This window comes from Mycobacterium palustre (assembly GCF_002101785.1).
GTDB classification, from domain to species: Bacteria; Actinomycetota; Actinomycetes; order Mycobacteriales; family Mycobacteriaceae; genus Mycobacterium; species Mycobacterium palustre.
In genome coordinates this window covers 1-49136 of record NZ_LQPJ01000118.1, presented here as the reverse complement: position 1 = coordinate 49136, position 49136 = coordinate 1, and the positions used below count along the sequence as shown (strand labels likewise).

Genomic DNA, 49136 nt, shown 5'->3' with positions numbered 1-49136 from the left:
ACACTCAACGCCGCCACAGCGCACTCAGCGGCCTACCACCCATCAGCCGCCTGTAACCAACGTTATGGCCGGGTACAGCTAGAGACCAGGAACAGAACGGTGATCCCGAGGAACAGCCGCTGCCAGGGGTCAAGCGGGAGGTAGAAGATCCCGCCGAGGGCGGAAAGGAAGCTGACGCCGAACGCGACGGCGGCCTGAACGAAAAAGGCGGCGGTGTTCTTCGAAATGTTGTTGGGGAGGTTCATGCAACCAGCATGCGGCGGGCCCGCGTCCGCCAAATCCGTAGAACTACTCAGATCCCGCGCATCTCACGTTTTGTGACGCCCGGGCGTCTTCCCGATAAAGGTCGTTTACCTTCTGCACAAGGAACTCCAATGCCTATCCGAACGCATCGGTGACTCGTAGTGAATGTGGGCAAGCCCGTCAAGCCGCCGTTCGAGGCCGTGGTGACGCGTCACGGCGCCGCGGTGTGGCGGGTGGTTCGTGCCGTGGTCGGCCACGCGGACGCCGACGACGCCTGGTCGGATACGTTTTTGGCCGCGCTGCAGGCCTATCCGCAACTGCCCGCCGGCGCCAACGTCGAGGCGTGGCTGGTCACGATCGCGCACCGCAAGGCCATCGACATCACCCGCGCCGCGTCACGACGGGCCGTCCCCGTCGCCGATCCCCCCGAGGCCGCCGCACCGCAGCGCGCCGATGCCCGCGACTTGGACCTCGACGCCGCGGTCGGCGCGCTGCCGCCCAAGCAGCGCCAGGCCGTGGCCTACCACTATCTGGGCGGACTGCCCTATGCGGAGATCGCGGTGATCCTCGACAGCACCGTCGCGGCCGCCCGGCGCGCCGCCGCCGACGGGATCGCCACCCTTCGACGCACCTACCCCCTCGTCGACAGCGCTAGGAGCCACCGATGACCACCCCCGACCTCACCCGGCACTACCCCGTCGACCAGGATCACCTGCGTCGCCTGCACGCCCGCCTGGAGCGGGCAGCCCTGGACGGTGACCTACTCGACATCGCTTATCGCACAGTCGATTCCGTTGTCGGTCCGCTCCTGCTGGCGGCGACTCCGCGCGGTTTGCTGCGGGTGGCGTTCGGCAACGAGGACCACGCCGGCGTGCTGCAAAGCCTCGCCGAGCGCGTCAGCCCGCGGGTGCTGGAAGCCCCGGCGCGGCTGGATCCGATCGTGCGTCAGCTCGACGAGTACCTCGCCGGGCGCCGCCGCCGCTTCGACATCGCCCTGGATTGGTCGCTGTCGCAAGGGTTTCGACGCGCCGTGCTAGAACAACTCAACGCCGGCGTGGGCTACGGCGCGACCGCCAGCTACGCCACGCTGGCCCGGCTGTCCGGCTCCCCCAAGGCCGTGCGCGCCGTCGGCACCGCCTGCGCCACCAACCCGATCCCGATCTTCGTGCCGTGCCACCGGGTGATCCGTTCCGACGGGACCGCGGGGTCCTACCGCGGCGGGCCCGCCGCCAAGCGCGTCCTGCTCGACCTGGAGCGCGCCTCGTGACGCGCATCTCAACGAGCGCCGGCGCGCGACGGCAACGGCGACCAGTGCACCACCTTCGTCGCGGTCATCTCGTCGAGCAGCTCGGGACCGAACCCGAAGCCGGTGCCGCTGGCCCCGCGCGGCTCTGACGCCCCGCCGCCTCGCGTCCCCGACGTGGGCGTGGACATGCTCCCGGTGGCGCTCGTCGACCAGCGGTCCGATCCGGTCGGACCACGACGCCGCCTCGTCGACCAGCGCGTCGACGAAGGCCTCGGCGATCGGCCGCACCACGTAGACGCGTTCCACCGACACACAGATCTGCCCGGCGTTGGCGAAGGCACCCAGCGCGGTCTGCCCGGCCGCCCACCCGGGGTCCGCGTCGCCGTCGACGATCTCCAGCGCGCCATCGGGCAGGTGGGCACCGATCAGCTCGGCGAACCGCCGACCGGTCTGCGGGCAGCGCTCACTGGGTTTATGCACCACGGTGTTGCCGGTCACCAGCGCCGCGCCCAGCAGCCCGGCGGCCACCGCGACGGGATCGTTCCACGGCGTCAGCACCGCGACCACGCCGCGTGGTTGGGGAACCATCAGATCCGTGGCCGACCAGCCGCCCTGCAAGGAGTGGCCACGGTGCAGCGGTCCTAGCTGCGCGTACTGCAGCAGGGTGCCGACTCCGGCGTCCACACCACCACGCGCGTCGTCGCACAGTTTGCCGGTCTCCCGTTCGTTGAGCTCGGCCAGCTCGTCGGCGGCGGCGCGGACGTCGTCCGCGGCGGCGGCGAGTGCGGCGGCCCGCTCGGCGGGCGGCGTGCGGGCCCAGGCGCCGGCGGCTTTCGCGGCGCGCCGGACGGCTTCGTCACAGTCCGACGGTTCGGCGACGGGAACCTGCGCGACGGCGTCGCCGGTGCGGGGATCGAGGACGTTAATGATTTTGGCCAGGGACGAAGGCACGACCCCGTTTACCCTCTTCAGGAAGGGTCGAATCGGTCGGTGAATGCCCATCGGCAGCGTTCGCGTCCGGTATGGTCAGCGTGGGCCAGCGCAGGGAGCAGAAAGCACGCCATGGCAAGAACATTCGCGGACAACGCGTTTACCTCGCGGCAAGTGCTGGATCCCGGGCTGCGCAAGGCGGCCCGATTCCTGCCGCGCGGATATGCTCTGCACCGCGGCTACAAGGTCCAGCGCGCGCTGATGAACCTGATGGGCAACGGCGGCCGCCTCCGCAACGTGCCGGTCGCCGCGGTCAACGAGCACGTCACCGTTCGGCTGCATCGCCCGGCCGGCCTTCCCCCGCGGGCGCCGGCGATGTTGTGGATCCACGGCGGCGGCACGATCATGGGTCACGCCGCCCAGGACGACAAGTTCCTGCGCAAGCTTTCCTTCCTCACCGGTGTGGCGGTCGCGGCGGTAGACCACCGGCTGGCGCCGGAACACCCCTACCCGACACCGGTCGAGGACTGTTATGCCGCGCTACGGTGGCTCGCCGGCCGGTCATGGGTAAACCCGGCCCGCGTGGCGGTCGGCGGGGCAAGCGCCGGTGGGCATTTCGCGGCGGCGGTGGCCCAGCGGGCGCACGATCGCAAGGAAATCGACCTTGCCTTCCAGATGCTCGTGTATCCGATGCTCGACGACCGCACGGGCGCGAACGGCGACGGGCGCAAACGAATCATGTGGACCGACAGCGACAACCAGCTCGCCTGGCGGTGGTATCTCAACGGAGCGGATCCGCGAGAGGCCGCGCCGGCGCGCCGGGAGGACCTGACGGGGCTGGCCCCGGCGTGGATCGGGGTGGGAACCTTGGACCTGTTCCATCGTGAGTGCCTGGAATACGCGCGGCGGCTTCGCGAGGCGGGTGTGGCCGTGCATGAGGAAATCGTCCCCGGCGCATTCCACGCGTTCGACCAGATCGCGGAGAAGGCCCCTGTTTCGGTGAAGTTCTTCGCCAGTCAATGCGCCCATCTGCGGGAGGCGCTCGCCGAGCGGTGAACGCCCAGCGCCCCCCGTGTTCACTGCAATGTTTGCGTTTCATGCAACTATGGATGGCATGATCAAGCAGTCGGGTCTTCGCGAACGGCGGCGCCGGCAGACCAGCGCGGACATTCGCGACGCCGCGGTGCGGCTGGCCCAGGAACGCGGCTTCGACAAGGTGACCATCGATGCGATCTGTGTCGAGGCGGGAATCTCGACGCGCACGTTCTTCAACTACTTTCCCACCAAAGAGTCGGCGATCGCCTACGGCCCCTCCGACCTGTCACCCGAGCTGGCAAAGGATTTCGTCGCGGCCGGGCCAGCCCCGTACCGGGTGGTGCTGGCCGAGCTGATCTCGCTGGCAGCCCACCACCTGCGTGACACTCCTCCGCGCCGCGAACAGGCCGCCGCCATGCTCGAACTCGCCAAGAGCAGCCCCGCGGTCTTGGCGGCGTTTTTGGCCGAGCTGGAACGGTTCCAGAATCAGCTGACCGATATCGTTGCCCGCCGCCAAGCCATGCGGCCCGAGGACGAGATACCTGCGTTGATCGCCGCGCTGGCATTGACGGCGGTGCGTTCCGGCATCGAACGCTGGGCCAGTGGCAATCCGAAGGATCGCGACGACACGCCGATGCCGTACGTCGAAAGCGCCGCCGCGCTTGTCAACAGCGTCTTTGCCAAGTAGACGACCTAAACAGTTAGCTACATCACTTTATTGCATTGAGTGCAATCTGTGCAGCCGGTGTATCATGCCCTGGTGGGACCGGACGGGGGCTCGGTGGCACACCGGCAGGCAGCCCGGCGCCCGACCTTCGCATACGTGTGGGTAACCACGATTCCCGAACGCATTGGCGCGCAACGGAGTTGCGGCGACCACCCGCGAGGAAAGGACTCCACGTAGGTGCAGCTATCGAAGGTCGTGCGCAATGCGTGGCTGCCGCTGCTGATCGTGGCGGTGGTGGTGGTCGGCGGCTTCGCCGTGGTGCGGATCAAGTCGTTCTTCGTCGTGGAGAACGCGGGGCCGTTGCGGAGCTCGCGGCTAGACGACTCCAAGCCGTTCAAGCCCAAGGTGGTCAAGTACGAGGTCTTCGGCTCGGCGAGCCACGCCAACGTCAACTACCTGGACCTGTCCGCCGACCCGAAGCGGGTCGACAATGCGCCCCTGCCCTGGACACTGGTCCTCAGCACGACCGCCCCGTCGGTGTTTCCCAACCTCTCGGCGCAAAGCGACGGCGACCGTCTCGGTTGCCGCATCACCGTCGATGACGAAGTCAAGGACGAGAACATAACTAACGGCGTGCACGCCCTGACCTTTTGCTTGGTGAAATCCGCATGAGCGCAAGCTACGACGACGCCCGCACCGACGCCCTGCCGATCGCCAAGCACGCGGCGCGGCCGGCGCTACCGCGATTCATCCGCACGTTCGCGGTGCCGATCGTCATCGGCTGGATCGCGCTCATCGCCGTGCTCAATGTGATTGTGCCGCAGCTGGACACGGTCGGCCAGATGCGCTCGGTTTCGATGAGCCCCGACGACGCCCAATCGGTCATCGCGACCAAGCACGTGGGCGAGGTGTTCGGCGAGTACAAGTCCAACAGCTCGGTGATGATCGTGCTGGAGGGTCAAAATCCGCTCGGCGCCGACGCCCACGCCTACTACGACCAGATCGTCAAAAAGCTCGACGCGGACACCAAGCACGTCGAGCACGTCCAGGACATGTGGAGCGACCCACTCAGCGGGGCCGGCGTCCAAAGCAACGACGGCAAGGCCGCCTACGTCCAGGTCTACCTCGCCGGTAACCAGGGCGAGGCGCTGGCCAACGAGTCGGTGGAGGCCGTCCAGAAGATCGTCAAGAGCGTGCCCCCGCCCAACGAGGTCAAGACCTACGTCACCGGACCCGCCGCGCTGCAAGCCGATCAGCACCTGGCCGGTGACCGCAGCCTGCAGGTGATCACCACCGTCACGTTCATCGTGATCATCGCGATGCTGCTGATGGTGTACCGCTCGATCGTCACGGTGCTGCTGACGCTGGTGATGGTGGTGCTCGAGTTGTCGGCCGCCCGCGGCGCGGTCGCCTTCCTCGGCTACTACAACATCATCGGCCTCTCCACCTTCGCCACGAACCTGTTGGTCACGCTGGCGATCGCGGCCGCCACCGACTATGCGATCTTCCTGATCGGCCGATATCAGGAGGCCCGCGCGGTGGGCGAATCGCGAGAAGACGCCTACTACACCATGTTCGGCGGCACCGCGCACGTCGTCCTCGGGTCGGGCATGACAATTGCGGGCGCGACGTTCTGCCTGCACTTCACCAACCTGCCGTACTTCCAGACGCTGGGGATCCCGTTGGCCATCGGCATGGTGGTCGTGGTGGGCGCGGCGTTGACACTGGGGCCCGCGGTGATCTCGGTGGCCTCCCGGTTCGGCCGGACGCTCGAGCCCAGGCGCGCCCAGCGCATCCGCGGTTGGCGCAAGATCGGCGCCGCCGTGGTCCGATGGCCAGGCCCCATCCTGATCATGACGATCGCGATCGCGCTCGTCGGTCTGTTGACCCTGCCCGGGTACCGGACCAACTACAACGACCGCCGGTACCTGCCCGCGGACCTGCCGGCCAACGAGGGCTACGCGGCCGCCGACCGGCACTTCTCGAAGGCGCGGATGAATCCCGAGTTGTTGATGATCGAAAGCGATCACGATCTGCGCAATTCCGCGGACTTCCTGGTGATCGACAAGGTTGCCAAGGCGATCTTCCGGGTGCCGGGAATCGGACGCGTGCAGGCCATCACCCGCCCGCAGGGCACGCCGATCGAGCACACCTCGATCCCGTTCCAGATCAGCATGCAGGGCGTCAGCCAGCAGATGAATCAGAAGTACCAGCAGGATCAGATGGCCGACATGCTCAAGCAGGCCGACATGATGCAGACGACCATCGACAGCATGGAAAAGATGCAGAGCATCACCACCCAGATGGCCGACAGCATGCACGTCATGGTCAAGAAGATGCACGAGATGACCATCGACGTCCAGGAACTACGCGACCACATGGCCGATTTCGAGGACTTCTTCCGGCCCATCCGCAGCTACTTCTACTGGGAGAAGCACTGCTACGACATCCCGGTGTGCTGGTCGCTGCGGTCGGTGTTCGACGCCCTCGACGGCGTCGACACGATGACCGACGACATCCAGAGCCTGCTGCCCGTCATGGATCACCTCGACGCGCTGATGCCCCAGATGGTGGCGCTGATGCCGTCGATGATCGAAAACATGAAATCCATGAAAACGACGATGCTGACGATGTATTCGACCCAAAAGGGTCTGCAGGATCAGCAGAACGAGGCCCAGAAGAACGCCAGCGCGATGGGCAAGGCGTTCGACGCGTCCAAGAACGACGACTCGTTCTACCTGCCGCCGGAAACGTTCAACAACCCCGAGTTCAAGAAGGGCATGAAAAACTTCCTGCCGCCCGACGGTCACGCGGTGCGGTTCATCATCAGCCACGACGGTGATCCGATGACGCCGGAAGGCATTTCGCATATCGACGCGATCAAGAAGGCGACCTACGAAGCGCTCAAGGGCACACCGCTGGAGGGCTCCACGATTTACCTCGGGGGCACCGCGGCCACCTACAAGGACATGCAGGACGGCAGCAACTACGACCTGCTGATCGCCGGGATCGCCTCGCTGTGCCTGATTTTCATCATCATGCTGATCATCACGCGAAGCGTCGTGGCATCGGCGGTGATCGTGGGCACCGTGTTGATCTCGCTGGGCGCGTCCTTCGGGCTGTCCGTGCTGATCTGGCAGCACATCATCGGCATCGAACTGCACTGGATGGTGCTGGCGATGTCGGTCATCATCCTGCTCGCGGTGGGTGCCGACTACAACCTGCTGCTGGTGTCGCGGTTCAAGGAAGAGATCCACGCGGGCCTCAACACCGGCATCATCCGGGCGATGGGTGGCACCGGATCCGTGGTCACGTCGGCGGGGCTGGTGTTCGCGTTCACGATGATGACGATGGCGGTCAGCCAGCTGATCGTGATCGGTCAGGTCGGCACCACCATCGGCCTGGGCCTGCTCTTCGACACCCTGGTCGTGCGGTCGTTGATGACCCCGTCGATCGCCGCGCTGCTGGGCAAGTGGTTCTGGTGGCCGCAACGGGTGCGGCAACGCCCGGTGCCCTCGCCGTGGCCCACGCCGGCCGAGAAGCGGGAGTCACTGGCGGCGGCCGTGCCCTGACGCCGTCGAGAGCCCGCTGGTGTGCTTCGAACCTGCGCACAACGCGTGTTCGTCGGCGATTTTGTAGCGCTGCACGCAGTCTCGGCGTCTGGCGCCTAGAAGATGGTGCCTAGGGATCAGGTGACCCACTCGGGTTGCTGGTCGACGTCGACCGCGGAGAAGTCCTTGTGCGCCAGGCCGGCGGTGGTGCCGCCGTCCACGACGAACTCCGAGCCGGTCGAGTAGCTGGACTCGTCGCTGGCCAGGTACACGACCAGGTTGGAGACCTCCTGCGGTTCGGCGGCGCGGCCCAAAGCGCTTTGGAAGATGTCCTCGGGCACCCAGCTGGTCATCGGCGTCTTGATGAGCCCCGGGTGGATCGAGTTCACCCGGATCCCGCTCGGACCGAGCTCCAGCGCCGCCGACTTCGTCAATCCCCGGACGCCGAATTTGGTTGCGGTGTAACCGTGGCAGGCGATCGTGCCGGCCATGCCCTCGATCGACGAGATGTTGATGATCGAGCCCCGGCCGGCTTCCTTCATCGGCTTCACCACGGCGCGGATGCCGAGAAAAACCCCGGTCAGGTTGATGTCGAGGATGCGCTGCCATTCCGAGAGGGCGTAGTCCTCCAGCGTGCCGATGTTGATGATGCCGGCGTTGTTCACCAGCACGTCGATGCGGCCGAACTCCGCGAGCGCGGTGGCGACGGCCGCGTCCCAGTCCTCGGGCTTGGTGACGTCGAGGTGCAGGTACCGGGCGGGGTCGCCGACCTCGGCCGCCACCGCTTCGCCCTCGTCGTCGAGGATGTCGCCGAACACGACCTTGGCTCCCTCGGCCACCATCGCCCGCACGTGCGAGGCACCCATCCCCCGCGCACCGCCGCTAACCAGCGCGACCTTGCCCGCCAACCGTTCCGCCACCGCTGCTCTCCCATCGTGCCCGTAGGTCGTTAGCACGATACATACGCGGCAGATGGATGAACAGGGCTTACTTGCTGCCGCGCGGCTTGCTCGCGGGATGGTATTGCGGGCAGTAATCCGCGGTGGCCGCGGCGACGAACATCTGGGCCTGCGCCGGATTGAGTCGACGCGCCCCGGTCAGCTGGTCCGACTCGTCCTTCTCGGTGTAACCGGCGTCGAGGTCTTGGCACATCACGTGCGCCGCCCGCACCGTCAACCCCGGGCTACCGAGGGTGGCGCGGTGGGCCCAACCCCCATCGACATGGGGTCGCGGGGGTTAAACGATGAAAGGCCTTTGTCCGCGGCGTTTTCGAATTGGCGACACGAAAAGTCAACCCGCCGCTCACTTTTGGTTTTTCGCGACGTCGAAGATCGCCGCGGCGGACGTGACGGCCTTGTCCGCGTTGCCCTCGTCGTGCAAAAGCATGCGCACGCCGACGCGTCCGGTCCCACCCCGCGGACCGGCGAGGTGCGCACTGCCCTCCACCCGGAAGGGTCCTACCTTGCCGCGGGACATGAACATGACGTGCCAGCTGATCACCTGCAGCTTGCGGGTTCCCGCAACCGCCGCGGCCAGGTCCGTGGCCGCGGTCTCCAGGACGACGTGCTGGGGTCCGATGTGCAACGCGGCGTCGGGTGAGGCGAGTTCGGCGCTCAGCGCGGGCAGCACCCAATGGCCGTCGGCGCGCTTGCTGGCACCGAAGGCTTGCCACAGCGGCGGCAGGTCCGCGGAGTCCTCGATCACCAGCTCGGTGCCCGAAACGTCCATCCGGTCAAGGCCTTCCGGAGGGATACCGATGATCGCCCCCTGGCCCTCGTTGAACGCGATGACCCGGTCCGGGTTGTCGGCGTCGACGATCGTGCACCGCCCGTAGCCCATGGTGCGGCCCTGGTGCACGATGCCCGAACCGACGATCTCGACCCTGCTGACGTCGTGGCCGGGGTCGACGATCTGCACCGACGCGATGACGGGATTGGGCACCGCGACCATGTCGGTCTGGCATCCTTCCGGCGACGCGATCGCCAGCGGCGCCACCATGATGCCGCCCGCCTCGTTGCGCATGTCGCGGCGGATGACGACGGTGTCATCGGCCTCGCCGAGATTCATCGACGAATGATTGCGGCCGATGTAGCGGTAGCTGAGCAGCCCGGTCCAGCGTCGGAACAGCTCGTCGCGGTAGGCGTCGGCGTCCTTGGCCAACTCCCTTATGTCACGCAGCTTTTCGCTCACCCGCGGCCACCCTCTTCCGCTCTGTTTCGACGCACCCGGTTGAACGGTACGCCGCGGTCGGCGGCGTACTCACGGGGAAAGTTCAGGACCCGCTCGCCGATCACGTTGCGCGCCATCTCGGTCGTCCCGCCGCCGATGCTGGCGATCTGCCGGCCGAGGTAGCGCGTGCCGACGCCGAGCAGCCCCGCGTCGTTCTCAACCACGCCCGCCGGGCCGGCGACGGCGTATGCGGCGTCGGTCTCGACGTCGTGCACCTCGGCCATGCCCAGCCGGATGATCGATCCCGCCGCAGGCGGCAGCGATCCGCTGGCCACCGCGTGGTAGACGTGCTCGCTGAGCTGCCCGTGCACCGCCCGATGGACCAGGGCGCGGCCGACCATTTCCCGGACTCGTTCGCTCGCACCTTGACCGGTGCTGTCCACCAACGCGATCAGGTCGATCGAAATGTCTTGCGCCTCAGCGATACCCGGTCCGCTGGTGTACTCCGAGCCGTCGCCCATGGTGCGGCGCTCGTGGTAGAGCTGCCGGGAGGCCACGTCCCAGCCCTTGCCGGGTTCGCCGACGACCGCGTCGTCGCCCACGTCGACGTCGTCGAAGAACTCTTCGCAGAACTCGACCGAGCCGTTGACCTGCCGGATCCGGTTGATCGTCACGCCGCGGTGCCGCAGCGGCAGCAGAAACATGGTCAGGCCGTTGTGTTTGGGTGCGTCCCAGTCGGTTCGGGCCAGGCACAATCCATAGTCGGCGGCGAACGCCCAGGTGCTCCATGTCTTGGCGCCGTTGATGATCCACCGTCCGCCGCGCCGGTCGGCACGGGTGATCACCCCGGCGAGGTCCGAGCCGCCGCTGGGTTCGGACAGCAGCTGGACGAGCACTTCCTCGCCCCGCAGGGCGGCCCGGATGTGGCGGCGCTTTTGTTCCTCGCTGCCCATGTCGAGGATGGTCGCGCAGCAGATGGCGAACGACGGCACGTTGAGCAGCAGCGGCATCTCGTAGGCCTGCGCCTCGGCGTCGAAAGCCTTCTTGTACTCGTAGCCCAGCCCGAGCCCGCCGTACTCACGCGGAAAGCAGATTCCGGCGAATCCGCCGTCGTACAACTTCTTTTGCAGTTCCCGGGCGCGCCGCCAGGACGCGATGTCGTCGCGCTGGAGGGGCATGGCGTTCCCGGAGTCGAGCCGCGGCAGGTTCGCCGCCAACCAGGCGCGGGCCCGGTCGCGGAAATCCGCCACGGTCTCGACCGACTGAGCAGTCACCGGCGGCCCCGAATTCCGCTGCGCGTCATCGCCGATTGCCTCGCTGTCCGAAGGTCGAACTCGTGCTGGGCGACTGTACAGCACCGGTGGGCGGCTGTACAGGCCGAACCCCCCCACCCCCGCCGCCGACACCAGGCGCGGCAGGACCCGTCCGGAGTGGGCCAACATGGCGGGCCCGCGCCGGTGCGCTGCCGGCCACGATTCACCGGATCGTCTACTTCAAGGGTGACGAGTTACAGTTTCGGCGTGAAGTGTCACGCGAGAATCGAGCGGTGATGACCGAGCCCGCGCGCGAGCTGGTCGGCTGCGACGACGCCGCCACGCTGCTAGCCGTCGAGGCCATCAAGCGGCTCAAGGCCCGCTACTGCCGATACCTCGACACCAAGGACTGGGCGGCCTGGCGAGCGCTTTTCACCGACGACTTCGTCAGCGACACCTCCGAGGCCGGCGGCAAGCTGATCATCGGCGCCGACGACTTCGTCGCGTTCACCCGCAGGGGAATCGGGCGGCACAGGCCACGGCCCACCAGGTGCACGCGCCCGAGATCGAACTGACGTCGGCGACCACGGCGCGCGGCGTGTGGGCCCTGCAAGACGTCGTCCGGTTCGGGCCCGGGGTGACCCTGGTCGGGTACGGCCACTATCACGAGACCTACGAGAACGTCGCCGGCCAGTGGCTCATCAAGAGCTCCAAGCTAACCCGGCTGCGCGAGGACATCGTCACGCCGGTGTGCTCGCTCTACATCTCCAAGCGCATCCGGCGGGTTGCCGGCAAGCTCGCCACCCGGTTCTTGGAGCGGTGAGGCACCGATGACCGTAGCCACCATCTTGATCACCGGCGCGTTCGGCCAGGTCGGCAAGCGGTGCACGCAGCTCCTGCTGGAGCGGGGACGAACCGTCGTCGCGATGGACCTCCGTACCGACAAAACCGTTGCCGCCCAGCAAGAGCTGCGCTCCGAGCGGCTGATTCCGGCCTATGTCGATCTGTTGGATGCCGATGCCGTGCGCGACGTCGTCGTCGCCCATCGGCCCGAGGCGATCATTCATTTGGCCGCCATCGTCTCACCGCCGTCGTATCGAAACCCGGGTCTGGCCCGGCGCGTAAACGTGGGCGGCACCGAAAACCTGCTGTCCGCGGCCACCGAACTGCCGCGCCCGCCGTTTTTCGTGATGGCATCCAGCGCCGCCGTCTACGGGTCGCGCAACCCGTACCGCCACCCGGAGCGGATCACCCCGGAAACCCCCGTGCGGCCCATCGACCAGTACGGCGAAGACAAAGTGCTTGCCGAGCAGGCGATCCGCGCCAGCGGCCTGCCCTTTGCGCTGTTGCGATTGGGCGGGATCATTTCGCCCGACACCCAGGCGAACTTCAACGCCGACTACTTGCTGCTGATGCGCTCGATGCCCGGCGACAACCGCATCCACGCGGTGGACGCGCGGGACGTGGCGCTGGCGTTCGCCAACGCCGTCGACCGCGCGGCCGCGATCGCCGGCAAGGTCCTGCTCGTCGGCGGCAACGAAACCTACGTCAAGCTGCAGCGCGACCTCGAGGACGACGTGATGGCCGGCCTCGGCCTGGGTCGCCTCGGACCGTCGGCGAGCCTGCCGGGTGACCCCGGCGACGATCGCGGCTGGAGCTTCACGGGGTGGTTCGACACCACCGAATCGCAAGCGCTGCTTGACTTTCAAGAGCACGACTGGGACGAGACGGTGGCCTGGATCGCCGCATCGCAGGCGCACCTGCGTCCGGTGCTCCGCGTGCTGGGCCCGCTGTTGCGACCGATCATGCGCGCGGTGCTGAAGCTGCAGCGCCGAGCGGAGGGGCGGGGCCGCTACGCCGATCCGTGGACGCTGATCGAAAGGAAATACGGTCCCGCGGCGCTGGCCGCGGCGGACTAGCGTCGCGAGGCGAAAAAGGCTGCGGCCTTGCGAATCGAGCCTTCGACGGGTCGCGGCGCAGCAGCCGGGCCGACAGGTCGTTGACCCGCGCGCCCGCGCGCAGCGCCGGCATCGGGATGCCGATGCGCAGTGGCCGCCGGCCCACGGCGGCGGCCGCGATCTCGTGCAGCTCGCGGACGCTCATGTACCGGTCGGAGACGACGTAGCGCTCACCGGTTCGGCCGCGCTGTGCGGCGAGAAGCATTCGCCGCGTCGAGGACGTGCCGCAGCCCTTCGACGTTGGTCCGAAACAGCGGCGTCGGGTCCCGCAGCCACATCCGGGCGTCGACTACGCAGTAATACACGACGTGCAACCGGTCATGGCCGCCGGCAACGCGGCGTCGTCGAAGGCGTCCCCATCACAGCGCTCGACATCGAGCTCGTCGATCCCGCGCGTGGAGCTGGTGCGGCGCAACATCACTCGCACATCGGTGCCCAAATCGGCGAGCTGCCGGGTGACGTGCGAACCGAGGAAACCGCTGGCCCCGATCACCAGCTTCTTCTTGACGGCCACTAGCGGTCGATCCAGCCCAGTTGCGCCTCGGCGTGGTGGCCCCCGACGGGCGGGGTGAGCCGGTCCAGCCGCGCCAGCTGCTCGGCGGTGAGCTCGATGGCGTCGGCGGCGGCGTTCTCCTGAAGCCGAGCGACGCGCTTGGTCCCCGGAATAGGCACGATGTCGGGGCCTTTCGCGAGCAGCCACGCCAGCGCGACCTGTGCCGGGGTGGCACCGATGTCGTCGGCGATGGCGCGCAGCTCGTCGGCGCTGTCGAGGTTGTGCTGGAAGTTCTCGTCGAAGAAGCGGGGGTTGGTCTTGCGGTAGTCGCTGTCGGGAAGCTCGTCGGTGGAGCGGATCGCGCCGGTCAAAAATCCGCGGCCCAGCGGGGAGTAGGCGACGAACCCGATCTTGAGTTCGCGCAGCACGTCGAGCACGCCGTCTTCGGGATCGCGGGTCCACAGCGAGTATTCGGATTGCACGGCGGTGATTGGGTGCGCCGCGTGGGCCCGCCGGATCGTGTTGACGCCGACTTCGGAAAGGCCGATGTGGCGCACCTTCCCCGACGTTACGAGCTCGGCCAGCGTCCCGATCGTCTCCTCGATGGGCGTCTGCCGGTCAAGGCGGTGCTGGAAGTAGAGGTCGATGTGATCGGTGCCCAGCCGTCGCAGGGAGCCGTCCACGGCGATGCGGATGTTGGCGGGGCTGCTGTCCAGTCCGTCCCGGCCGGTGTGGGAGATCAACCCGAACTTGGTCGCCAGCACCACTCGGTCTCGCCGGCCCCGCAGGGCGCGGCCGACGAGTTCTTCGTTGGCGTAGGGCCCGTAGACCTCGGCGGTGTCGATCAGCGTGACGCCCAGGTCGATCGCGCGGTGAATCGTGCGGATGGATTCGGCGTCGTCGCTGCCGGCGCCGGCGTAGGCCACGGACATGCCCATCGCGCCGAGGCCGAGGCGTCCCACTTCGAGCCCGCCGAGATGGGCCTGTTTCATGGGGTCATTGTGCGCCAGGCGACTTGGCCCCTGATGCCGGGTACCGTGGCGCTCGTGCACGACGCCGCGCGACCGGCCCGCAACCTGGCGGTGGACTTCTATCGCTTCTTCGGCGTCATCCTCATCGTGCTGGGGCACTGGCTTGCCGGGTCGGTCACCTATCGGGATGGGTCTTTCGGTCGGCAGAACCCGCTGGTCGACCTGCCCTGGACGCAGTGGCTCACCTGGATATTCCAAGCGGTTCCGGTGTTCTTCTTGGCGGCCGGTTACGCCGGCTCGGTGTCGTGGGCGCATCGACGCGGCGCCGACGGCTTCTCGCGCGAGGCCTGGATTCGGCACCGGCTGGCCCGGGTTCTCGGGCCGACCGCGGTGTACATCGCGCTGGTATCGGTGGTCGTGGTCGTTCTGGAGGCCTGTGGGATGCCCGGCTCGGTGCTGGAATACGCGGGCTGGGCGGTGGCGATGCACCTGTGGTTTCTCGCCGTGTACCTGGTGGTGGTGTCGTTGACGCCGATCGCCGTTGCGGCCCAACGTCATTGGGGCCTGTGGGTGCCGAGCTTGCTGGCGGTGGGGGTGGCGGCGCTGGACGCCGCCACGATCGTCGGCCATGTCCCCTACGTCGGCTGGCTGAACTACTTTCTGTGCTGGGGGGCGCTCTACCAACTCGGGATCGCTTGGCGCGCAGGGTCGTTGGGCGGCCGCAGGGCCGCGTTGCTCGCGGTGGGCTCGGGCGTCGCGCTGGCGCTGCTGATCTGGCTGGCCCGGTATCCGGTCAGCATGATCGGCGTCCCCGGCCAGACAGTCGACAACACCAGCCCGCCGACCGTGGCACTGCTGGCGTTCGCCTGCGCCCAGGCGGGGTTGGTGGTGACACTCGCGCATCCGCTGAACCGGGTGCTGCGCGCCGGCTTGATCAAGCGGGCGCTGTCCGTCGCGAACGACAACGTGATGGCCCTCTACCTGTGGCACATGATCCCCGTCGTGATCGTGGCGATCGTCGGCTACCCGGCGGGCCTGCTGCCCCAACCGCCGGAGGGAAGCGGGGCGTGGTGGCTGGCCCGGCTCGAATGGGTCGTCGCCCTCGCCCTGGTGACGGCGTTCGTGCTGGTGCTGTTGTGGTGGCAACGGCGCGTGTTCGCGGCGCCGTTGCCGAGGGTGGGAATCCCCCTGTCGGTTGGCTGGGGCGAGGTAATCATGCTGACCGGCGCCGCGATGGCCTCGGCCGGCCTGCACTTTTTCGCCTACGCGGGCTTCGCGCCCGACGGGCATTTCCCGTGGCCGACCGCGGCCGCCTTCGCCGTGGGGGCGACGCTGGTGGCGCTGCGCCCCGCGGGGGCCGGCCGGCCCTCGGCGCAGCCGGCGACCCGGCCCCGGTGAGGGGTTTTCAGACGCGGGAAGCTTCGCGTCGCCGGAATTGTTGGCCGTGTATGTGTCGCCCGAAAGAACCTCCGAACTGACGGTCGCGGGATTTCACGAGGGCGAGCTCGCAACCCAGCGCCGAGCCGGCGTCGAAGCGGACGCCAAGCGGCTCGAGACCATGCTCGGCGTTTCCCGTCTCTCCGTGGGCGCCACGGGATTTCTCGCGTCACAACGGTTCGCCGCGCTGACCGGACGCGACGGCGACGGGCTGCTGTGGGTGTCCCCGCTGACGGCACCACCGGGGTTTTTGCGGGCGCACGACGGCGTCTTGCGGGTGGCGGCGAGGCCCCGTGCCGGCGATCCGCTGCACGCGATGCCCGGCGGCCAGCCGGTCGGGCTGATCTCGGTCGACTTCGCCGCGCGCCGCAGGCTGCGGATCAACGGGACGCTGGTCGGAACCGACCCGGCGGGGATGACCGTGCGCGTCGACCAGTCATACGGGAACTGCCCCAAGTACATTCACCCCCGCGGCATCGACGTCCGCGCCTTCGCCGCGCCGCCGGCGCGGGCGCGGCGCACGACATTCCTGGACCGGGCCGAGCGGGCGATGATCGCGGCGTCCGACACGTTCTTTCTTGGCACGACCCATCCCACCCGCGGCAGCGACGCGTCTCACCGCGGCGGCCCGGCAGGGTTTGTCCGGGTGGACTCCCCCACCCGGCTGTGGTGGCCGGATTATCCGGGCAACAACATGTTCAACAGCTTCGGCAACCTGGCGGTCGACGACGAGGCCGCGCTCCTTTTCCTGGATTTCGCCACCGGCGCCACCGTCCAACTATCCGGGACCGCCCGGGTGCGGTGGACCGACCCGGGCGCGCCGGGCGACGACGGCGGCGTGGGGCGCCGCGTCGAATTCGCGGTCGCCGCCGTCGCCGCCGCATAAATCCGCATCTTCAGCGAGGCGGCACCCGAAATCGTCAGGTCTCGGCGAACGCGGCGTCGGGGAGGGGACGCTGGCACACGTCGTGCGCCTCCTGGGCGCTGAGGCCGAACAGACGCAACACGCTCTCGGTGACGGTGTCGGCCGCTTGGGCGTCGTCGCGGTCGGGGTCGTCGCGCAACAGCTTGCCCAGCCCCAGCAGCGCGCCGCCGGCCATCGCCAGGGCAAGTTCGGGATCGTCGACCGCGAATCTGCCGGCGTCGACGCCGGCCTTGATGTCGCGCAGCGCCCGCGGGGCCAGCCCGCGGTCCGACCCCAGCAGCGCCGGACCGTTGGCCAACAGGATCTCGCATTCCTGCGGGCGGCGGCGAAACAGCCGGCCCGTGAGCCGGAAGCTCGTGGCGAACGTTTCCGCGGGGTCGTCGATCCATTCGGTCAGCCGGTCCAGCATCGCCCCGTGGGCGTCCAAGACGTCGGTGACCGCGGCCTCGAACAACTCCTCCTTGCTGTCGAAGTGGTTGTAGAACGAGCCCATCCCGACGTCGGCGGCCTGGGTGATCTCCAGGATCGGAACGTTGACCTTCCCCTCGGCGATCAACCGCTGGGCGGCCTTGATCAGCGCGGCGCGGGTGCGCCGTTTGCGCCGCTCCAAGCGGTTGGGCCGGTCCGTGTCCGGCAGGGCGCTCATCCTCACGAGTATGCCTCACTTTTGAGGATTTCGTCAGTCACCTTGACTGAACGTTACCTCGTATGTGACGATTTCGTCAGTTCTATTGGGAGACGGCATTGAACCTGGCGAGCGGCACCCACCGCGACCTGCACAGCGAACGCGGCGCCCGCCGCGGCGAGCACCCCGGCCGGTCCCGCAACCCGGTGATCAAGGTCGCCGACATCGCGTGGTTGGAATTCGACAAGCCCGACCTGACGCGGGCCGAGGCGTTCGCGCGGGCGTTCGGCTTCCAGACGGCGCGGCGCTGCGGTGACGAGTTGCACCTGCGCGGGACCCAGGCGGGTGGACCGTGCGTGATCCTGCGCCGCGGGCTTCGGACCCGGTTCGCGGGCGTGGCGTTCCGCGCCTGCGACGAGGTCGACGTGCTGCGCCTGGCCGACCGGTTCGGCGCGCCCACTCGGCCGCTGCCGGAGAACATCGGCGGCATCTCGGTCGACCTGGCCGATCCCAGTGGCATGCCGGTGCGCGTCGTGGCCGGCATGCAGGAGCTGCCCGAGCTACCCGGCCAGCGGCCCCACGATTTCAACTTCGGCCGCGACCGCCGGCGCATCAATGCGACCCAGCGGCCCGCGCGGGTGCCCGCTCGGGTGCAGCGCCTCGGTCACCTGGTCGTGCAGTCGACGAAGTACCTCGAGACACTGAGCTGGTACCTGGACAACCTGGGGATGATCGTCAGCGACTTCATGTTCTTCCCGGGCCAACGTGACCGCGGGCCGACGATGAGCTTCATTCGCTGCGATCGGGGCGCGACGCCGACCGATCACCACACCCTTGCCATGGCGCTGGGCCCGGCCAACCGCTACGTGCACTCCGCATACCAGGTCAGCGACCTCGACGCGCTGGCCGCAGGCGGCGAATACCTCAAGGAGCGCGGGTATTTCAGGTCGTGGGGAATCGGCAGGCACATCCAGGGCAGTCAGCTCTTCGACTACTGGCGCGACCCCGACGGGTTCCTGGTCGAGCACTTCGCCGACGGCGACATGTTCGACGACACCGTCGAACCCGGTTGGGCTCCGTTCACCGCATCCGGGCTTGCGCAATGGGGTCCCCCGGCGACCCGCGACTTCCTGGGCACCGGGCTGAAATCGGCTCGCCGCGAACTGGTTTCGATGGTCGCGGCGCTGCGGGCCAGCAACGAGTTCGACCTCGACCGCCTCGTCGGCCTACTGAAAGTACCCACCTCATGACCGTTTCCGTCCTGCGCACCGCCAACCAAACGGGACACGCCTGGTGGCGCAAGACCCCCGACGGCGCGGTGAAGATCGACACCGCGGCCACCACCACCGCCGCACTGCTGGCCGACCGCACCGCCATCGAGGCCGCCGCGGGCGAGCCGGTAGACGTCGACACCTTGAAGTTGGCCTCGCCGGTGACGCGACCGTGCCGCGTGATCGCCCAGATGACCAACTTCGAATCCCACGCCAAGGACGCGGGGATGGACCCCGCAGCGATCCCGCTGACCTTCTTCCGCAAGGCCTCGGCATCGATCAACGGGCCCTTCGACGACATCGTCAAACCGCCGCACGTACGGCTGCTCGACTACGAGGTCGAGATCGGGCTCGTCATCGGTCGCGAAACACCGGTCGGCACAGCGATTTCCGATGCCAACCTGGCGGAGTTCATCGCCGGGCTGGTGGTCACCAACGACGTCTCAGCGCGCGACATCCAGCTGCCACAGACCCAGTTCTACGAGGCCAAGTCCTACCCGACGTTCACGCCGGTGGGTCCGGAGCTGGTACTGCTGAGCGCCGAGGAGCTCAAACGATTCGGCGATCTGCGGCTGCGGTTGAGCGTCAACGGGCAGGAGCGGCAAAACGCCCTCGTCGACGGCGACATGCTGTACCGCCCGCTGCAGGCGCTGCAGTCGCTGACCCAGTTCCAGGAGCTCGCCGCCGGCGACCTGGTGCTGACCGGCACGCCGGTGGGCACCGCGCTCAGCGCCCCGCCGAAGCCGGCGCAGCTCGTCGCGAACCTGTTGCCGCCGGCGATGAAGTGGAAAATGTTCTTCGCCAGTCAGGCCCGCAACCGCAAGTACCTGCACGACGGTGACGTGGTGGAGGCCTCCGTGGCCACCGACGACGGCGCCATCGACCTCGGCACCCAAAAGACGGCCATCCGATTCGCGTGAGTGACAACGCCTTTGCGCGGGTCCCGGTCGTCATCGCCGGCGCGGGACCGACAGGCATCACCGCCGCCACCCTGCTGGCGCAATGCGGCGTAAAGTGCCTGATACTGGACCGCTGGCCCGAGGTGTATCCGCAGCCCCGCGCGGTGCACCTCGACGACGAGGTCTGCCGTGTCATCGCCCGCCTGGGCGTCGCCGACGAGTTCGCGGCGATTTCGCGGCCCACGCGGGGCCTGCGCTTGGTGGACAACAGGTTTCGGGTGCTGGCCGAGTTCCACCGGGACCCCGCGCACAGCCCGAACGGTTTCCCGCAGGCCAACATGTTCGACCAACCCGAGCTCGAGGCGCTGCTGCGCGCCAACCTCAAGCGACACCCGAACGCGCGGCTGCTGGGGCGTGCGGAGGTCACCGAGGTGAGCGAACGCAACGAGACGCTCCGCGTGGCGTTCACGGACCGCTCCGACGGGCGGATCCATCACGTCGACGCCGACTACCTGCTGGGCTGCGACGGCGCCAACAGCACGGTGCGCGCCCAGATCGGTTCCGCCATGCGGGATTTGGGGTTTCGTCAACGCTGGCTCGTCGTCGACATCGCCTGCAGCGCCGACCTGCGCCAGTGGGACGGCGTGCAGCAGGTGTGCGATCTGGTCCGCGCGGCGACCTACATGCGTATCGGGCCGGCCCGCTACCGGTGGGAGTTTCAGTTGCTGGCCGGCGAAAAGGCCGAGGACTTCGGTACTTTGGAGGCGCTGCAACCCCTGATCGCGCCGTGGATCACCGGCGTCGCAACCGGCGACCTGACGCTGCTGCGCGTCGCGGAGTACACGTTCCGCGCGCAGATCGCCGACCGGTGGCGGCGCGGGAACGTCTTTTTGCTCGGCGACGCGGCGCACCTCACTCCCCCGTTCGTCGGCCAGGGCCTGGGTGCGGGAATCCGGGACGCCGCCAACCTCGCCTGGAAGATCGCCGGCGTCCGTCACGGCGCGCTGGCCGCGGGAGTCCTCGACAGCTACGAGCGGGAACGCAAGCCGCACGCCCGGCACATGATCCTGCTCGCGCTGGGGGTCGGCTGGGCGATGACGGGCGGCGGGCGCGCCGGCGATCTGGCGCGCCGCGCGGCGCTGCCCCGGCTGCGCCTGATGCCTGGCCTGCGCGACAAGGTCGTCTTGTCCACCACCCCGGCGCTGCGCGCGTCGGCGCTGGTGTGTCCATCCCGCCGTTCCGACCGGCTGGCGGGCACGCTGTGCCCGAACGCTCTGATGCCGAACGGCTTTCGGCTCGACGATGCGGCGGGCACCGGCTTCGCGATGGTCACCGCCAGCCACCCCGCCGCCGCCGACGCAGCGCTGCTCGAGCGTCGCGGGATCGCCGTGCTGGTCGCCCCGCCGGGCAGCGCGCTCGAGGCGTGGCTGCGCCGCGGGCGGGCCACGGCGGCGTTGGTGCGTCCGGACCGGACGGTCATGCGCGCCGGGCGCGACCTTGCCGCCCTGTGCGCGTGGACGGCCGCGGTCGTCGCCGCGCGCCGACCCGCCGAGCCCGAAAACGGCTAGACCTGGCGGCGCTGCAAGAGCGCGATGAGCCAGAACGGCAACGCCACGAACAGCGTGCCGCCGATCAGGTTGCCCACCGTGGTGATGCCGATGTTGGTCAGCAACCCGTCTTCGCCGAAGCCCCAGCTGATCCCGCCGCGCGGCGCGGCGGGATGAAACAGGTTGAGCAACAACGGGAGACCGAGAAATCCGACGTTGGCGATCACGTGCTGGGTGCCGCCGATCACGAAGGCGAACGGCCCGTAGAACGCGAACGCCATCCGTGCCACGTCGCTGCGGGCCTTGAAGAACATGCACATCGCGGTCTGCAAAAACCAGGTGCACACCACGGCCAGCAACAGCGCGGTCCACAGCGGCTGACCGGCCTTCGCGGCGCCGACGGTTGCCGCCCGCTCGGCGAACGCACCCAGGTACGGGCCGCCGGCGGCGCCGCACACGGTGACAAACACCAGCGCGCCGACGATGTTGCCGGCCAGGCCGACGCCGACCAGAAACGCGTACGTGCCAAGGCCCATATCGCGTTTGAGCACCGCGAGAAACCCGGCTGCCATGTCGGCGGTGATCAACGACATGCCCGAGACCAGGATCAGCACGAAGGACATGCCGAAAGCCAGGCCCATCAACAGGCTTGCGACGCCCGGCGTCTTGACCCCGGTGCTCACCACCAAGGCGAGCAGCGCCCCGAAGGCCACCATCACACCGCCGACCAGTGAGCGCATCAAGAATGCCCACGGGTGTGCGGCCTTTTCCACCGCCATGGCGGCCACCCGGTCCACCATGGCGCCCACGCTGAGAGGCTCGAACGGATCCTCCGCCGCCCGCTCGGCTCTGGTCGGGGACGGCAGGGCGACCAGCGTATCTTCCACCGGCAGTTGCCCTCCCAGGCGCGGCGCCTGTGCGTCTATCGTCATCGGTGTTGGCCTTTCTTGAAGTCGTCGATCGCGCTGATGACCCCCGCGACGTCCGAGTCGCCGAGCCTTTCCCCGCGGAAGACGTGGTTGAGCAGGATCTTGAGGTCGAGCATTTGTTGCAGGTAGACCAGGCAGGGCGGGCACTCCTCGAGGTGCTTGGCCACGATCGGTCCCCACAGCTGCGGGTCGGAATCGACGAGTTCGTCGACGAGGCGGACGAAGTCGACGCAGTCGATGGCGGGGACGGTGTTGTCGTAGACGGTCATCGTTGATACCGCCTTTCCAATTCGTTTCGGAGGTTCCCGCGGGCGCGGTAGAGCAGGGCGCGCTGCGCCTCGGCGGAGAGCTCGAGGATCTCGGCCGCCTCCTGCGCGGACGTGCCGACCAGGTCGCGCAGGATGACCAGCTGCCGTTGCCGCGGCGGCAGCGCGTCCAGCGCCGCACGCACCGCCGCGACCAGCTCGCTCGTCACGGTCTCGTCGACCAGAAAGCGCCGTGCCGGCGGCTCGCTCCAGTGCCCGGCATCGGGGTGCCCGGCGGGGTGCATGCGGCCCGCCAGCGGATCGGCGTCGGCGTCGGCGGCGGCGTCGGCGTCCGTGGCGGCCAGCACCTCGTGGTCGCGGATCCGGGATTCGCGGCGCCGGTGCCGCGACGCGGTGTTCTTCACGATCCCGAACAACCAGGTGCTCACCGAGGAACGCCCTTCGAACGAATCCGCCGAGCACAGCACCTGAAGCCAGGCCTCCTGCACCGCGTCCTCGGCCAGCGCCGCCGAATGCACCAGGGTGCGGGCGAAACTGACCATGGGCCGGTGAAAGTCGCGCACCAGCGTGGCCAGCGGAATGCCGCCGACCAGGTGTTCGGAGTGAGCGCCCTCGGGTGGCACCGCCACGGGAGTCACCATCGGGCCGCGCTCACGCGCACCGGGACAGCTCCCAGCGCAGTTGGGCCTCCGACGGAGACTGGACCGGGATGAACGCGGCCTCGCGGTAGCGCCGGCTCGCCGGGGTTCGGCTCGCGTAACCCTTGCCGCCGGCGGTGCGGATCTCCAAATCCGTGCTCGCGCCGGACAATTGGGCAGCGTCGAGCCGCAGCGACAGCAATTCCTTCTTTGTCGGCGGCGTCGGACCGCCCACGGCCGCGGCCAACCGGGCCAAGGTGGCCTCGGCCAAGGACAGCCGTTCCGTGATCGCGTCGACCTCGGCGGCGAAGACGGAGTTGACGCCCGCGAGCCCCAGCCTGCTCTGTTGCAGGGCGGTTTTCGTCAGCCCCAGGCACATGGCCGACTGCAGGACGAGGAAGGTCGGGCGCACCGTCTGCAGGAACCCGTCGAAGTCGCGCGACAGCACCTGCTCACCGGGAACGTAGACAGCGTTCAGGTTCAGGTTCGACGAGGCGGTGCTGCCCAACGCCAACAGGTCGAAGTGGTCGCCCACGGCCACGCCCGGCGCATCCACCGGCACGGCCACGATCAGCCTTTCGCCCCCGTCGGTGCGCACCGCCGTGACCATCGTCGAGTCGGCGTAGAGGTTGCTGGCCCAGCGGATCGGGCCCGACACCTCGTAGCCGCCCGGAACCGGGGTGGCCGCCAATTCCACGACGCCGCAGCCCGCGGCCTCCTTGAACGCCGCCGCCATTGCCGTGACTCCGAGCGCCGCTCCCGCGAGCAGCGGCTGGACCGCGGCCGCGCTGAACGGGGTTGCGGCGGTGAGCAAGTACTCCACCGGAATCCGGTGTGCCCACAGCGAAAATCCGGTGCTCAGGCACTCACCGGAGACCAGCCGGATCACGTCGGCCATTTCGGGCAGGCGGGCGTCGGCGTTTCCGGGGGCGCCGATGCCGAGCAGGCCGGCGGCGCCGAGGGCCGCGAAACTGCGGCGGGACTGGTGTCCGCCGCGGTCCAATTCGGCGGCGTGGGCCCGAATGTCCTCCAGCAGTTCGAGATCCAACCGGCCGGCCGCGGGGTTCATCGTCGCCGTCATGTCAGTGATTCCTCATGTCTTGTCGCTGGAAAGGCTGGAAAGGCTCGACTCGACGCGCACCGGGCGCTGGAACGTGTTCACCACCGGCGACCACGCGATCGCGGTGTCGTGAATGTCCTTCAGCGTCGCGTCGTCGGCATCGCCGGCCAGGGTGACGTTGCACCGAACCGCGGTGAAACCCAGCCGTTTCCCGGCCGGGGTGTCGCCGACGCCCCATACGGCCGAGATGTCGATGTCGCCCTCCATCTCGACCTCGATCTTGGTCAGCGTCACGCCGCGGTGCGTGGCGTTCGCCAGCAGGCCGACCGAGATGCAGGACCCCAGCGCGGCCAGGGCGGTTTCCGAGGGGTTGGGCGCCGAGTCGTCACCGAGGAGCGCGGGCGGTTCGCCGACCAGCATCGGCGCCAGATCGCGCACGTAGGTCATGTTGCGAAAGCCCGCCTCGCAAACCGTCGTGGCTTTCAGCGTCTTCTTGCCGGTCTCGGGGTTGGCCTTGGCGTTACAGGACAGCCGGTCGAGTCCCTCGGCGTCGATGACGAGCGCGTTGCTCATGAAACTTCCTCCGTTTTCGCACTGTTGCTCGGGTGGTCACGGAGTTAGTGCTCGTGACGACCGATGTGTGACGGCGGGCGGCATCGGCGCACGGCCCGGATCGGCGGCCCGGCTTGCCTGAAACATCGGGGCCGCCGGGGATCGCGCGGCCGCGGGACGGGTTGCTCGGCACGACGTACTCTGCCCGATGTAGTGGGCTTCGTCGGTCCGTTGCCGGGCGGCCACGGTAGCTGATCGGGTGCGGCGACGCGTTCGGCGGGCAGGTCGCGGGCCGCCGAGCCGTCCGTTCAATGAATAAAATCCCGCGGATCTTTTGGCGCCGGTCGACCCGCCGAGCGCTGCGGCGGTGGCGAGCGTCAGGTGTCGGGCGGCTGCGTCACGAAGTCGATGAGCTCCTCGACGCGGCCGATGAGCTCCGGCTCCAGATCGTTCCAGTCCCGCACCCGCGAGCGAATGTGCCGCCAGGCCCGGGCGATGTCCGCCTGACCGGCGTAGGGCAGGCCCAGCGCCGCGCACGCGCCGTGCTTCCACTGCATGTGCCGCGGCACAACCGGCCAGGCGGCCAGGCCGAGCCGTTGCGGTTTCACCGCCTGCCAGATGTCCACGTACGGGTGGCCGACGACCAGGGTGTGCGGCCCGCCCGGTCCTCGTCGTACCGCCTCGGCGATCCGCGCCTCCTTCGATCCGGCCACCAGGTGGTCGACGAGCACGCCCAACCGGCGCCCGGGCCCCGGCGCGAACTCCGCCACGACGCCCACCAGATCGTCGATGCCACCGAGGTGCTCGACGACGACCCCCTCGATGCGCAAGTCCTCGCCCCACACCTGTGCGATGAGTTCGGCGTCGTGGCGACCCTCGACGTAGATGCGGCTGGCGAGCGCGACCCGGGCGCGGGCGCCGGGCACCGCGACGGAGCCGGACGCCGTTTTGGCCGTGGCGGGAGGCGCAGCGCGTCGCGGCGCGGTGAGTATGACCGGGCGGCCGTCGATCAGATATCCGGGGCCCAACGGGAAACCGCGGGTGCGGCCGTGCCGGTCCTCCAGCTGGACGCGGCCGTATTCGACGCGGACCACCGCGCCGACGTAGCCGGTTTCCACGTCCTCCACGACCAAGCCGAGCTCGGCGGGGTGCTCGGTCGAGCGGGGCTTGCGCCGGCGCGCGGCCAGGACATCGGTTCCATAGCGATCCACCACCGGGCAATCCTAGAAAGCCTTGCCGGCGAACACCGTTGCGGCACGCCCGCGCGGACGGGATGGAATCGCCGCAAGGGCGGCGATAATCGTTACAGAAATTTTGCGGCGGTCAATAACCGATAAGGCGCAAAAGAGCCATGCCTTTGTCGAAAAGATTCGAAATAAAAATGGGCGCGTAACCGTGGTGTTACCGGGCTATTGCCGTTGTCACTGCTAAGTTTTAAGCACCGCTAGTTTTCAGCGTGTGGCGGTTAGCGAGGTGGACGTATGGATCTGTCCCATTGGGTGTCAAGCATTGTCGCGTTTTTGCGGGCGGGCTACGCCGGCGGCGTGCCGGCCACCGGTCACCCGCTGCCGGGTCGGCGCCCGTCCAGCGACGAGATCACCGCCATCACAAGCGAACTCGTCATGCAAAGGCATCGGCCGATCAGCACCGTCGATGTCGGCGTGGCGATCACCCGCGTCACGGACGCAATGCCCACCGAAGACGACATCGCGCGCGTCAAGCGCCGCCTCGATGCGATGGGTTCCGCGCGCGGGTGAATAGGTCGGCTCAGGAGGTCGGCCCGACCGGACCGCCGCAGGCCGCCAGGAAGTCCGCGTAGTCCCACGTCTGCAAGAACTGTTGGCCCGCTCGCAGTCCGCGTTGATACAGGGCGTCGCGCTGCTCGGCGGTGATGTCGAAGTCGATCGGACTCATTTCGTCGGCGGGCACGAAGATGGTGCGCCGCACGGTGCACGGGTCGTCGATGTAGGCGTTGTCCTGATTGCTCACCAGCGTCTCGATCGCCGCGATTCCCAGCGACACCGGCCCGCGGACCGGATGGGTGGGAGGAATGCCGGGACGCGCCGACAAGCGGATGCCGAACGTCGGCCAGCGCGGGTCCGGCCGGTCGAACAGCTGCACCGGGAAATCCGATAGCAATCCCCCGTCGACCCAGGTGGCGCCGGCCACCCGAACCGGTTCGAACACATACGGAATCGCCGAGGAGGCGTGCACCGCCCGGGCGACCGGAAATCCGTCGGGGTCGATGCCGTAGGAGCCGAGGTCCCACGGGATACGGACCAGCCTGCGCCGCGACAGGTCGCTGGCGGCCACGACCAGCGACCAGGCGAACTGTTCGGATTCCTCGCCGGTGCGCAGGTCTCCGAAAGTGTGCACACCCAGGTCGCCGAGCAGGCCGGCCAGCAGCCGTTCGAGGTACGCGCCGCGGTAGACACCGTCGTTCAGCAACAGCGAAAGTCCGCCGCCGATCACCGGCGTCTTCCCAATCAGGCTGCGGTCCAAGAATTTCCGGTAGTCGATGTGGCGCATCACTTCGGCGAGCCGGGTCAGCGGTTCGCCGGCGACCTGCAGCGCGGCCACCAGGGAAGCCACCACCGCGCCGGCGCTGCTACCGGCGATGCGGGGAAACCGGTAGCCGGCCTGGGTCAGGGCGTCGACCGCTCCGACCAGCCCGATGCCGCGGACGCCGCCGCCCTCGAAGACCAGGTCGGCGGTGTTCGGGAGGTCCTCAGGCAAGTCGATCACCGTCCGTGCCGAAGAAGTGCACATGCCCGGGCTCCGGATGCAGCCGCACCCGGCTGCCTTTCTCCGGCGGGTGACGCCCGTCGGCGCGCGCGACGATCGGCTGGTCGATCACCTTGCCGGAGCCCGTGATCCGGCCGTACACGTAGGCGTCGGCCCCGAGCTCCTCGACCACGTCGACTTCCATCTCCACGCCAACGCCACCGAGCTCGAAGTGCTCGGGACGGACACCGACCACGACTTCGCTTGCCGAGCCGGCGATCTGGCGCGGAACCTGGATGGGCCAGTCCCCCAGCGACACCGAGGAATCGACTATCGGCAGCCTGAACAGATTCATCGCCGGGGAGCCGATGAAGCCCGCGACGAAGACGTTCCCGGGATTGCGGTAGAGCTCGCGCGGCGCCGCACACTGTTGCAGCACACCGTCGCACAGCACCGCCACCCGGTCGCCCATGGTCATCGCCTCGACCTGATCGTGGGTGACGTAGACGGTGGTGGTGCCCAGCCGGCGTTGCAACGCGGCGATCTGGTTGCGGGTCTGCACCCGCAGCTTGGCGTCCAGATTGGACAGCGGCTCGTCCATCAAGAACACCTGGGGGCGACGCACGATCGCCCGGCCCATCGCCACCCGCTGACGCTGCCCGCCGGAAAGGTCTTTGGGTTTGCGGTCCAGATAGGGTTGCAGGTCAAGCAGTTTGGCGGCGGCCAGCACCTGCTCGCGGATCTCGGCCTTCGGGGTCTTGGCGATCTTGAGGGCAAAGCCCATGTTCTGCGCCACCGTCATGTGGGGGTATAGCGCGTAATTCTGGAAGACCATCGCGACGTCGCGATCCTTGGGATCGATGTGCGTGACGTCGCGGTCGCCGATGCGGATGCGTCCGGAGTCCACCGTTTCCAGCCCGGCGACCATCCGCAGCGAGGTCGTCTTGCCGCACCCGGAAGGCCCCACCAGGACCACGAATTCGCCGTCGCCGACCGCGAGGTCCAAACCGTCGAGCGCCGGGCGCTCAGCCCCGGGGTAGCGCCGCGTCGCCTGCTCGAAGCTCACCGACGCCATCGGCTACCCGCCCATCCCGGTGACGGCGATGCCGCGGACGAAGGAACGCTGCGCGATCGCGTAGATGACGACCAAAGGCACCATGATGATCATCGAGGCCGCCATGATGATGGGCCAGCGCGCGACGTACTCGCCGCGCAGCCGGACCAGGCCGAGCGTCAGCGTCGCCAGGCTGTTGCGTTGCAGCATCAGCAGCGGCCACAAAAAGTCGTTCCACACGTTGACCCAGGTAAGCACGGCAAGCACCAGCACCGCGGGCCGGGCGTGCGGCAGCAGGATGCGCCAGTAAATCTGCCACGGGGAACAGCCGTCAAGGATCGCCGCCTCCTCGAGATCGGTTGGCAGTGTTCGGAAGAACTGCCGCATGAGGTATGTGCCGAACGCGCTGCCGAAAAGGCCCGGAACGATCATCGCCCAGGGCGTGTCGACCCAGCCCAGGGCCCGCATCAGGATGAACTGCGGGATCACCGTAACGGTCAGCGGCACCATCAGCGTGCCCAGGTACAGCACGAACAGGGTGTCGCGGCCGCGAAAATGCAGCCGGGCGAACGCGTACCCCGCCAGTGAGCAGAAGAACACCTGCCCCGCGGTGACGCAGCCGGCGTACAGCACGGTGTTGAAGAACATGCGCCAGAACGGCAGCAGCGAGAACACCTCGGTGTAGTTGGACCACCGCGGGTGAGCCGGCAGCAGCCTGGGCTCGGTGACCTCGCCTTCCCTTTTCAGCGAACCCGACACCGCCCAGGCGATCGGGAACAGCCAGCACCACGCGATGCCCAGCAGCGCGCAGTAGACCGCGACGGCCCGCAGGACGCCGCGCCTGAATACCCGCTCAGCGGAGGCCACTCGCGGCCTCCAGGGATCGTTGCCGCGTGAACCGCAGTTGCAGCACGGTCAGCACCAGCAAGATGGCAAACATCACCCACGCCAGCGCGGACGCGTAGCCGAATTCCAAGAACGAGAACGCGTGCTGGAACAGCATGATGCCCAGCACGTAGGTTGCGGATTCCGGTCCACCGTTGGCGCCGTTGAGGACATAGATCAGGTCGAACGCCTGGAACGCGTGGATGATCGAAATGACCACGACGAACGACATGGCCCCCCGGATCAACGGCACAGTGATGAACACGAACTGCCGGATCTCGCCCGCGCCATCGATTCTGGCCGCCTCGTACACCGTCTCCGGCACGCCCTGCATCGCCGCGAGCAAGATCACGGTGGCGAACGGCACGCTCCTCCACACGCTGACCATGCACAGCGAGACCATGGCCCACTTGGGGTCGACCAGCCACGGGACGGGGCCGATCCCCACCCAGCCGAGCATGATGTTGAGCAGGCCGTTGTCGGTGTTGAAGACGAACTGCCACACCACGGCCATGACCACCGACGAGATGGCCAGCGGCAGAAACACGATGGTGCGAAAGACGCCGATCCCCTTGACCTTCCGGTTGAGCACGCCGGCCACGACCAGGCTGACCACAATGGTCGGCACGACCGTCCCCACGGTGAAGACGACCGTGTTGCGGATGGCGATCAAAAACAGCGGGTCAGACGTGAAGAGCTGCTGAAAGTTCCTCAGCCCCACGAACTTCGGCGGCCTGAACACGTCCCACTGCTGAAAGCTCATGTACAGCGAGAATCCGAGCGGAAAGAGCATGAACACCGCCACCGCGGCCAGGTTCGGCGCGACGAACAGGCGACCGGCCCGCGCGCGCCGGCGCGAGATCTGGCCCTTGGGCCGCTTCACGCCGGCCGGCGTGGCGGCGGGTGTGTCCACCGACGTCATGGGCTGCGCAGCACCTCGTCGAGCGCGGGCGATAGGTCGGCCAGCGACGCCGCCGGGCGAGATCCGCGCAGCACCGGTCCGAAGCTGCGGTCCATCAGCGCAACGATCTTCTCCCAGGCCGGGGTGACCGGCAGCCCTTCCGAATTCACCGGACCCTCGGTGAGGATCGCGAGGTTGTCGACGCCGCGATGCGCCTCGGCGAACCCGGTCGCGCTGAGCGCGGACCGCAGCACCGGCACGAACAGGCTGGACTCACCGATCAACGCCTGGCCGACCGGGCCGGTCGCAAATTTGACGAATTCCCAAGCCTGCTCCTTGCGCGGACTGCTCGCGGAGATCGCCAGCCCGGTGGACCCGATGTTGGATCGTGCGGGCTGCCCCCGCCGCCGCGGCCCCACCGGCAACGCGGTGACGTCGAAGTCCAGGCCGTCGGCGCGGATGAACGTCTGGTACCGCCAGTGGCCGCCCATCGCGATCGCCGCCCGGCCCGACGCGAACAGGTCGGGCGTGGACATCGACTGCACCTCGGATGCGTTGGGGGCCACCTTGTGCTTGTTGGCGAGGTCGGCGTAGAACTGCACGGCCTCGATGAACGCGTCGTCGCCGAAGTTGAAGTGGGTCGGGTTCATCAGCGGGCTGGACCACGGCACACCGTTGTTCATGGCGAACAGCCCGGCGGAGTAGTACGAGAACCACATGTTGACGAAGCCCCACTGGGTGACCCGGCCCGACGCCGCCCGCTTCGTCAGGGCGGTGGCGGTCTCGAGGAACTCCTCGAAGCTCCACGGGTGCTCCCAGGACTTGGGCGGCCCCGGCACCCCGGCCTCGGCGAACAGCCGCTTGTTGAAGAACAGGTAGTTTCCCGACCACTGCTCGGGAAATGCGTATTGGCCCCCGTCGAACCTGAAGGAGTCATAAAGCGCGCCGATGCCGTCGGACTTCAGTTCCGCAGCGAAGGCCGGGTCGCGGGCCAGCATCGTGTTGAGGTCCAGCAGCACGCCCCGGGCCGCCAGTTCGGCGTAGGTCAAATCCCAGGTCATCAGCACGTCGGGGCACTTGCCGCCGGCGCAGAACGTCGACAGTTGCTGCATGACGCCGGGCGCCGACAGCACGGGCCGGACCTTGATGTCGGGATGGCGGCGCTGGAATTCGTCGACGATGCGGATCCGGGCGTCGCGTTCGTCGGGGTTGGCCGCGAAGAAGAACGTCAGCGCGTCGTCGTCGCCGGGAGCGCAGCCGGCGGCCCCGGGGGCCAGCGCCGCCGCGGCGAGGGCCCCGGCGCCGCGCAGCAGGTTCCGCCGCCCGAACGGCCTATCGACCATGGTGCTCCCGGGGTCGCCGAGTGGCCGGTTGCCCCGCCGGCCGTGTCCGGCGTCCTTGGTACCGGATGCGCCTGTGGTCTGGCTGAGACGCCCCGCCCGGCAGCGCCAGAACGGCTTCCCGCAGGCGGGCGGCGTCGCCGGTGATGTCGATCGTATGGATGCGGTTGTCGGCGCCGATCCCGATCCGCAGCATCGCCCGCGGGCGCCCGCGGGGGGCGATGACGATGCCCGGGGCACCGTCGATGAGCACGACGGCGCCGACCCGCGCCCGCCGGGCGAAGCGGCGGGTCTCCTCGGCGACCTCCCTGGCGCCGCGCACCTCGAGCGGAACGTCGCCGGGGACCAGCGCGGGATCGACCCGACGCACCACGTCGGGGGCCAACAGGTCGAGCAACGTCGCGATGTCGCCGCCGCGGGAGGCCGCCAAGAACGCTTCGACGATCTCGAGGTGGTCGGCGGCGCGGCTGGGTGGGACGGCCGGGCCCTCGTGCAGTCGCCCGCGGGCCCGGCTGGCCAGCTTCTTCGCGGCGGCCGGCGACCGGTCCAGCACGGCGGCGATGTCCTCGAACGGCATCGCGAACACGTCGTGCAGCACGAAGGCCACGCGCTGCGCCGGCGAGAGCCGATCGAGCACGACGAGCAGCGCCCGGTCGACCGCGTCGGCCAGCAGCGCCTCCTCGTCGGCCGGTGCGGCGGCGCTGCCGGCCAACCGGTCCAGCTCGTCGGTGCCGGCCAGCGGTCGCTCGGCCCGTCGCGCGCGGGCGCGCAGCTGGTCGAACGCCTCGTGGGCGGTGATCGTGGTGAACCAGCCGGTGAGGTTGTGAACGGCGTGGAAGTCGGAACGGCTGGCCTTGAGCCAGGCCGACTGCACCGCGTCGTCGGCGTCGGCGGCCGAGCCCAACAGCTGGAACGCGACCGACCTCAGGCGCGGTCGGTCGGCATCGAAGCGTTGGGCGAGATCCACGAGATCCTGTTGTGCGGTCATGGGTCACCTTTTCTGTACGGGAGTCGTCAAGACGATGACCGCATCCGTCGAACTTTCTTTTGCAAAGGAGACCAGCACCATGACCCTATCGATTGTGCGCCGCCGCGTGTGCCGCGGCCATCCGGCTCGCCGCTTCCGAAACAGCTGCGTGCCAAGGCATTGACGGCAGATGAACACCGCATGCGTCGTCGTCGCGCTGACGACCGCCGTTGTCACCGCCGGCATTGCCCTAGCCGACTTCGTTCCCGCCGGCTTCGTGCTGGCGAACTCGGCCGAGGTGGGGGTGCCGCGTTCGTGGTTGCCGGCGCTGGGGGCCGCCAAGCTAGCCGGGGCCGCCGGGCTGGTCGTCGGGCTGCTGGGCCTGCGCGCGTTGGGAATTGCGGCCGCGGCGGGCCTCGTGCTGTTTTTCGTCGGCGCCGTCGTCACCCATTTGAGGGCACGCGTCTTGTACAACATCGCGTTTCCCGGCGCCTACTTGGGCCTGTCGGCGGCGACGCTGGCGCTGATGCTCGCGCGCTGAACCGCGCTGGCCCCGGCAACGTGTCTTCGGCCGCCCCGTTGTCGTCAGGCGGGAAAGTAGCGGATCCGGTTGACGGCGTTTCCCCGCCGCGTCACGTCGGCGAAGACGAGGGCGCGCCCGCGCGCCGAGTCCAGCGAAACCGCGACCGTGGGGCCCGCGCCGATCATCTTGGTGCAGCCGGCCCCGTTGAGTCGCTCGACGAGTTCGGTGGCGTCGAGCGCGTCGTCGTCACCCAATGTTATTGGGCCGCTTGACGATAACGCGCGCAGGGCGGCCGGTTTGTCCTCCCGGGCGAGGGCATCGAGGAACGTCCGCACCCGCCGCTTGTGCCGTGCGCCGGCCCGCCGGAAGCCCGTCATGAAGCCGGCCGCGCCCGGTAGTCCTTGATTGGCGAACAGGCCGCGCGACAGCTGCACGGCCGGCCCGGCCGCCCGCGATCCGGTGCGCAGGAACTGCAGCATCATCGCCGGCAGCTCCCAGTAGGCGCGCAACCGGGCAATCCGCCAGTCCCCGTTGGCTTCTCGCAAATCTTCTCGAAGGTCTTCTCGCAGGTCATAGCGCAGGATCGCCGGGATGTGCATGGTCACGTCCGAGCCCATCGACACCTCGAGTTCGAGATCGCGCAGCACCGCGGTGCCGAACACGATGTCGAGGTCGCGGCGGAACGTGATGTCCCGCGGGCCGATGAAGGTGTCGTAGAAACGGCCGATCTGCGCGTGCCCCACGTGCGGGCGCGAACCCACCGGGTCTTCCACCCGGCCGTCGGCGGTGAACAGCCCCACCCATCCGGCGCGGTCGTGCGAGGCGGCCGCCTGCGGGGAGCGCTCCGCCGCGGCGAGCAGCCGCCCCCGATCCGGCGGCAGCGCCATCAGAGGGTGCCAACCAGCTCGACGCCCGCGTCGCGCATCTCTTCCAGGGCCTGGCCGGCCGACTCGGGCGCCACGGCCGCCGTGAGGCCCAGCAGCACCCTGGTCGTCAAACCGGCCCCCGCCGCGTCCTGCGCGGTCCGGCGGACGCAATGGTCGGTGGCGATGCCGACCACGTCGACGGCGTCGACCCCCCGGCGGCGCAGCCAGTCGAGCAGCGGGGTTCCCTCCTCGTCGACGCCCTCGAAGCCGCTGTAGGCGGCGGCATGGTGCCCCTTGCGGAAGACCGCCTCGATCCGGCCGGTGTCGAGGTCGGGGCGTAGATCCGCGCCCGGGGTTCCGGCGACGCAGTGCGGCGGCCAGGACGACGAGAAGTCGGGGTGGTCGGAGAAGTGGTCGCCCGGGTCGACATGGAAGTCCTGGGTTGCCACGACGTGGGCGTAGGCGGGGTCGGCAGCCAAGTGCTCGTTGATGGCCGAAGCCAGCCGCGCGCCCCCGCCGACCGGCAGCGAGCCGCCCTCGCAGAAGTCGTTTTGCACGTCGACGATGATCAACGCCCGCACGCACTCCACCCTATCGCCGAAAGATAGCTGCGCCTTTGGCCCGCGCGCAGCCGGCGGTTTGTTCGCCGGTCGGTGGGGTAATCCAGCTGCCATGTTGATCCGCAGAATCGCGAGACCCCTGTTGTCGGCGGTGTTCATCGGCCAAGGAATCGACTCGTTGCGCAATCCCAAGCCGGCCGCGGAAGCCGCGGCGCCCACGGTGGACGGGCTTCGGGCGCTGCCGGGTCCGGTCGGCAGCAAGATTCCCAGCGATCCCCAGACGTTCGCCCAGATCAACGCGGCCGTGCAGATCGGCGGCGGACTGCTGCTCGCCACTGGCAAAGCGCCCCGCATCGCCTCGGCGGCCCTGGCCTTGACGGTGCTGCCGGCCAACCTCGGGGCACACATGTTCTGGAGTGAGAGCGACCCGCAGGTCAAGGCGCACAAGCGCAAGGAGTTCCTGACCGACCTGAGCCTGCTGGGCGGCCTGATAATCGCGTCGGCCGATACGGCCGGCAAGCCGTCCCTGGGGTGGCGCAGCCGCCGGGCGGCGGGGCGGCTGTCCGAGCGGGTGTCCTCGGCGCTGCCCAAATCCGACGACGCGTTCGACGCCGACCTGGGCGAGCTCGGCGAAAAGATCGTGCACGGGCTGCAGCTCGGCGCCGAACGCGGCCGCGAACTCGCCAGCACCGCCGCCGAAAAGGGCGCGCCCTATGCCGAGGCCGCCCTCGAACGCGGCCGCGAGCTCGCCAGCACCGCCGCCGAAAAGGGCGCGCCGTACGCCGAGGCCGCCCTCGAACGCGGCCGCGAACTGGCCAGCACCGCGGCCGAACGCGGCGCACCGCTGGCCAAGAGGGCCCGCAAGCGCGGCGAGGAGCTGGCCAGCACCGCCGCGGAGCGCGGCGCACCGCTGGCCAAGAAGGCGCGCAAGCGCGGCGAGGAGTTGGCGGACACGGCCCGCGAACGGGCGGAGGAACTCGCCGAGATCGCGCGGCTGCGCGGCAGCCACCTCGCCGACGCCGCGGCCGCCCGCGGGAGCCAGCTGGCCGACGCCGCGCGCGAGCGGGTCGGCGACGGGGTCACGACCCGCCGTCGCCGCCGCCCCTGGTAAGCGCCAGGAAGGTGTCGATGATCGCGTCGACGCCGTCAGAGGCGTCGACGGTGGCTCCCGCCTCGCCCGCGCCGAGGGGTTCGAGCGTCTCGAATTGCGACCGCAGCAGCGCGGCGGGCATGAAATGGCCGGTTCTGGTCGCCAGCCTGCCGCCGATCAGTTCCGGCGTGCCGCGCAGATGCAGGAACTCGACGCCCGGGCAGTGGGCCCGCAGCTGGTCGCGGTATCGGCGTTTGAGTGCCGAACAGCTCGCGACACCACCGTCGCGGTGCCGGGCCAGCCATTCACCGACCTTCTGCAGCCACGGGTGGCGGTCGTCGTCGTCGAGCGGCTCGCCGGCGCTCATCTTGGCGATGTTGGCCGGCGGGTGCAGCGTGTCGGCGTCGACGAAGGGCACCCGCAACCGTCGTGCGAGCGCCACCCCCACCGTCGACTTGCCCGAGCCGGAGACACCCATCACGACCACGGGCGGCCACGCGCCGGCTACCGGGCGAGGTTGCGGTTCCATTCGACCCAACCGACACCGCCGCGCCCGTCGGCCGTGCTGACGTTCACCCAGGCCCGGGGGAACTGGCTCACCCGACCGTCGTCGGCGGTCAGCCGCACGGGCGCCTGCCCGCGCACCTCCAGATCGGCGGCGAGCCCACCCGGATCGAGCTCTAGGGTCGCGTGCAACGGTAAACCGTTGGCGTCGAAGGATTCCCGCGAGGAGACGGTCCGCAGATCGGTCACGTTGCCGTCGGCGTCCTGAAGGTAGCCGACGCTGAAGGTGGGCGCGCCCGGGATGCGGATGTGGACCCCGTGCAGATGCGTGCCGTCGTCGAGGTGCAGCGCGCTCCAGATCCAGTCCATGCTCCACCAGTCGCGCACGCCCCAGGAGTGGTCGCGCTGGCCCGGAACCGAGTCGACGCGATAGTTAGTGCCGTCGATGACGATGGTTCCCGTTACGGCGCAAGGGATTTCGTACCGCGTCGTCAACCGGTACTTGTAGGGTGTGCCGTCGGTGGTCCACACCAGGTTCATCGTCAGCTCGACGGGGGTGCCCGGCTCTCCGCGCAACAGTGCCGCGGGGTCCCGGTAGGCCTGCGCCCGCGCGCGCAGGTCGACGCGGTAGGTGTGCAGCGGCGCGGTGGCGGAGTGGCCCAGCTCGAGGTCGTCGGTGCGCACCGCCCACGGGTCGGCCGGCAGCGAGACCTCGGGATCGTCGACTGCCACGGTGGGCATGTCGGGCCCGCACAGCAACGCATGCACCCATGCCTTCTGCTGGTTGGCTATCAGGCCGATGCGAAACCAGCCGCCCAATCCCTGTGCGGCATCGACGAAGTCGGCGTACCAGCTCTCGCTCCACAGCGGCTCGGCGGTCGGGGCGTGCGCTAGTTCGTCGTCGTCCGTGGGGCGAAGTGGTTCCGGCGCCGCGGTGTCGGCGGTGTGAGCCGGGAGCGTCGCCAACGCGTCGGTGTCGAGCACGTGCTCGCAGTTGCGTTGCAGCATCGTCATGAACATCCGGTCGCCGCGGTCGGTGCGCTCCACCAGCATCGAGGAGACGATCGCCATTGTCACGCCGAAAAAGCTTTGCCGGCGAACGCCTTCGGCGACCTCGGCAAGGCCGATGGGCGCTGCGGGTCCGAGCGCCTCGTGGTAGGCGAGCAACAATTCGTCGTAGCGCTCGCGGCGGTCCTCGGTGCGCAGCGCGCAGCCCAGAAAGTACGACAGGTCGGTCAGCGCCGGTCCCCACGAAACGGTCTGCCAGTCAACCACGGTCAGCGGGCGGTCGGCTCCCGCGGCGCCGAACAGCATGTTGTCCAGGCGGTAGTCGCCGTGCACCAGGCCCCGGATGCGACCCGGCTCGGCTTCCTGGGCGACGTACCCGTCGAACGCGGCGACCAGCCGCTCGCACACGGCGCGGTGCTCGGGCGCGATCTGCTCGCCGTACCGGTCGATGAAGCCGGCGTACAGGGAGGCGATCATCGCCTGGTTGAGCGGCGTCTCGCGGTTGAGCCACGGCGCCTCGGCCAGCGCCGCGTCCCCGAGCAGCGGGCCCTGCAAGCGCCCTAGCTCGACGACGCCCAGACGGGCCTGTTCGCTTGTGGCGCCGGCGATTTCGTCACCCACGAGCGCGGGCCCGGCGTCGCCGAGCAACAGGTCGAAGACGCCGGTCGAGGTGTCGATGGCGGCGTGATAGCACGGCGCGACGGGCCCGCCCAGGCCCGGGGCGATGTCGCCGTAGAAGCGGACCTCGCGCTCGTAGAGGCCCAGCGCCAGCCCGGTCTGCCGGCTGACCGGGTCGGTGGCCGCGACCTTGAGCACCACGGACTCGGGCCCGTCGGTGTTGGTGTCGGCGTAGTCGAGCCGGACGCGGTAGCACTCGCTCATCTGGCCGGTGCCGATGCGCTCCACGGCGAAGTCGGCGATGGGGCCGGTGCCGATCGCCGAGGCCAACCACGAGGCCGTGAGGTCAGCGGGGCGCTCGATGACTTGCTCGGTGTCGGCGTGCATGAGGGTCAGCGTGCCAGGTCACTGCGCCAATGAGAAGCCGTCCCAGGCCATCCGGCGCTCCGCGTGCGGGTCGAACTCGACGCGGGTCTTGCGGTCGAAGACCATGACGGCGCGGTCGGCGGGGGTGTAGGCCGGCCAGTCGTCACCCGGGGACCCGGTGCGGCTGAAGGACCGCCACCGCCGCTGCACCTGGTTGCTGACCCGCAGCGCGGCGCCCCGATCGGCGGCCGCGGTCAGCAGCGCACCGAGCCTGGTCCGGTAGACGTCGAAGACGGCCAGCAACTCGGTGGCGTGCGTGGCGCCCAGGCCCGACCAGCGCAGCGTGCGGGGGGCGAAGTCATACCGGTAGAGGTAGGTGGGCGCGTGGCCGCCGTGGGCCTCGGCGATCTGCCAGGCCGCCGAGCTGAACGCGAAGTCGCCGCCGAGCTGGATGCATGCCGACGGCGCGGGGTAATCGGGGTAGGCGGCGGTAATCCGTTCGCGGGCCGCCGGTTCGGTATCGGCCAACAGCTCTTCGATCATCGACTGGTTCGTCGGCAGCATCTTGAGGAACCGGGTGAACAACCGGCCCTCTTCGGCGTTGGTGCCCACGATGAGGGGCAGCCGATGCGCCCGACCGGACCGCATGGCCTCGACCGGGTCCAAGGGCAGGACGTCGTCGCCGGTGACCGGGCCGATCGGGAACGCCCCCAGCCGGTTCTCCATGCCCTGGTCGATCAGCCGGTGTTGGGCCCTCACCAACTGCGCCGCGGACGCCCGCATCAGCGCATCGGCGGCGTCCTCCTTGCGCGCGCCGAGCAGCCGGACGAACCGGTGCGCGAATTCGTCGGCGATCTCCTTGGGCCGCACCAGGCCCGAGGCCGGGCTTTCCGAAATCGCTTGGGCGAACAGCCCCTTGGCGGCGGGCACGGCCAACAACGTGGCCGTGATGCACGCGCCCGCGCTTTCCCCGAAGATCGTGACGTTGTCGGGGTCGCCGCCGAAGCCGGCGATGTTGTCGCGGACCCAGCGCAGCGCCATCACCAGGTCGCGCAGGTACAGGTTGCTGTCGATGGGGATGTCCGGGGTGGACAGCGACGACAGGTCCAGGCATCCCAGGGCGCCCAGCCGGTAGTTGACCGACACATAGACACACCCGCGGCGGGCCAGCGCCGCGCCGTCGTACAGCGGCGTGGCCGAGCTGCCCAGGATGTAGCCGCCGCCGTGCACGAAGACCATGACCGGCAGCGGTTGCCCGTCGCTGGTTTCGGGGGTGACCACGTTGAGGGTGAGGCAGTCCTCGCTCATGGGCTGGTAGCGGCCCACCCCGAGCATGGTGTAGCGGCGCTGCTGTGGCGCGCAGTTGCCGACGCTGTGGCAGTGCCGCACACCCGACCATGGCAGCGGCGGTTGCGGTGCGCGGAATCGCAGGCGCCCCACCGGGGGCCGGGCATAGGGAATGGCTCGCCAGCGGTGGACGCCGTCGCGGGTGAAACCTTCGACGGTGCCGATGGTCGTGCGGGCGCGGACGGTGCGCTCATGCATAGCTGTGACGGTAGCCGACACTTGGGCCCGGAACGGCACTTGTGCGCGCGTGGCGGCGGGCCCGGCGGTTAGCCTGGCGAGATGCGGATCGCCGCGCTGGTCACCGTGTCGTTGCTCGCCGCCGGGTTCACAGCCGGCTGCTCGCAGCATCGCGGCGGCCAGTCGGGGCAGCCACCGACCTCGCCGCCGTCCTCGACCGCCTCTTCGGCGACGGCGCCGCCGAGTAGCAAACCGTCTGCACCCGCGGCGGCGCCCCGCGCCGGCGCGCCGATCTCCGACGTCATCGCGTGGGTCGAGGCCGGTCACCCCGCCGACCAGGCAAACTATCACGTTGCCACCCGCGACGGCGCCACCACCCAACTCGGCGGCGATATCGCCCTGTCGGCAAACGCCGGCCAGGTATCGTGCATGACCGACGCCAAACACACCGGTGGCGCGCTGGCGTGCCTGGTGCAGCTCACCAGTCCCCCGCCCCGCCCCGTCACCGCCTATGGCGACTGGCAGGGCGGCTGGGTCGACTTCGACGGGACGCACCTGCAGGTCGGGTCGTCGCGCGCGGATCCCGGTCCGTTCATCAACGGCAACGGGCCGGAATTGGCCGACGGGTCCTCGTTGTCGTTCGGCGACTACCGTTGCCGCGCCGGTCAAGCGGGCCTGTTCTGCGTGAACTACGCCCATCAGTCGGCGGTTCGATTCGCCAGCGCCGGGATCCAGCCGTTCGGTTGCCTGCGATCGGCACCGCCTCCCGACGGGGTCGGCATCGCCTTCAGCTGTTGATTCGCCGCCGTGCCGGCGCGTGACGCAGAAAGTTGGCGTACCGGCGGTTCGAGCATGCGACGATTTGCCGATGGACGTCGACGATCCCCAAAAGCGCATCGCCGAGCTGGAACGCCAGCTTGCCGAGGCCAAGGCGGCCGCGGGCCAGCACCAGGAAACCGCGCAGGGCCCCGACGAGCGCGCGCGCCGCTACGCGGAGTCGTTGTGGGAGGGCTTGCGCTCCGGCGGACCGGCGGGTGCCGGCGGGCCTTCCGACGCCGAGATGGCCGCGCACCGAGAGGCTTTCATGCGGGCCGCGGCCCAAGCCGGCATGTCGCCGGAACAGATCGACAACGTCTTCAAGCACGGCCACGCCACCATCAAGGTCGGGCACTCCGTCGTGTACTCCGGGCGGGGTGCCCCGCCCGACTTCGCCGCGCTGGCCGGCACGGGTGCGGGGTCGGGCTTGGCGCAGCAGGTCGGCTCCAGGCGTCAGGTCGCATCCGGGAGCCGGCGGCCGTGGGGCATGCGCGGGTGGCCGGATCGCATCGGGGCGGTCGTAGGGGCGCTGGGGATCTGCACCGGCCTCGCCGCGTCGTTGACCGCGACGACGCCGGCCAGCGCCCTGTGGACGGGCGCCTTCGTCTGCGACAGCGGCTACCAGCTGGCGTACAACACCACCGACTACAGCTACAAGCCGGGGCAATCGGGCACCAGCGTGGACTTCGAATGCGTCGGCGCCACCGGCTCGTACGACGCCAGCTGGATCGCGATCGATGCGTTCCAGACCGCGCTGGTCGCCGGGGTTTTGGGCGTCGCCCTGGCCGTGACCTATGCGATCTGGCGCCGGTTCAGCAAGGCCCGGTGAGCCTCCGCTGAGCGGCCCATGAACTGGGCCCAGCGCCGACGTCGGCCGTCAACCCGCTTCGAGCACGTGAATCTCCCCCGTTGTTCCGTCGACCTCGACCAGGGCGCCGGACGGCAAGGCCCGGGTGGCGCCCTGGGCGTCCACCACACACGGGAAGCCGAATTCGCGGGCCACCACCGCCGCGTGCGACATCGGGCCACCCAGCTCGGTCACCACGGCCGCGGCGTAGCAGAACGCGGCGGTATAGCCGACGTCGGTCACCTCGGCGACGAGCACCTCGCCGGGTTGCAGATCGTCGATCGTCTCGGGCCGCACGATCCGGACCCGGCCGCGCACGAGTCCGCCGCACACGCCGACCCCGCGCAGCGTGTCGCCGCTGGCGAGCGCGGGCGCCGCGGTGGCCGTCGGCTGCCAGGTGCCGCTGAACACGGTCGGCGGGACGACGCCGGCCAGCCGGCGCTGTTCGGCCCGCCGCCGGGCCACCAAATTGGCGACTTCCGCCGGCAGCCGGCCCATCTCGTCGAGCTCGTCGACCAGCAGATAGAAGACGTCGTCGACTGCGTCGAAGATCGATGCGTCGACCAACCTGCGCCCGTATTCCCGCAGTAGGCCCCGCAGCACCCAGTTGGCCCGCACCACCTTGTCGCGGCGAACCTCCCGGTCGCGCAGCTGGCGCACGGCCAGGGCCGCAACGGGCTTGGCGCGCAACGGGATCGGGGGATGCACCGGCTGCGGGGTGGGCGCCGCGGCCAGGGTCTTGGCCACCATGCGGACCAGCAACTCCGGATCGTCGGCGTAGCTCGTCGACAACATCTCCAGCTCCGCCGGGCCGCGGTGGCCGATCAGCGCGAGCTCCGCCAGCAGCGCGGCGTGGAATGCCGGGGCCTTCGCGGCCAACACGTCCAAGCGCTTGCCGGGTTCGGCCAGCAGGTGGGTCACGTCGGGGTCACGCCGCGCGGCCGCCACGAGCCGCTGGATCGCCTCCACCGATCGCGCGCTGACCAATTCGGGGCCGGCCGGGGGGGCGGTTTCTCGTCCGCACAACCCCCGCAGCAACACGTTGAACGCCGCGCACAGCATGAACGAACCGGAAGCCAGCACCCAGCCGTGCACCACCTGGTCTCGCGCCAGCAGGATCAGGCTGAGCAGCCGGCGGTCGTCGAGCCGGGCGAGGTCCCCGCCGGCAAGCCGCTCGAGGCGATCGACGTCGGCGACGAATGCCTCGGTGTCGCGGGGAGAGCCGGCGCTCAGGCCGACCAGGTTGACGCCGAACACCCCGATGTTGCGCAGGGTTCGCAATTGCCTTCGGGCGCAACCGGATTGCAGCGGCGGTCGCTCGGCACCAAAGATCGGCAGGGACGCCATGCTTGGCCCGAAGAAGCCGCTGTTGCTGACGATCGTCGCCGGCTTGGCGAACGGCACCGTCTCGGCCATGAAATGCGCCGACGTGATCGCGCCGTACAACCGGTGGGCGAACACCGCCACGGTGCGCATGGCGATTTCGCGCTGGATGATGCCGCCCGGTCGCAGCCGTTCGGCGATCGCGACACCGCCGGCCCGCAGGCCGCGCACGGTGACCGACGCCGACGACGGCGAGAACGGGCCGGGCAGCGCCTCGGACAGGTTGGTGGCCAAAAACGTCGGGAAGCGCGGGTCGATCGGCGTGTCGAATTCGCCGTTAACACCTTCCGGCCCGGCCAGTCTCGGCTCCACCCCATCCTCGGCGGGCGCATCGACGGCCGGGAGATTTTGAACGTTGGCAAGCCGCCACGGCAGCGATACCACCCGCCGGGCGACGGTGACCCGACCGCGGACCGCCACCGCGACATCTTCGACGCATTCCCGGGCGGTCCAACCGGGTTCAAACCCCCACTCGTCGCGCAGCCGGGAAGTATCCATCAGCGGCGCGCGCCGCACGAGCCGCAGTTCGGCGAACGACGCGGTGCGCGGACCGGGAATCGGCAACACGCGGCGGCCGAGCGCGGCCGCCACCTGACGAAACGTCGGGGCGCCGGCAGCGGCCAGATTGACTGGGCCGGAGGGGATTTCCGTGTCCACGATCGCGCGCGCCAACAATCGGAGCGCATCGTCGATGTGGATCACCTGCGCCGGGCGGTCGGCGGCCCCGCCGGGGAACACCGGCAGCGCCAGTGCGCGGCGCACCCAATTGTCGACGCCGCGGCCGACGACGAGCGCACAGCGGATCACGACCGATTCGACGTCGCCGGCGCCCAGCATCTCCTCGGCGCGGGCCTTGTGCCGACCCTCGGTGGAGCCGGGCTCGGGGGGGTCCGACTCGGCGTACGGCCGGTCAGCGGCGCCGTAGACGTGTGCCGACGACGGGAAGACGACGCGCCGGGCCCCGGTTTCGGCCATCGCCGCGAGGACATTGCGGGTCCCGCCGATGTTGACCTCGTGGCTGTTCGGCGCCCACGCGCAGTGCGCGACGACGTCGGCGTCGGCGATGACGCGCCTTACCGCGGCCGCGTCCCGGATGTCGGCCGCGACGAATCCGGCCGCCCTGGGCCAGCTTTCGGGCCGGTGCGGCCCGGTGCCGACGACGTCGTAGCCCTGGCTGAGCAACCGGGCGGTGAGGCCGCGCCCGAGCACACCGCCGGCGCCCGTGACCGCGATCCTCACTGATCGACCTCGCTGGAGCGCGACATCAGTCGTCGTCGTTCAGCAACGCCGAGTTGACCAGGTCGTCGAGGTCCATGTCGGCGATGTCCTTTTCGGTGGCCGCCACCGGGGCCGCCGCCTGTTTCTCGAGGGCAGCGCCGTCGCCCTCGTTTGCCAACGCGAGCAACAGCTCCAACACGCCGGCCTGGCGAAGGCGCTTGACGGGGATCGACCCCACGACGCGCTGGATCTCGGCCTCCCCGGGCGCCGCGGCCGAAACCTCCTGCTCGGAGGCGCCGACGAGTTCGCGGTGCATGTAACCGGCCAGCGCGGCGGAGTTCGGGTAGTCGAAGATGAGCGTCGGTGAAAGCGGCAGCCCGGTCGCGGATTTGAGCCGGTTGCGCATCTCGACGGCGGTCAGCGAGTCAAAGCCCAGCTCCTGGAACGCCCGGTCCGGGTCGATGGCCTCGGGGCTGCCGCTGCCCAGGACGGTCGCGATGTTGGAACGCACCAGGTCCAGCAGGATCTCCTGTTGCTCGTCCTCGGCCAGGCCCTCGAGGCGTTGCAGCAGCGCCGATTTCGACTTGGCGGCCGCCAGCGAGTCGTCGACCTGGCGCCGGGTGGGCGCGTTGATCAGGTCGACGAACATCGGCGGCAACGTCCCGCCGTCGAACTTGACCCGCAGCGCGGCGAAGTCGATGTGGGCCGGCAGCATGAACGGCTCGTCGACGATCATCGCGGTGTCGAGCAGCTGCAGGGCCTCGTCGGAGGACATCGCCACGATGCCGTCGCGCGCGAACCGGGCGAAGTCGGCGGTGGCAAGCCCGCCGGTCATGGCGCTGGCCTGATCCCACAGCCCCCAGGCCAGCGAGATCGCCGGCAACCCGCGTGCCCGCCGGTGCACCGCCAGCGCGTCCAAAAACGAGTTCGCCGCGGCGTAGTTACCCTGCCCCGACGAGCCCACCAGCCCGGCCATCGACGAAAACATCACGAACGCCGCCACATCCAGGTCGCGGGTCACCTCGTGCAGGTTCCAGGCCGCGGTCGCCTTGGCGCGCAACACCGCATCCATGCGATCGGGTGTCAGCGACATCACGACCGCGTCGTCCAGCGCGCCCGCCGCGTGGATCACCGCCGACAGCGGCCGCTGGACCGGGATGTCGGCGACCACCTTGGCCAGTGCCTCCCGGTCGGCGGCGTCGCAGGCCACCACCTGCACCGCGGCGCCTGCCGCGGTCAGTTCGGCGGTCAATTCCGCGGCGCCGGGCGCATCCGGGCCGCGGCGGCTGAGCAGCAACAGGTTTCGGACGCCGTGCCGGGCCACCGCATGCCGCGCCAGCGCGGAACCTGCCATCCCGGTGCCGCCGGTGATCAGCACCGTGCCCGCACCCAGCGCGCCGCCGGGCGCAGTAGGAAGGGTCATCACGACCTTGCCGACGTGGCGGGCCTGGCTCAGGTGCCGCAGCGCGGCGGGCGCGCGCCGCACGTCGAAGGTGGTGACCGGCAACGGCCGCAGCGCCTCGTCGCCGAAGAGCCCGGCCAGCTCGGTCAGGATCTGCTGGATCCGGTCGGGACCGGCTTCGAAGAGGTCGAAGGCGCGGTAGCGCACGCCCGGATGCTCCCGGGCGACCGCTTCGGCGTCGCGGATGTCGGTCTTGCCCATCTCCAAAAACACCCCGCCCGGGGCCACCAGCCGCAGCGATGCGTCGACGAACTCGCCGGCCAGCGAGTCCAGCACCACATCGAAGCCGCGGCCGCCGGTGACGGTGCGGAACTTGTCCTCGAAGTCCAGGCCGCGCGAATCCGAGATGTGGTCATCGTCAAAACCCATGGCCCGCAAGGTGTCCCACTTGCCTTGGCTGGCCGTCCCGAACACCTCGAGGCCGAAGTGCCGGGCCAGCTGTACGGCGGCCATGCCCACCCCGCCGGCCGCGGCGTGCACCAGCACCCGCTGCCCCGGCCTGACGCGGGCCAGGTCGACCAGCGCGTAGAACGCGGTGGCGAACACCACCGTCGCGGTGGCCGCGGCGGTGTGCGACCATCCCGCCGGCACCCTGACAAGCAGCCGCTCGTCGGTGCGTGCGACGGTCCCGGTGCCCTCGGGGAACAGGCCCATGACCCGGTCGCCCACCGCGAAAAGGCTGGCATCCGAGGCGCATTCGGTGACGACGCCGGAGGCCTCGATGCCCATCACCGCGTCCGGGTCCGGGTACAGACCGAGGGCGATCATGACGTCGCGGAAGTTGGCGGCGATCGCGGACAACGCGACCCGGACCTGGCCGGGGCCCAGCGGGGCGTCGGCGTCGGGGATGCGCTCTAGACGCAGGTTTTCGAAGGTTCCCCGGCTGCTCATGCCCAGCCGCCAGGGGCCCTCACCGGGCGGCACCAGCACGGCGCCCACGGCGCGGCTGCCGTGCACGCGGGCCGTATAGACCTTCCCGTCGCGCAGCACCACCTGTGGTTCCCCCACCGCCAGCGCCGCCGCTATCGCATCGTCGTCGAGCGGGACGTCGCTGTCCGCGAGCACGATCCGGCCGGGGTGCTCGGTCTGCGCGGAGCGCACCAAGCCCCACACCGCCGCGCCGGCCAGGTCGGTGACGTCCTCGCCGGGCAGCGCCACCGCACCGTGGGTCGACACCACCAGCGTCGCCGACCCGTCGCGCGCCAGCCACGACTGCAGCACCCGCAGCGCCGAATGGGTGGCCGCGCGCACGCCGGCGACGACGTCGCCCGCCACCGGCGCCGATTCGAACAGCACGGCTCCGGGTTCGACGTCGGTGTCTTGCGTTGCGCCCCAACGCTGTACCACCACCGGCGCGACGGCGGCCGCCGGTTGTGCCGACCAATCGACCTCGAACAGCCGGTCCGGACCGGCGTTGGACACCGCGGCCAGCAGCTGCCGGTCGCTGACCGGCCGCGCCACCATCGACTTCACCGACAGCACCGGCAGCCCAAGGCCGTCGGCCAGCTCGACGCCCACCGCCGGACTGCCGCCCGGGCCCGTCCGCACGATCCGGGCGCGCACCGCCGAGGCGCCGGCCGCGTGCAGCGACACGCCCTGCCAGGAGAAGGGCACCAGTACCGAACCCTCGGGCACCTCCCCGTCGTCGGAGGCCAGGATCACCGCGTGCAGCGCGGCATCCAGGATCGCCGGGTGCACGCCGAAGCCGGCCACCGTGACCCCGGCATCGGCGGGCAACGCCACCTCGGCGAACACCTCGTCGCCGCGACGCCACATCGACGTCAGGCCCCGGAACGCCGGCCCGTATCCATACCCGCGGTCGGCCAGCCGCTGATACCCGTCGCCCACGTCCACCGGAATCGCCCCGACGGGCGGCCACGCCGACAGGTCCGCACCGGGCTCCACGGTGCCCGCGCTGAGCACGCCCTCGGCGTGCAGCGTCCAGCCCGATCCGGCGTCGCCGCGCGAAAACACCGATACCGCACGGGCTCCCGCGTCGTCGGCGCCGCCGACGACGACCTGCACCGCCACCGACCCGGCGCCGGGCAGCACGAGCGGCGCCGCCAAGTTCAATTCGTCGACGACCCCGCAGCCCACCTCGTCGCCGGCGCGGATCGCCAGCTCGACGAACCCCGCGCCGGGGAACAGCACGACCCCGCCGATGGCATGGTCGGCCAGCCAGCCCTGCGTGGCGGGCGACAGCCGGCCCGTCAACACCACCCCGCCCGTGGCCGGCAACTCCACCACCGCGCCCAGCAGCGCGTGCTCGCTGGCTTCCAGACCCAGGCCGGCGGCGTCGGCGGGCGCACCGTCGGCCGCGAGCCAAAACCTGCGCCGCTCAAAGGCATACGTGGGCAGCTCGACGAAGTTGGCCTCGCCCGCCACGGCGCGCCAGTCCACGTCCATGCCGGTGACGAAGCCCCGCGCGACGGCGTCGATCAGGGTCGCCGGCTCGGGCCGGTCTTTGCGCAGCGCCGACGTGGTCGTCACCGCCCGCCCGTCTGCGGGCAGCGATTCCTCGATCGACGCCGCCAGGCCGCCGCTCGGACCGACCTCGAGGAAACGCGTCGCGCCGGCGGCGCGCGCGAACCGGACGCTGTCGGCGAAGCGCACCGCTTCGCGGATGTGCCGCTGCCAGTAGGCCGCCGACGCGAAGTCGTCACCCGCGAGCTGGCCGGTCAGGTTCGACACGATCGGAATGGCGGGCCGGCCCACCGCGAGACCGGCGGCTACCATGCCGAATTCGTCGATCATCGGCTCCATCAGGGGCGAGTGGAAGGCGTGCGAGACTGCCAGCCGGTGCACCCGGCGGCCCTCGGCGCGGAACCGGTCGGCGATCGCGGCCACCGCGTCTTCGGCGCCCGAAACCACTACCGAGGCCGGGCCGTTGACCGCCGCGATGCCCGCCTGCGGGTTCAGCAGGGGCCGCACTTCCTCCTCGGTGGCCTGCACGGCGACCATCGCCCCGCCCGCCGAGAGGGCCTGCATGAAGCGGCCCCGCGCGGCCACGAGCACCGCGGCGTTCTCCAGCGACAGGACGCCGGCGACGTGGGCGGCCGTCAATTCGCCGATCGAGTGGCCCATCACGAAGTCGGGCCGCACCCCCCAGGATTCGAGCAGCCGGAACAGCGCCACTTCCACCGCGAACAGCGCCGGCTGCGCGAATTCGGTGGTGTTCAGCAGGTTTTCGTCGTGGCCCCACATCACTTCGCGCAGCGGCCGCAGCAGATGGCGGTCCAGTTCGGCCACGACCGTGTCGAACGCCTCGGCGAACACCCGGTATCCGGCGTGCAATCCCATTCCCATGCCCAGCGATTGGGACCCTTGGCCCGGGAAGACGAAGACGGTCTTGCCGGCCGCCGCGACGCCTTGCACGGCCGCGGCGACCTCGCCGGTGGCCAGCTCGTCCAGCCCGCCGATCAGCCGGTCGCGATCGGCGCCGACGACGACGGCCCGGTGCTCGAAGTTGGACCGGCCCGCCAGCGTCCACGCCACGTCGGCGATGTTCAGATCGTCGTGGGCACGCACGTGCTCGGCCAACCGGCCAGCCTGAGATGTCAACGCCGACGCCGACTTCGCCGACACGACCCACGGCACCGCGGGCACCTTGGGGCGGTCCACGACCCGGTCGGCTTGGTCCGGCGCGGCCTCGATGATCACGTGCGCGTTGGTGCCGCTGATGCCGAACGACGACACCCCCGCCCGGCGCACGTGGCCGTTGGCCTTCCAGGCGCGGGCCTCGGTCAACAGCGACACCGACCCCGCCGACCAATCCACGTGCGGGCTGGGCTCGTCGACATGCAGCGTGGCCGGCA

At 69.6% G+C, this 49136-nt stretch carries 41 protein-coding genes and 5 pseudogenes; 18 read left to right on the top strand and 28 right to left on the bottom strand.

Going from position 1 to position 49136, the window contains the following annotated elements:
• Positions 1–77 precede the first annotated feature (77 nt).
• Positions 78–245, bottom strand: a pseudogene (locus AWC19_RS19185) (YiaA/YiaB family inner membrane protein); the annotation flags it as partial.
• 159 nt (positions 246–404) lie between these two features.
• On the opposite strand from AWC19_RS19185, the gene AWC19_RS19180 reads away from it, so the two are divergent.
• Complete coding sequence (locus tag AWC19_RS19180) at positions 405–911, top strand: RNA polymerase sigma factor (RefSeq protein WP_245849143.1); 507 nt, start codon at positions 405–407, stop codon at positions 909–911.
• Entirely contained in the window at positions 908–1510 is a 603-nt protein-coding gene (locus AWC19_RS19175; protein ID WP_085079585.1) for a methylated-DNA--[protein]-cysteine S-methyltransferase, read from the top strand. The genes AWC19_RS19180 and AWC19_RS19175 overlap by 4 nt, the downstream gene beginning before the upstream one ends.
• A gap of 165 nt (positions 1511–1675) precedes the next feature.
• On the opposite strand, the pseudogene AWC19_RS19170 reads toward AWC19_RS19175, so the two are convergent.
• Positions 1676–2491 (bottom strand): annotated as a pseudogene (locus tag AWC19_RS19170) (aldehyde dehydrogenase family protein); the annotation flags it as partial.
• Between the two features lie 60 nt (positions 2492–2551).
• Here AWC19_RS19170 and AWC19_RS19165 point away from each other — a divergent pair.
• The 4 genes from AWC19_RS19165 to AWC19_RS19150 all read left to right on the top strand — a co-directional run bounded on the left by AWC19_RS19165 (position 2552) and on the right by AWC19_RS19150 (position 7693).
• Entirely contained in the window at positions 2552–3475 is a 924-nt protein-coding gene (locus AWC19_RS19165) for an alpha/beta hydrolase (protein WP_085079584.1), read from the top strand.
• Positions 3476–3533: 58 nt separating this feature from the next.
• Positions 3534–4142 carry a TetR/AcrR family transcriptional regulator gene (locus AWC19_RS19160; protein ID WP_085079591.1) on the top strand — a complete coding sequence of 203 codons (609 nt, stop codon included), beginning with the start codon at positions 3534–3536 and terminating at the stop codon, positions 4140–4142.
• Positions 4143–4358: 216 nt separating this feature from the next.
• The gene (locus AWC19_RS19155) at positions 4359–4793 is read left to right on the top strand and encodes an MmpS family transport accessory protein (RefSeq protein ID WP_211284956.1); all 435 of its coding nucleotides are present in this window, start codon (positions 4359–4361) and stop codon (positions 4791–4793) included.
• The gene (locus AWC19_RS19150; protein WP_085079582.1) at positions 4790–7693 is read left to right on the top strand and encodes an MMPL/RND family transporter; all 2904 of its coding nucleotides are present in this window, start codon (positions 4790–4792) and stop codon (positions 7691–7693) included. The genes AWC19_RS19155 and AWC19_RS19150 overlap by 4 nt, the downstream gene beginning before the upstream one ends.
• 116 nt (positions 7694–7809) lie before the next feature.
• Here AWC19_RS19150 and AWC19_RS19145 read toward each other — a convergent pair whose 3' ends face one another.
• The 4 genes and pseudogenes from AWC19_RS19145 to AWC19_RS19130 form a co-directional block, all read right to left on the bottom strand.
• The gene (locus AWC19_RS19145) at positions 7810–8592 is read right to left on the bottom strand and encodes an SDR family oxidoreductase (protein ID WP_085079581.1); all 783 of its coding nucleotides are present in this window, start codon (positions 8590–8592) and stop codon (positions 7810–7812) included.
• A gap of 67 nt (positions 8593–8659) precedes the next feature.
• A pseudogene (locus AWC19_RS19140) lies at positions 8660–8851 on the bottom strand (DUF732 domain-containing protein); the annotation flags it as partial.
• Between the two features lie 123 nt (positions 8852–8974).
• Positions 8975–9862, bottom strand: coding sequence for a hypothetical protein (locus AWC19_RS19135; RefSeq protein WP_085079579.1), 888 nt, complete (start codon positions 9860–9862; stop codon positions 8975–8977).
• Positions 9859–11115, bottom strand: a complete 1257-nt coding sequence (locus tag AWC19_RS19130) for an acyl-CoA dehydrogenase family protein (protein WP_085079578.1) — start codon at positions 11113–11115, stop codon at positions 9859–9861. Before AWC19_RS19130 ends, AWC19_RS19135 begins: the two co-directional genes overlap by 4 nt.
• A gap of 275 nt (positions 11116–11390) precedes the next feature.
• On the opposite strand from AWC19_RS19130, the pseudogene AWC19_RS19125 reads away from it, so the two are divergent.
• Both AWC19_RS19125 and AWC19_RS19120 read left to right on the top strand, forming a co-directional pair.
• Positions 11391–11917: pseudogene (locus AWC19_RS19125) on the top strand (nuclear transport factor 2 family protein).
• Between the two features lie 7 nt (positions 11918–11924).
• Entirely contained in the window at positions 11925–13013 is a 1089-nt protein-coding gene (locus AWC19_RS19120; protein ID WP_085079577.1) for an NAD-dependent epimerase/dehydratase family protein, read from the top strand.
• Here AWC19_RS19120 and AWC19_RS19115 read toward each other — a convergent pair.
• Positions 12898–13566, bottom strand: a pseudogene (locus AWC19_RS19115) (NAD-dependent epimerase/dehydratase family protein). The gene AWC19_RS19120 and the pseudogene AWC19_RS19115 sit on opposite strands and share 116 nt — an antisense overlap.
• The gene (locus AWC19_RS19110; protein ID WP_085079576.1) at positions 13566–14537 is read right to left on the bottom strand and encodes an aldo/keto reductase; all 972 of its coding nucleotides are present in this window, start codon (positions 14535–14537) and stop codon (positions 13566–13568) included. The pseudogene AWC19_RS19115 and the gene AWC19_RS19110 overlap by 1 nt, the downstream one beginning before the upstream one ends.
• Before the next feature lie 33 nt (positions 14538–14570).
• Here AWC19_RS19110 and AWC19_RS19105 point away from each other — a divergent pair, with 33 nt between their 5' ends.
• A complete protein-coding gene (locus AWC19_RS19105) occupies positions 14571–15914 on the top strand; it encodes an acyltransferase family protein (protein WP_085079590.1) in 1344 nt (447 codons plus the stop codon).
• A gap of 52 nt (positions 15915–15966) precedes the next feature.
• On the top strand, positions 15967–16839 hold the full coding sequence (locus tag AWC19_RS19100) for a pyridoxamine 5'-phosphate oxidase family protein (RefSeq protein WP_245849140.1): 873 nt from the start codon (positions 15967–15969) through the stop codon (positions 16837–16839).
• A gap of 34 nt (positions 16840–16873) precedes the next feature.
• Here the strand turns inward: AWC19_RS19100 and AWC19_RS19095 are convergent, their stop codons facing one another.
• Positions 16874–17524: a TetR/AcrR family transcriptional regulator gene (locus AWC19_RS19095; RefSeq protein ID WP_085079575.1), complete on the bottom strand. Its 651-nt coding sequence runs from the start codon at positions 17522–17524 to the stop codon at positions 16874–16876.
• A 98-nt stretch (positions 17525–17622) separates the two neighbouring features.
• Here AWC19_RS19095 and AWC19_RS19090 point away from each other — a divergent pair, with 98 nt between their 5' ends.
• Genes AWC19_RS19090 through mhpA form a run of 3 tightly spaced genes read left to right on the top strand, consistent with a single transcriptional unit; the run spans position 17623 to position 21241 of the window.
• A complete protein-coding gene (locus AWC19_RS19090) occupies positions 17623–18753 on the top strand; it encodes a VOC family protein (protein WP_085079574.1) in 1131 nt (376 codons plus the stop codon).
• On the top strand, positions 18750–19694 hold the full coding sequence (locus AWC19_RS19085; RefSeq protein ID WP_085079573.1) for a fumarylacetoacetate hydrolase family protein: 945 nt from the start codon (positions 18750–18752) through the stop codon (positions 19692–19694). Before AWC19_RS19090 ends, AWC19_RS19085 begins: the two co-directional genes overlap by 4 nt.
• Positions 19691–21241 carry a bifunctional 3-(3-hydroxy-phenyl)propionate/3-hydroxycinnamic acid hydroxylase MhpA gene (mhpA, locus tag AWC19_RS19080; RefSeq protein WP_085079572.1) on the top strand — a complete coding sequence of 517 codons (1551 nt, stop codon included), beginning with the start codon at positions 19691–19693 and terminating at the stop codon, positions 21239–21241. Before AWC19_RS19085 ends, mhpA begins: the two co-directional genes overlap by 4 nt.
• Here mhpA and AWC19_RS19075 read toward each other — a convergent pair.
• The 6 genes from AWC19_RS19075 to AWC19_RS19050 all read right to left on the bottom strand — a co-directional run bounded on the left by AWC19_RS19075 (position 21238) and on the right by AWC19_RS19050 (position 25879).
• Positions 21238–22152 (bottom strand): formate/nitrite transporter family protein, encoded by a 915-nt coding sequence (locus tag AWC19_RS19075; protein ID WP_085079571.1) that lies wholly within the window; start codon positions 22150–22152, stop codon positions 21238–21240. The genes mhpA and AWC19_RS19075 overlap by 4 nt on opposite strands.
• Positions 22149–22418 carry a hypothetical protein gene (locus AWC19_RS19070; RefSeq protein WP_085079570.1) on the bottom strand — a complete coding sequence of 90 codons (270 nt, stop codon included), beginning with the start codon at positions 22416–22418 and terminating at the stop codon, positions 22149–22151. The genes AWC19_RS19075 and AWC19_RS19070 overlap by 4 nt, the downstream gene beginning before the upstream one ends.
• The gene (locus AWC19_RS19065) at positions 22415–23056 is read right to left on the bottom strand and encodes an RNA polymerase sigma factor (protein ID WP_085079569.1); all 642 of its coding nucleotides are present in this window, start codon (positions 23054–23056) and stop codon (positions 22415–22417) included. Before AWC19_RS19065 ends, AWC19_RS19070 begins: the two co-directional genes overlap by 4 nt.
• Positions 23057–23066: 10 nt before the next feature.
• The gene (locus AWC19_RS19060) at positions 23067–24134 is read right to left on the bottom strand and encodes an acyl-CoA dehydrogenase family protein (protein WP_085079568.1); all 1068 of its coding nucleotides are present in this window, start codon (positions 24132–24134) and stop codon (positions 23067–23069) included.
• Positions 24135–24146: 12 nt separating this feature from the next.
• Positions 24147–24686, bottom strand: coding sequence for an OsmC family protein (locus AWC19_RS19055; protein ID WP_085079567.1), 540 nt, complete (start codon positions 24684–24686; stop codon positions 24147–24149).
• Between the two features lie 356 nt (positions 24687–25042).
• On the bottom strand, positions 25043–25879 hold the full coding sequence (locus tag AWC19_RS19050; protein WP_085079566.1) for a DUF3097 domain-containing protein: 837 nt from the start codon (positions 25877–25879) through the stop codon (positions 25043–25045).
• Positions 25880–26146: 267 nt separating this feature from the next.
• On the opposite strand from AWC19_RS19050, the gene AWC19_RS19045 reads away from it, so the two are divergent.
• Positions 26147–26422, top strand: coding sequence for a DUF3349 domain-containing protein (locus AWC19_RS19045; protein ID WP_085079565.1), 276 nt, complete (start codon positions 26147–26149; stop codon positions 26420–26422).
• Positions 26423–26432: 10 nt separating this feature from the next.
• On the opposite strand, the gene AWC19_RS19040 is transcribed toward AWC19_RS19045, so the two are convergent.
• From AWC19_RS19040 to AWC19_RS19015, 6 genes are read right to left on the bottom strand one after another with little or no spacing between them, the layout of a single operon-like run.
• Positions 26433–27401 (bottom strand): patatin-like phospholipase family protein, encoded by a 969-nt coding sequence (locus tag AWC19_RS19040; RefSeq protein ID WP_245849139.1) that lies wholly within the window; start codon positions 27399–27401, stop codon positions 26433–26435.
• Positions 27394–28464 carry an ABC transporter ATP-binding protein gene (locus tag AWC19_RS19035; protein WP_085079588.1) on the bottom strand — a complete coding sequence of 357 codons (1071 nt, stop codon included), beginning with the start codon at positions 28462–28464 and terminating at the stop codon, positions 27394–27396. The genes AWC19_RS19040 and AWC19_RS19035 overlap by 8 nt, the downstream gene beginning before the upstream one ends.
• 3 nt (positions 28465–28467) lie before the next feature.
• Positions 28468–29310 (bottom strand): carbohydrate ABC transporter permease, encoded by an 843-nt coding sequence (locus tag AWC19_RS19030; RefSeq protein ID WP_085079563.1) that lies wholly within the window; start codon positions 29308–29310, stop codon positions 28468–28470.
• Positions 29297–30250, bottom strand: coding sequence for a carbohydrate ABC transporter permease (locus AWC19_RS19025; protein ID WP_085079562.1), 954 nt, complete (start codon positions 30248–30250; stop codon positions 29297–29299). The genes AWC19_RS19030 and AWC19_RS19025 overlap by 14 nt, the downstream gene beginning before the upstream one ends.
• Positions 30247–31572, bottom strand: coding sequence for an ABC transporter substrate-binding protein (locus AWC19_RS19020; RefSeq protein WP_085079561.1), 1326 nt, complete (start codon positions 31570–31572; stop codon positions 30247–30249). Before AWC19_RS19020 ends, AWC19_RS19025 begins: the two co-directional genes overlap by 4 nt.
• A complete protein-coding gene (locus tag AWC19_RS19015) occupies positions 31562–32557 on the bottom strand; it encodes a sigma-70 family RNA polymerase sigma factor (RefSeq protein WP_085079560.1) in 996 nt (331 codons plus the stop codon). The genes AWC19_RS19020 and AWC19_RS19015 overlap by 11 nt, the downstream gene beginning before the upstream one ends.
• 169 nt (positions 32558–32726) lie before the next feature.
• On the opposite strand from AWC19_RS19015, the gene AWC19_RS19010 reads away from it, so the two are divergent.
• Positions 32727–33077, top strand: a complete 351-nt coding sequence (locus tag AWC19_RS19010; RefSeq protein WP_085079559.1) for a DoxX family protein — start codon at positions 32727–32729, stop codon at positions 33075–33077.
• Positions 33078–33121: 44 nt separating this feature from the next.
• Here AWC19_RS19010 and AWC19_RS19005 read toward each other — a convergent pair whose 3' ends face one another.
• Entirely contained in the window at positions 33122–33946 is an 825-nt protein-coding gene (locus tag AWC19_RS19005; RefSeq protein ID WP_085079558.1) for a nuclear transport factor 2 family protein, read from the bottom strand.
• The gene (pncA, locus tag AWC19_RS19000) at positions 33946–34506 is read right to left on the bottom strand and encodes a pyrazinamidase PncA (RefSeq protein WP_158090911.1); all 561 of its coding nucleotides are present in this window, start codon (positions 34504–34506) and stop codon (positions 33946–33948) included. The genes AWC19_RS19005 and pncA overlap by 1 nt, the downstream gene beginning before the upstream one ends.
• A gap of 91 nt (positions 34507–34597) precedes the next feature.
• Here pncA and AWC19_RS18995 point away from each other — a divergent pair, with 91 nt between their 5' ends.
• Positions 34598–35596 carry a DoxX family protein gene (locus AWC19_RS18995; protein ID WP_085079556.1) on the top strand — a complete coding sequence of 333 codons (999 nt, stop codon included), beginning with the start codon at positions 34598–34600 and terminating at the stop codon, positions 35594–35596.
• Here AWC19_RS18995 and AWC19_RS18990 read toward each other — a convergent pair.
• The 3 genes from AWC19_RS18990 to AWC19_RS18980 are packed head-to-tail and all read right to left on the bottom strand — an operon-like array spanning position 35565 to position 39616.
• On the bottom strand, positions 35565–36104 hold the full coding sequence (locus tag AWC19_RS18990; protein WP_085079555.1) for a gluconokinase: 540 nt from the start codon (positions 36102–36104) through the stop codon (positions 35565–35567). The genes AWC19_RS18995 and AWC19_RS18990 overlap by 32 nt on opposite strands.
• A complete protein-coding gene (locus AWC19_RS18985; RefSeq protein ID WP_085079554.1) occupies positions 36080–38092 on the bottom strand; it encodes a DUF7064 domain-containing protein in 2013 nt (670 codons plus the stop codon). The genes AWC19_RS18990 and AWC19_RS18985 overlap by 25 nt, the downstream gene beginning before the upstream one ends.
• 18 nt (positions 38093–38110) lie before the next feature.
• A complete protein-coding gene (locus AWC19_RS18980; protein WP_085079553.1) occupies positions 38111–39616 on the bottom strand; it encodes a carboxylesterase/lipase family protein in 1506 nt (501 codons plus the stop codon).
• An 81-nt stretch (positions 39617–39697) separates the two neighbouring features.
• On the opposite strand from AWC19_RS18980, the gene AWC19_RS18975 reads away from it, so the two are divergent.
• Together AWC19_RS18975 and AWC19_RS18970 are read left to right on the top strand one after the other, a co-directional pair.
• The gene (locus AWC19_RS18975; RefSeq protein WP_085079552.1) at positions 39698–40393 is read left to right on the top strand and encodes a hypothetical protein; all 696 of its coding nucleotides are present in this window, start codon (positions 39698–39700) and stop codon (positions 40391–40393) included.
• A 70-nt stretch (positions 40394–40463) separates the two neighbouring features.
• The gene (locus tag AWC19_RS18970; protein WP_085079551.1) at positions 40464–41240 is read left to right on the top strand and encodes a hypothetical protein; all 777 of its coding nucleotides are present in this window, start codon (positions 40464–40466) and stop codon (positions 41238–41240) included.
• 48 nt (positions 41241–41288) lie between these two features.
• On the opposite strand, the gene AWC19_RS18965 is transcribed toward AWC19_RS18970, so the two are convergent.
• Positions 41289–43880: a sugar epimerase family protein gene (locus tag AWC19_RS18965; RefSeq protein WP_085079550.1), complete on the bottom strand. Its 2592-nt coding sequence runs from the start codon at positions 43878–43880 to the stop codon at positions 41289–41291.
• Between the two features lie 25 nt (positions 43881–43905).
• Positions 43906–49136 (bottom strand): type I polyketide synthase (locus AWC19_RS18960; protein ID WP_142281302.1); only part of this gene is annotated, 5231 nt, incomplete at its 5' end.

Excerpts from the sequence above, each read along its gene's own strand:
- AWC19_RS19175 (WP_085079585.1), top strand. The coding sequence starts at position 908 with ATGACCACCCCCGACCTCACCCGGCACTACCCCGTCGACCAGGATCAC.
- AWC19_RS19165 (WP_085079584.1), top strand. The coding sequence starts at position 2,552 with ATGGCAAGAACATTCGCGGACAACGCGTTTACCTCGCGGCAAGTGCTG.
- AWC19_RS19160 (WP_085079591.1), top strand. The coding sequence starts at position 3,534 with ATGATCAAGCAGTCGGGTCTTCGCGAACGGCGGCGCCGGCAGACCAGC.
- AWC19_RS19150 (WP_085079582.1), top strand. The coding sequence starts at position 4,790 with ATGAGCGCAAGCTACGACGACGCCCGCACCGACGCCCTGCCGATCGCC.
- AWC19_RS19120 (WP_085079577.1), top strand. The coding sequence starts at position 11,925 with ATGACCGTAGCCACCATCTTGATCACCGGCGCGTTCGGCCAGGTCGGC.
- AWC19_RS19110 (WP_085079576.1), bottom strand. The coding sequence starts at position 14,537 with ATGAAACAGGCCCATCTCGGCGGGCTCGAAGTGGGACGCCTCGGCCTC.
- AWC19_RS19105 (WP_085079590.1), top strand. The coding sequence starts at position 14,571 with ATGCCGGGTACCGTGGCGCTCGTGCACGACGCCGCGCGACCGGCCCGC.
- AWC19_RS19095 (WP_085079575.1), bottom strand. The coding sequence starts at position 17,524 with ATGAGCGCCCTGCCGGACACGGACCGGCCCAACCGCTTGGAGCGGCGC.
- AWC19_RS19085 (WP_085079573.1), top strand. The coding sequence starts at position 18,750 with ATGACCGTTTCCGTCCTGCGCACCGCCAACCAAACGGGACACGCCTGG.
- AWC19_RS19075 (WP_085079571.1), bottom strand. The coding sequence starts at position 22,152 with ATGACGATAGACGCACAGGCGCCGCGCCTGGGAGGGCAACTGCCGGTG.
- AWC19_RS19070 (WP_085079570.1), bottom strand. The coding sequence starts at position 22,418 with ATGACCGTCTACGACAACACCGTCCCCGCCATCGACTGCGTCGACTTC.
- AWC19_RS19065 (WP_085079569.1), bottom strand. The coding sequence starts at position 23,056 with ATGGTGACTCCCGTGGCGGTGCCACCCGAGGGCGCTCACTCCGAACAC.
- AWC19_RS19060 (WP_085079568.1), bottom strand. The coding sequence starts at position 24,134 with ATGACGGCGACGATGAACCCCGCGGCCGGCCGGTTGGATCTCGAACTG.
- AWC19_RS19055 (WP_085079567.1), bottom strand. The coding sequence starts at position 24,686 with ATGAGCAACGCGCTCGTCATCGACGCCGAGGGACTCGACCGGCTGTCC.
- AWC19_RS19045 (WP_085079565.1), top strand. The coding sequence starts at position 26,147 with ATGGATCTGTCCCATTGGGTGTCAAGCATTGTCGCGTTTTTGCGGGCG.
- AWC19_RS19035 (WP_085079588.1), bottom strand. The coding sequence starts at position 28,464 with ATGGCGTCGGTGAGCTTCGAGCAGGCGACGCGGCGCTACCCCGGGGCT.
- AWC19_RS19025 (WP_085079562.1), bottom strand. The coding sequence starts at position 30,250 with ATGACGTCGGTGGACACACCCGCCGCCACGCCGGCCGGCGTGAAGCGG.
- AWC19_RS19020 (WP_085079561.1), bottom strand. The coding sequence starts at position 31,572 with ATGGTCGATAGGCCGTTCGGGCGGCGGAACCTGCTGCGCGGCGCCGGG.
- AWC19_RS19015 (WP_085079560.1), bottom strand. The coding sequence starts at position 32,557 with ATGACCGCACAACAGGATCTCGTGGATCTCGCCCAACGCTTCGATGCC.
- AWC19_RS19010 (WP_085079559.1), top strand. The coding sequence starts at position 32,727 with ATGAACACCGCATGCGTCGTCGTCGCGCTGACGACCGCCGTTGTCACC.
- AWC19_RS19005 (WP_085079558.1), bottom strand. The coding sequence starts at position 33,946 with ATGGCGCTGCCGCCGGATCGGGGGCGGCTGCTCGCCGCGGCGGAGCGC.
- AWC19_RS18995 (WP_085079556.1), top strand. The coding sequence starts at position 34,598 with ATGTTGATCCGCAGAATCGCGAGACCCCTGTTGTCGGCGGTGTTCATC.
- AWC19_RS18990 (WP_085079555.1), bottom strand. The coding sequence starts at position 36,104 with ATGGAACCGCAACCTCGCCCGGTAGCCGGCGCGTGGCCGCCCGTGGTC.
- AWC19_RS18985 (WP_085079554.1), bottom strand. The coding sequence starts at position 38,092 with ATGCACGCCGACACCGAGCAAGTCATCGAGCGCCCCGCTGACCTCACG.
- AWC19_RS18980 (WP_085079553.1), bottom strand. The coding sequence starts at position 39,616 with ATGCATGAGCGCACCGTCCGCGCCCGCACGACCATCGGCACCGTCGAA.
- AWC19_RS18975 (WP_085079552.1), top strand. The coding sequence starts at position 39,698 with ATGCGGATCGCCGCGCTGGTCACCGTGTCGTTGCTCGCCGCCGGGTTC.
- AWC19_RS18970 (WP_085079551.1), top strand. The coding sequence starts at position 40,464 with ATGGACGTCGACGATCCCCAAAAGCGCATCGCCGAGCTGGAACGCCAG.